The sequence below is a fragment of the Paraburkholderia sp. C35 genome (genome assembly GCF_003121405.1).
In the GTDB taxonomy this organism is placed as follows: domain Bacteria; phylum Pseudomonadota; class Gammaproteobacteria; order Burkholderiales; family Burkholderiaceae; genus Paraburkholderia.
In genome coordinates, this window is record NZ_QBUY01000006.1 from 114,809 (window position 1) to 170,331 (window position 55,523).

Genomic DNA, 55,523 nt, shown 5'->3' on the forward strand with positions numbered 1-55,523 from the left:
CGGCGCTGGTGTGTCCGATGGGCGAGTTCGGGCCAATCGCCGAATATGGTTTCGTCGATGAACCGGGCCGCTGGGACCACTGGCCGAGCGGCTTCGCGCTGACGTTCCCGAACGACCGCACTGCGCACGGCACCATCGTGATCGATCGCGGCGACATCCTGCTGCCGCAAAAGATCTACGTGAACGAGCCGATCGTGCTGACGGTGGAAGGCGGTTACGCGACGAAGATCGAAGGCGGTGTGGATGCGGCCTTGCTGCGCGACTACATGGAAACCTTCAACGACCCTGAAGGCTACGCGATCTCGCACATCGGCTGGGGCTTGCAACCGCGTGCGCGCTGGTCGACGCTAGGCCTCTACGACCGCGAAGCGACCATCGGCATGGATGCGCGCGCATTCGAAGGCAACTTCCTGTTCTCGCTCGGACCGAACAACGAAGGCGGCGGCAGCCGCACCACCACGTGCCACATCGACATTCCGCTGCGTGGCTGTACCGTGAAACTGGACGATGAAACCGTCGTGCGCGATGGCCGCGTGGTTGCGTGAGCGCACGCCGTGCATGAACTTCATCCCGACACTGGATACCCGACATGACTGATCTCTCACAACACGCCGAAGCCGCTGTCTATCAGCAGCAAGGTTTCGGCACGCCGCTGCCCGTGCACGGCAACATCGGCCTTCTGATCGTCGACCTGGTGGTCGGCTTCGCGGATCCGAATACGTTCGGCGGTGGCAACATCAAGTCCGCCATCGCACGCACGCAGGAAGCGCTCGCACTTGCACGCCGCAACGGCTGGCCGGTTGCGCACAGCCGCATCGTCTATGCCGACGATGGCAGCGACGACAACGTGTTCTCGCTGAAAGTGCCCGGCATGGCCACCCTCACGGAAGATCATCCCAACAGCGCCATCGTGCCCGAACTGACGCCCGTGCAAGGCGAACTCGTGGTGCGCAAAACGGTCCCGTCCGCGTTCTTCGGCACGCAGCTTGCGCCGTGGCTCACGCAGCGCGCGGTGCAGACGCTGCTGGTCGCGGGCGCCGTGACGAGCGGCTGTGTGCGCGCCAGCGTGGTCGATGCCATGTCGTACGGCTTCCGGCCGCTGGTGTTGTCCGATTGCGTCGGCGACCGCGCCATCGAGCCGCACAACGCCAATCTGTTCGACATGCAGCAGAAATACGCCGCAGTGATGCCGCTGGCGCAGGCCATCGTCGAGATCGAGGCGGCGCGCGGCTGAGCACGCCCATTGACGCGCTGAATTTGGCCACTTAACGTGACCCCGGTTGGCCCGCCGGACATGGCGCCGCCAATCGGGACGGATGCTCCGTCCTCACTGGAATTGTCTGCCGTGAACCGCTCCGAACTGCTCGCACGCGAAGGCTGCCTCGCCATCGCGCGTCAACCCGCACCGCCCGTCAAGCCCGCGCCCGGCCAGCCCGGCAGCCTCTCGTCGTTCGTGCCCGAGGCGGCGGAAGTATTCGTCGCGATACTCGATGACGGGCGCATTCTCGCGTTCAACGGCCACGTCGATCTCGGCACGGGCATTCGTACGTCGCTGGCGCAGATCGTCGCGGAAGAACTCGACGTGCCCGCCGCACGCGTGTCGATGCAGCTTGGACACACGGCCGTCACGCCGAACCAGGGGCCGACTATCGCGAGCGCGTCGATCCAGATTTCGGCCACGCCATTGCGTTGCGCCGCTGCGCAGGCCCGTCATGCGTTGCTGAAGCTTGCCGCCGAGCGCTTCGGCGCAGACGTCGAAGCGCTCGCTACCGATAACGCCGAAGTCTTTCTCGCTGCTGCGCCCGACGCGCGCCGCGTGAGCTTTGCCGACCTCGTTGCAGGCAAGCGCATCACGCTCGACCTTGATCTCAAGGCGAATGTGAAAGATCCGTCGACGTATCGCGTGATCGGCAAGTCCGCGCCGCGCGTGGACATTCCCGCCAAGGCGACGGGGATGCTCACGTTCGTGCACGACATGCGCGTGCCGGGCATGCTGCATGGACGCGTGGTGCGGCCGCCGTATGCGGGGCTGGACAGCGGAGCGTTTGTCGGCGGACTGCTCGATAACGTCGATCGTGATTCGGTTGCGCATGTGCCGGGCTTGCGTGCTGTCGTCGTGCAGGGCGATTTCATCGGCGTGGTGTGCGAGCGCGAGGAACAGGCGATACGCGCAGCACGCGAACTGCGCGTGACATGGAAGCCGCTGCCCGAGCTGCCTTCACTCGATGATCCCGCTGCGGCCATTGCAGCCGCACCTGCTACGCGCCGTCCATTGCTCGAAGAGGGCGACGTCGAAGCCGCGCGGCGCGCGCCCGATTCGTTGACCCTTTCCCGCACCTACGTGTGGCCGTATCAGATGCATGGTTCGATCGGGCCATCGTGCGCACTCGCCGATTATCGCGAGCCAGGCGCGGGCCGCATCACCATCTGGTCGGGCACGCAGAACCCCGTGTCGCTGCGTTATGACCTCGCGACGCTCGCAGGGCGCGACGAAGCCGATATCGACATCGTCCGCATGGAAGCGGCCGGCTGCTACGGGCGCAATTGCGCCGATGACGTATGCGGCGACGCGCTGCTGCTGTCGCGCGCTGTCGGCCAGCCGGTACGCGTGCAGCTTTCGCGCGCCGATGAGCATGCGTGGGAGCCGAAAGGCACGGGACAGGTCGTGAACGTGACCGGCACCGTCACGCGCGATGGGCGCATGACGGGCTACGATTTCGTCACGCGCTATCCATCGAACGATGCGCCCTTGCTTGCGTCGCTGCTGACGCGTGTGGTCGCCAGCGAGCCGCGCATCTTCGAAATGGGCGATCGCACGGCGGTCTCGCCGTATGTGAGCGCCAATCGCCGCTTCGTCTGCGAGGATCTCGCGCCTATCGTGCGGGCAGCCTGGCTGCGCGGCGTATCGGCATTGCCGAACTCGTTTGCGCACGACTCATTCGCCGATGAAATGGCCGCGCTGGCCGGCGTCGATCCACTCGAATTCCGCTTGCGTCATCTCAACGATACGCGCGCCGCCGAACTGCTCGAAGCCGTTGCGAAACGTGCGGGATGGAAAGCGCGCACACCGCGCCAGGCGCCCATACAAGGCGAAGAACGGTTCGTGCGGGGACGCGGCATTGGGTATGCGCGCTACGTGCACAGCCGCTTCCCTGGATTTGGCGCCGCGTGGGCAGCGTGGGTGGCAGAACTGGTGGTCGATCGCGTGACAGGCGAAATCCGCGTGGAGCGCGTCACCATCGGCCAGGACACCGGCACGATGATCAACCCGGACGGCGTGCGTCATCAGATACACGGCAACGTCGTACAGGTGCTGAGCCGCTCGCTGAAAGAGCGCGTGCGTTTTGCTGACGGCAAGGTCGCGAGCCGCGAATGGGGCAGCTATCCGATTCTGACCTTTCCGGAACTGCCCGCTGTCGATGTGGTGCTGATGCCGCGCCAGGGTGAGCCGCCGCTAGGCGCGGGTGAATCGGCTTCCGTGCCGGGACCGGCTGCGCTGGCGAATGCGATTTACGACGCGACAGGCGTGCGCTTTACCGCGCCGCCCTTTACCCCTGACACGATCCGCGCAGGGCTGCGCGAAGCCGGCGTATTGCTCGACGCGCAACACGCCCAGCCGATCTGACGCGCGTTCCGCCCTTTAACGTCACGGCTTTCACTCGCCGTCCGACTCCATCATCTTGCGCAGCAGGAACAGCAGGGCCACGCGTTCGCCCGCATTGAGCGTGCCGTAGGTGCGCTCGGTGACCTGCGTCGCGAACGGCACCGTGCGGTCGATCAGCGCGATACCGGCGGGCGTCGTGCGCACCAGCAGCTTGCGGCCGTCGTTCGGGTCGGGCAGCACTTCGATCAGCGCACGCGCCTTCAGACGCTCGACCACGCCGCGGATAGTGGCCTGATCGATGGCCGTTGCCTTGACGATGTCGTTGAGCGAACAGCCCTGCGTCTCCTTGACGGCGCACAGCGTGACGAATTGCGCGGCGGTGAGATCCGAATCGGGAATGGCTTCCTGAAAGATCGACACGTGACGCTGATAGGCGCGGCGCAGCAGATGGCCGACCTGATCGTGAAAGTCGTATGAATCCTTGTGAGACGGCATGGACGTGCGGCCTGCGATGGCCCGGATAGCTGGAAATAATGCAGTGTACACCCTCAACCTTGGCATGCGATATGCGAGTCAAGGTGCGTGTTGCGCCAGATCAGCGGTTCTGACGGAAATCGCGTACGAGGTGATCGCGCGTGAAAAACGCTTCTGTGCACGTTCTGTTTGCCATGTGCGCCCCGACGGAACGGTGTTTATCGCCTGATCCTGCGTCAGGACGGCCTGCAGAGCGCCTTTCTGTCAGTTTCAGGTTCCAGCGACAACACTGCATATTTGAGCGCATACGCACAAATCATGTGCGCAATCGGCACTATCTGATCGCATTGCCGCATGGGTTTCTCTCTTTCTAATGCCTTGTCACGTATGAACGATTCACGCTTTTTCGACATGCCTGCAAAAATCCGCGGAGCTTCCGGACACCAGGGTAATTTCGAGCGTATACGCTTATATTTTGACATGCTATACAGATGACTGTGAGCGCTCGGTGTGTGCACGCATCGAACGGCAAACTTCAATTCGACCTATCCCAACAGGGGAGTCCACATGTCCACCGTGCAATCCGGCAGCGCCGCTCTTTCTCCCGCCGCCACGCAACACGGCGAGCTATACCGCAAGGTCACGTTTCGCCTGATCACCATTTTCTGTCTGTGCTATTTCGCGGCGTATCTCGACCGCATCAACATCGGGCTTGCGAAGTTGCAGATGCTCGACGCGCTGAAGTTCAGCGACACGATTTACGGTCTTGGCGCCGGTCTTTTCTTTGCGGGTTACATCCTGTTCGAAGTGCCGAGCAATCTGATCCTGCAGCGCGTGGGCGCGAAGTTGTGGATTGCGCGCATCATGATTACGTGGGGCATTCTGTCGGGCGCGACGATGTTCGTGAAGACGCCGATGCAGTTCTACACCGTGCGCTTTTTGCTGGGTGTTGCGGAGGCGGGCTTTCTGCCGGGCGTGCTGCTGTATCTGACGCAGTGGTATCCCGATGCACGACGCGCGCGGATCGTTGCGCTGTTCATGGTGGGGTTGCCGCTGTCGAGCATGATCGGCAGTCCGATTTCCGGCTGGATCATGCGTTTCTTCGATGGCGCGCATGGCCTGGGCGGCTGGCAATGGCTGTTTCTGATTGAGGCGGTGCCGTCCGTGGTGCTTGGCTTTGCGATTCTGCGCTGGCTGCCGAACAACATCGAATCGGCGAAGTGGCTCGATGCGAACGAGAAACGCACACTGCGGGCGAATCTGGATGCCGATCCGGCGGGCAACAAGAGTCATTCGCTGAAGGCGGCGTTTGTTGATCCGAAGGTGTGGGCATTGGGGCTGATCGATCTGTGCGTGCTGCTGGGTCTTTACGCTGTGAGCTTCTGGTTGCCGACGATTCTTCGCGACACGGGCGTGAAGGATGCGTATTCGATTGGCTGGCTGATGGCAGTACCTAATGCGATCGCCGTGATCGGCACGTTGTGGTGTGGTGCGAGTTCGGATCGTATGCGGGAGCGGCGCTGGCATATCGTGGTGCCGTTTGCTGTGGCTGCTGTGGCACTGGCTGTTGCTGCTGGCGGTTCGCATGGCACGTTGACGACGGTGCTTCTGTTTTCTCTGGTGAATGCGGGTGCTGCGGCTGCCATGCCGGTTGTGTGGTCGTTGCCTTCTACGTTTCTTAAGGGTTCTGCGGCGGCTGGTGGGATTGCTTTTGCTTGCTCGATTGCGAATCTTGGTGGGTTTGGAAGTACCTATTTCATCGGCTGGTTGAGGGATACGTTTCATTCGCAAAGCGCCGGGCTTTATGGGTTTGCTGTTTGTATGTTGGTTGGGTGTGCGCTGGCGCTTTCTTATCGGAAGGAGTTGGTGAATCGGTGAAGGGGGGGTGTTGTCTGCGACGCTTTTGGGGTTTTGCTTTTGGGGTTTTGCTTTTGCTTTCGCTTTCGCTGGCATCCGCGGTTTGTTAGTGGTCTGCTAGTGTTGCCCCTGTGCGGGGCGGCACCTACTTTTCTTTGCCGCCGCAAAGAAAAGTAGGCAAAAGAAAGCGGGCTAACACCACTCACTCCGGTCACTGCCTGCGGGCCCCCAACGGGTCCTATCCTTCACACGGCAACCTCTCAGTCACCGCCCGTTGCCCACGCTTCGAATAGTCGCCTACCCCACTCCAATCACCCGTAGCGCAGCCAGCGGCAGCGAATCGTATCTGCAGCCCAGGTGGCAAACGGTGTGTAGGTTGTCGCGCCGTATGCGTCGGCGATCCTACAAGAGACACCGCCTTTGCTTTTCAGTCCGGAGTGATGCGTATAAGGCGCGATAGCCGACACACCGTTTGCCACCTGGGCGACCTGGGCCGAACTGGTAAGGCCCGCTGAGACGTGGGTGTTTGAAGAGGGTGATGCGCCCTTAAGGAGCGCTGGCAGCGGGCATCAAGAGAATCGATGCCGAATGAAGGATAGGACCGGCTGGGGACCCGCAGGCAACGACCGTAGTGGATGGTGTTCAGCGGCTTTCTTTTGCCTACTTTTCTTTGCCGCTGCAAAGAAAAGTAGGTGCCGCCCCGCACAGGGGCAACGCGTGGAGTACCACTAACAAATCGCGGACGCCAGCCAAATCAACAGCAACAGCAACAGCAAAAACAAAATCAAGAGCACCACTGCTCAACCACATACTCTATGAAAACCTTAATCTTCGGCGACGACAGCCTGGCCCTCTCAAACACAAGATGAACCGGCGTCGCAGGCGCCGCAAACGCCTCCAGCACCACCTGCAACCGTCCCGCCGCGACATCCTCAGCCACCTGCCACGCCGGCACCCGCACCACCCCAGCTCCATCGACTGCGGCCCGCACAAGCGCATCGAGGCTATTCACCCATAACCTCCCCGTCACCCCGACCCGAATACGCGCAGCCCCCGACTGAAACCGCCAGTCGACCGGCCCCGGTGCATCCGAGAACACCAGACAATCGTGCTGCCGCAAATCCTCGGGCTTACGCGGCACGCCACGCCGCGCCAGGTACGAAGGCGCCGCACACACCACCATCTGGATGTCATCGAGCTTGCGCGCAACCAGACTCGAATCAGGCAACCTGCCAACCCGCACGGCAACGTGCAAACCCTCTTCCACCAGATTGACAACGCGATCCACCAGCAGCAGATCGATATCCACCTCGGGATGCAGCGCCAGAAATCCCGGCAGCAAGGGCGCAATCAGATGACGCCCAAGCAACGTCGGCGCAGCAATCCGCAATCGCCCCGATAACTTGCCGCGCCCCGCCGACAACGCGCTGCCCAGTTCATCCACCTCGCCAAGTATCGCCTTCGCGCGGTCGTACAGAATGCGCCCCTCGTCCGTCATCGCCAGATTGCGCGTGGTGCGTCGCAACAACTGCGCGCCGAACTGCGCTTCAAGCGCCGATATGTGCCGGCTCACCGACGTCAACGACATCGGAATCGCACGCGCCGCCGCAGACAGGCTGCCCGCGTCCACCACCCTGACGTAGACGGACATCGCTTCGAATCGGTCCATAACTTCACTCTTCCGGATTTGGCAAGGCTGCTTGCCACATCGATGGGATACCGGCGATTTCCGGAATAGTCTACATTCGTTGTGAACGCGACAACAACGGTGCCGCCACCCATGCAAACCCAACGCTCGATCTTCTGGCTGATGGCCGGCGCCGCAGGCGTCGTGGTCGCGAACAACTACTACAACCAGCCCCTGCTGGCCGATTTCGCGCTCGCGTTTCACAGCAGCGACCGTCAGGCGGGTCTCGTGTCCGTGGCGGCGCAAACGGGCTACGCGCTCGGTTTGCTGCTGTTCGTGCCGCTCGGCGACAAGCTCGAACGGCGCGCGATGCTGCGCACGCTTCTATGCATCGCCAGCGTCGCGCTCGCCGCCATCGCGATCTCACCCACGCTGTACTGGCTCGTCGCCGCCAGTTTCCTGACCGGCCTCGCCAGCGTCGCGCCACAGTTGCTCACGCCGTTCGCGGCGCAACTCGCCGGGGCGCAGCAGCGCGGCGAAGCAGTGGGCATCGTCATGTTCGGCCTGCTGTGCGGCATCCTCGTCTCGCGCTCTGTTTCGGGATCGATCGCGCAGCATGTCGGCTGGCGCGCCGTCTACTGGATCGCAGCGGCGGCAATGCTCGTTACGGCCGTCGTGCTGTCGTATGCCCTGCCACGCGCATTGCCCACGTACAAAGGCACCTATCGACATCTGATGGCCTCGCTGTGGACTCTTCTGACTGAAGAGCCATTGATCCGCCAGACCTCCGCTGTCGCGTCGCTCCAGTTCGCCGCGTTTTCCGCGTTCTGGGCCACGCTCGCGTTTCATCTGCGCGCCATGGACCCGCACTACGGCAGCGAAGTCGCCGGATTATTCGGGCTGGTCGGCGTGGTCGGCGCGATCGCCTCGACGTGGGCAGGCAAGCTGATCGACTCGCGCAATCCGCGCGTCGTCGTCATCGTGAGTGGCGCGATCTTCGTGCTGGCCTTCGTGATTCTCGCGACAACGGGCCACACCGTCGCGGGCCTCGCCGCGGGCGTGATCGTGCTCGATCTGGGTTTGCAGAGCGGACATGTCGCCAACATGGCGCGCAACATGAGCATCAAGAGCGATGCGATGAGCCGCATCAACACGCTCTACATGACGATCCGCTTCGCGGGCGGCGCGCTCGGCTCGTCACTCGGTATCTGGGCGTGGAGCGTGTGGCAGTGGCCCGGCGTGTGCGCGGTCGGACTCTCGCTCGGATGCCTGTCGCTGGCAATCCAGGCCAGGCCCGAGCCGGCCGGCGAAGCACAGCGGCAATAGAGGCGCTTTTCCTGCACGTCAACGATGCGCGCGTTTGTATCCCTTCACGCAAGGCAATCACGCGACCCATTGTGCTAGCCTGAATCGTCATCATCAGAAGTGATCCGGCGAGGCGCATGATGGAACTGCGACACCTGAAAATGTTCTGTGCGGTAGCCGAATGCGGCAGCTTCACGGCGGCGGCTGAGAAAATCCATAACGTTCAATCGAACGTCACGATGCGTATCAAGGAACTCGAGTCCGAGTTGAACCAGCAACTGTTCATCCGGCAGAAGAACGGCACGGTGCTGACGTCGGCGGGGCAGATCTTTCTGGGCTACGCGCAACGTATTCTTCAGCTAACAGACGAAAGCCGCAATGCGCTGCTCGATAACGCGTCGCCGCGTGGACAGCTAAGGCTCGGGTCGATGGAAACCACGGCAGCCATACGCCTGCCCAAAGTACTGGCGAAGTACCACGAGCGTTTTCCGCAAGTTCAGTTATCGCTGATGACAGGCACGACGAATGAACTGATCAAGGCCGTCGAATGTCATCGGCTGGATGGCGCGTTCGTCGGCGGCTTTCATCAGAGTACTTCGCTGCATCAGGAAGAAGTCTTCGAAGAAGAACTGGTGCTGGTGACCGGCATCGAAACCGGCTCGCTGGCTGCGCTCGCGCAGCAGATGTCGGGACAAACCGTGCTCGCCTTCCGGACCGGCTGCTTCTACCGCTCGACACTCGAACACTGGTTCTATCAGGCAGGCATCATTCCGGGCCAGGTGATGGAACTGGGCACGCTGGACGGCATCATGTCGTGCGTCGCGGCGGGAATGGGCATTACCTTGCTGCCGAGATCAGTGGTGGAAGGTCATGGCACACGCCATGATGTGCGCTGTCACGCGCTGCCCGCAGAATTCGCCCATGTGAAAACCGTCTTCATTCGTAGCAGGGATTCGATCGTGACGGCGGCCATGGCTGCGATGATCGATCTCGCACATGAACAGTTCGCGGTGGACGGCGGCGTTCGAAGATTGCCAGATGAACACGTTCTTACGCCGGCGCTAGCCTGTGTGCATGCCGCGTGACGTTCAACCGGATCAGACTGCGATAGTGGAATAAACATTGATACGCAGGTGCTCCGCAGGAAAGCGGAATCCATCGTCCGGCTTGCATGCGGAACACCCGGCTCTCGACCGTCACTGATACATCCCGTTCGGCAAGCGGCCATGATAAGGCGTGTCGCGGCAGTGTCCCCACGGACCGAGCCAATATCCCGGCGGGCATGCATAGGTCGAAACAGCCGGCGGCGGCGCATAGACGACGGGAGCGGAATATCGGCACTGGCCCCATGCGTTGCGCCAGCCTCCCGGTCCGCAGCCTTGCGCCGCTTGCGCCGTACCAATCGAAAACGCCACTGCCGTTGCTGCTACTGCGAGTGATGCAAGATATTTACTGTTCACGATTCGCTCCTGTCGCGTGGTATGAACACTTGTTGTCGACAGGAGCCATTGTGCAGATCCACTCTTAGCAAAGAATGAGTGCGCAACGAGTTTTACTCCAGGCTATCAACCCTCGCGATATCGGAGCACAGCCACTCCGCCAGTTCGCGAATGGCCATTTCGTTGCGCGAGAAGAAGACCCATTGGCCCACTTTCTGAGCCTTGATCAGCCCCGCCCGCTCGAGCTGCGACAGATGGACTGACACGGTCGATTGCGACAGTCCGCTTCGTGCATGCAGCATGCTGACCGACACCGCGCGAAGTGCCGAATACCCGGCTTCCATAAAGTACTCGTCGGGGTTGGCCAGCCATTGCAGTACCTGTCGTCGATAGGGATGCGCCAACGCACGAATGGCGGCATCGAAATCCATTGTTTGTCCCGTCATGCTCATCTGCTCCAAAAACGGATGCTGCCTGATTGAATGCCTCGGCGAGCGCCGTCAGAACATGTCCGCAGCCGGTTGACGTCCCGCGCGCTCGCCACGCGCATCAGGATGGCTCCGCGAAGGAATGAATGGTCCCGTGATCATGGTCGCGTAACTCTGACCGGGTCCCACCATCGGATAGACATCGGCATTCTGGTCGATCATGACTTCGAGGAAGGCCGGTCCATCGAAATCAAGAAAGGCTCTGAGTTTGCCGTCCAGTTCGTCGATCGTCTCGACACGACTGGCGAATTCGAATCCATCCGCCCGCGCCGCCATCACGAAGTCCTTGCGATGAAGCGTCTTGTCGCTCACGCACAGCCGCCCCTCGTAGTACAGATGCTGCCATTGCCGGATCATGCCGTCGCCCAGATTGTTGAGCAGCAGTACCTTGACGGGCACAGCGTAGGTACTCGCGGTTTCCAGCTCACCGATGTTCATGCGAATGCTGCCGTCACCATCGATATCGATCACCACGGCATCCGGCCGCGCGAATTGAGCACCGATTGCTGCGGGCAAACCGAATCCCATGGTGCCCATGCTGCCGGACGTCAGAAAGCTGCGCGGCTCGACGAAATCGAAAAACTGCGCAGCCCACATCTGATGCTGGCCGACACCTGTGGTAACGATCGCTTTGCCGCCCGTCATGTCGCCAAGCCGTTCGATCACATACTGAGGTTGGATCGATTCGCTCTTCCGGTCGTAATTCATGCCGTATTTCTGCTTGAGATCCTGCACATGGTCGAGCCATTCAGAGGGCGCCTGTATCTCACGGCTCGACACCATCAGAGACAGAAGCGCTTCTCGCGCATCGCCTATGTGCGTCCAGTGCGCCCGCTTGACCTTGTTGATCTCCGCCTCGTCGATGTCGATGTGCGCGACGTAGCGTGCGCGAGGCGCAAATGCCTCGGGGCGTCCGCCCGCGACGCGATCATCGAACCGCGCGCCCACGGCGATGAGGAAATCGCAATCTTCGACCGCGTAGTTCGCACAGGCGGCGCCGTGCATGCCAAGCATGCCAAGCGACAGTTCATGTTTCACGGAAAGCGCACCCAGCCCCATCAGACTGTTGACGACAGGAATGCAGTAGCGCTCGGCGAACTGCCGCAGTTCGCTCGCGGCATTCGCAGCGATCACACCACCGCCGACATACAGCAGCGGCCGCTTGCTCTGCGCGAGCAGATCGAAGAACGTCGTGCGCTTCGCTTCATCGAGATCCGCGCCTTTGGCAACCATTCGCAACCGATCCGAATAGCCGCGAAAGGTCAGCGTTCCACGCCCCTTGTACGTGCCCATCCAGTTCTGGACGTCCTTCGGTACATCGACCACCACAGGTCCGGGCCGCCCCGTGCGCGCGATTTCAAAGGCCGCCCGCAGCGTTTGCTCCAGCTTCTCCGGATCGGTGACGAGGAAGACCTGTTTCGCGCATGCCGACATGATGTTGAAAACGGGTGCCTCCTGAAACGCATCGGTGCCGATCACGGCGCGCGGCACCTGTCCGCATATCAGCACGACAGGGACCGAATCGCCGTTGCAGTCGGCGATAGGCGTCACAGCGTTGGTCGCACCCGGCCCTGACGTCACCATGAATACGCCGACCTTGCCGCTTGCGCGCGCGTAACCCGCTGCCATAAAGCCCGCTGCCTGCTCGTTGGCAGGAACGACCAGCTTGATCTGATGTTTGGGATCGTTCCGATGCGCTTCGTTGAAACGGAACACGGCATCGTACGTTGGCAGGATCGCGCCGCCGCTGTATCCGAACAGCGTATCGACGCCCTGCTCGCTGATCACGCGCAGGATGATGTCGGCACCCGACATGCGTTCGCCAGCATCATCGGCGTACTGAAGGACTTGTGCAGCGGTGTTTGGGTTGCGGGTCATGGTTGTCTCGAATGGGAAACGGGCGTGCGTTATCCGCACGTCCGTTTCAAAGGCCAATATCCCTTCCAACTCGAGAACAATGTATGTTCGACACCAGTTTGCGGAGAATCGGCATGACGGGTTCACCGTGCATTGCCGGCTCGTCCAGCACGCTTGTGATGTGCACCGGAAGAATTGCGAAGGCTTCGCTTCTATTGTGACAACGGGCGCGCTCACAAGCGCGTCTGAGAGCGTCATTCACGGGCCAAAGAGTTGCCGTTTCTGGTCATCGCTTTCGACGTCTTTCTGGTGCACTATTCAAACCATGCGATGTGCCGGCACATAGAAAACTGCGTATGCAGTTTCTGAAAATAAAGCCATTCGATTTGCAAACCTGATAATCCGGAAAGAGTACCTGTGACATTTTCCGCCAGCGCCACAGTTCCCCCAGATTCTTACGATAAGCTGATCGGCTGCACGTTGCGTCGGGTTCTGGTAATCGAGAGACGCGAACGGCGTGCCGTTATGCCGTTAGTCAATGAAGGTCACGAAATGAAAGTCGCGGTTGTCATATTCGATGGCGTGCAAGCGCTGGACGTCGCCGGTCCACTCGACGTATTCGCCGAAGCCAATACGTTTCTGCCCGCGCATCAGCACTATCAGATCTCATTCGTCGGATATGAGGCGGGCATGATCACGGCTTCCAACGGCATGCAGATTGCCGTTCCTTTCGGCTATGAAGCCTTCGACTCGCAATGTGATCTGCTGCTGATTGCAGGCGGACCACAGTTGCCCGACTTCCGGCCGCCCGCTGCATTTCTCGACTGGCTGCGGCGTCAGGCACAGGGCGCGATGCGCTATGGCTCCGTCTGCAATGGCGCGTTCCTGCTCGCGCATGCGGGGCTGCTCGATAGCCGCGAGGTCACGACACATTGGGCCGAAGCGGATCGTCTCGCCGACGACTTTCCCCAGGCATGCGTGCAACCAGACAGGATCTTTATCCGCGACGGCCGTCTCTTCACGTCGGCGGGTGTCACGGCGGGCATCGATCTATGCCTGTCGCTCGTGGCCGAAGATCATGGACACGAACTGGCCGTGCGCGTCGCGAAGCGCCTCGTGGTCTACATCCAGCGCGAAGGTGGCCAGTCGCAATACAGCCCATACGTGGGCGTGCGCAAGGACGAGGATCCCATTATCGGCAAGGTGCAACGCTACGTGATGGATCACATCACGGACGTGCTTTCCATCGAGCAACTGGCCAGTGCCGTTTCCGTGAGCCGGCGTACGTTCTCCCGCCTGTTTGCCAGGTATGCAAAAGTGACGCCATCGGCATTTGTCGAACAGGTCCGCGTGGATACCGCGAGAAAGCTGCTCGAAGAATCCGACGTGCCGCTCAAGACGGTCGCGTTCAAGTGCGGCTTTCATAGCGCCACACATATGCGCACGACGTTTGCCCGGCGTCTGAACGTGACGCCCAAGCAATATCGTCAACGCTTTCGCGGTACGGTGGACGAGCCAACGCTCGAACTGGATGCCATAGGAGAATGAGTGGCATGACTCACGCCGATGCGCCCGATGGGCTTGCAGATATTCTTGAACCCGGCTTGTCCGTGGTCTTTTGCGGAATCAACCCGGGTTTGCGCGCTGCGGCATCGGGCCAGCACTTCGCCGGGCGCGGCAACCGGTTCTGGCGCACGCTTCATCTTGCGGGATTCACCCGCGAACAGCTAAGCCCGGAAGACGGCCCTTTCCTGCTCGAATACGGGTATGGATTGACTACGGCCGTTGCGCGTCCGACGGCCCGCGCCGAACAGTTGTCACGTGAGGAAATCAAGGCGGCCGGCGCGGAGTTCGAGCGGAAGATCGCTCGCTATGCCCCGCGCTACATCGCCTTTCTCGGCAAGATGGCTGTTGCCGAACTGATCGGCAAACGCGATGTCGGCTGGGGTCTGCAGTCAGTGACGTTTGGCGGCGCACGCATCTGGGTGCTGCCGAATCCTAGCGGCCTGAATCGCGCATTCAGTCAGGATGCGCTGGTGTCCGCCTATCGCGAGCTTCGTCTGGCTGTCGTGCCGGAGCGGAGCGCGTCCATCCGTTGACGGCGGACGCGCCTGCGCATATTTCCGGCCACGACACTGCCGTCATGCTTCAAGAATGGCGACGTTGTAGTCTTCATCGTGAAACGCGACGAAGAATTCTTCGGGCATCAGCCAGGAATCGACTGAAACCGTATTTGCACCGACGTTGACATCGACTTTCGCCTCATCATCGACACTTTTCATTGCACGTTCAATCCTGGAAATATCATCCGAATGGATTGTTTCTTTTATCGAGAATCTCATTTTCGCTCACCAATCAATAACGGTTAAATCAATATTGCCCGTCGAATAGTTTTCGACCTGAACTGATTTTATCCAGCGCCCTGTTTTCCGTCGATGCGGGTAAAACAACTATGTGTTTCAGTTTCAGCATCCTTTGCCCCGCGTAGCGCAGCCAGATAAAACCTGCTCTACATCTCCTTCATATAGGACTTCTGTCGCATGAGCGAAACGCCTGTTCGCAGGCATCCTTATGACGATATCGCCCAATTGAACAAATGGAAAAAGACAATTTCCATTTGCCGGCGTAAAGCCTTTGAAAAAGCGCTATTGGCCAGATTGTCGAATGAAATGGCCTGAAACGTTACATACGTCTGCTTCAAGAACTTCGACTCGAATCCTAGAATCATTCACATCGCACAGTGAAGAAAGTGCGTGAATTCATGGTTAATTAACTATGTAAATGGCCGACCAGTCATTTGAATGCAATTTACCGAGCGAATCCTCATGACGATTGCCCAACCTCCGACGACACAACCGGCCACGCCCGTCGCCGCGCCGACGCCCGCGCAACCGGCACCCTCGCAGGCCACGCTGTCGATACGTGTGGGCATCGGTCTGGTTGGGATGTTGCTTGCGTCGCTGCTGGCCATCGTCAACGAGCAGGTCACTGCGCTCGCCATGAACGACATCCGCGGCGCACTCTCGATCGGCCATGACGACGGCAGCTGGCTGACCGTGCTCTTCGAAGCCGCGAATGTCACGACGATGATCTTCGCGCCATGGTTCGGGATCACGTTCACCTTGAAGCGGTTCACGATTGCAGCCGTCGTCGCCACGATGGTGTTCGGCTTTCTTTGTCCCCTCGCGCCGAACCTGCCGGCGTTCTATGTGCTGCGGGTGCTTCAGGGCATCGCGGGCGGTTGCCTGCCGCCCATGCTGATCATCGTCGCGCTGCGCTATCTGCCGCCCAAAATCAAACTGTACGGCCTCGCAGGCTATGCGCTGACAGCGACCTTCGGCCCCAGCATCGGCACGCCGCTCGCGGCGTTGTGGACGGAGTATGTGAGCTGGAAAATGGCGTTCTGGCAGACCGTACCGTTCGGCTTGCTGAGCTGTGCAGCGATCCAGTACGGACTGCCGCAAGATCCAGTCAAGCTGGAACGATTCGCGTCGTTCAACTGGACGGGCGTGCTGACGGGTGGCCCGGCTGTCGCGATGCTGGTGATGGGTCTGTTGCAGGGCGACCGTCTCGACTGGCTGAATTCCTCTTTTATCTGCGTGACGCTTTTTGGCGGCGCACTGCTTCTCGTCGTGTTCCTGATCAACGAGTGGTATGCCGCCGTGCCTTTCTTCAAGCTGCAACTGCTGTATCGCAGGAATTTCTCGCATGGATTGTCCACGCTGGTGGGCGCCGTGATGCTGCTGGTCGGCGTGGCCGCAATTCCCGCGCAGTTTCTCGCGAAGGTCCACACATACCGGCCGCTGCAAACGGCGCCGCTCGCTCTGCTGGTGGCCATTCCCCTGCTCATTGCGCTGCCCCTGACTGCCGCTCTTCTGAATCTTCGCCGGGTCGACTCGCGATGGATCATGGCGTTCGGACTGTCGCTCGTCGCCACGACATGCTTTCTCGGCAGCGTCATGACTTCCGAGTGGATCCGCGAGAACTTCTACTGGCTTCAATCGTTGCAGATCATCGCGCAGCCGATGGTGATCATGGCGATCCTGATGGGCGTGACGACTGGCCTGCCGCCGACGGAAGGCCCCTTTGCCTCGGCGATGTTCAACACCGTCAAGTCATTCTCCGCCGTGGCGGCGACGGCATTGATCGATGGCCTCGGCACTTCACGCGAGCACTTTCATTCGAGCATGCTGGTCGATCACCTCGGCAACAACGCGTTGATCTCGAGTCAGAGCATCGACGCGGCCCATGGTCTCGGCGAGCTCGCACATCGCATTCACGAACAGGCGGTGGTGCTCACTTCCGCCGATCTCTACCGCGTGATGGGCCTGATCGCCATCGCCGTTCTGCTGCTCGTTCCCGTGCTGCCCGTGCGTATCTATCCGCCGTGGAGCACGACACCGCCCTCCAACCGCTAACCGTCGATTGCCATGTCATCCGTCAAACGTTTCTCCCCCAAACTGATTCGCGCCGCCGCGGTGATCGTGGTACTCGGCGTCGCCGCATGGGGATGCGCAAAGCTGCTCGCCAACCCGGACACGGAATCCACCAACGACGCCTACGTCGCTGCCGATTTCACGCTGGTCGCGCCGCGTATTGCCGGACAGGTATCGGAAGTGCTGGTCGACGACAACCAGCAGGTGAAGGCGGGACAACTGATGGTGCGCATCGACGATCGCGACTTCCAGGCCGCGTTGCAAAGTGCGCAAGCCGATGTCGCGGCAGCGAAAGCCGCCGTCGCGAACTACGACGCCGAGATCGCACGCCATCCTTCGCTGGTCGATCAGGCGCGTGCCACGTTGCGCTCCGACGACGCCTCCATCGGGTTTGCGCGCGCCAACGCTGCGCGCTACCAGAACCTCTCCGAATCCGGTGCAGGCACGATGGAAGAACAGCAGCACGCCACGAGTACGCTCGCCGAGCAACTCGCGCAACAGGCGCGAGACCGCGCCGTGCTTGCCGCCACCGAACAGAATCTCGACGTGCTGCAAACGCAGCGCGACAAGGCAGCGGGCGCGCTCGCGCATTCGGAAGCCGTGCTGGAACAGGCGAAGCTGAATCTTTCGTACACGGAAATTCACGCGCCCGTCGCCGGCAAGGTAGGCCGGCGTTCGGTGCGCGTGGGTGCGTACATCACACCCGGCGCGCCGCTGCTCGCGCTCGTGCCGCTCTCGGATGCGTATGTCGTCGCGAACTTCCAGGAGAACCAGATCACCCGCATGCGGCCCGGCGAGCGGGTGAACATCAAGGTGGACAGTTTCCCCGGCGTCGTGATCCACGGTCATATCGAGAGCCTGGCACCCGCGACAGGCGTGAGCTTTGCACCCATCGCGCCCGACAACGCAACGGGTAACTTCACGAAAGTCGTGCAGCGGGTACCCGTCAAGATCACCATCGATCCCGGCCAGGCGGCCGCGTCGGAATTGAGCGTGGGGCTTTCCGTCGAGGCAGAAGTGGCCGTGAACAGGCACGGCGATGCGACGATTGCAGGAGCGGAACAGAAATGAACGCGATCACGCTGTCCTTTCGGACGTCCGCGTTAGCGGTTCTGCTGAGTCTTGCGCTCAGCGGCTGTCTGGTCGGTCCCAATTTCGAGCGCCCGACCTCGGCTACGCCCGATGTCTTCAATCGCACGGAAACCGCGCAGGCACCCAGCAAACCTGTCGAGTCCGAATTCAACCCGGAATGGTGGACGCTGTTCAACGATCCCACGTTGAATGCGCTCGAAAAACAACTGGCAGATGCCAATCTCGACGTGGCCGCGGCCTCCGCGCGTCTGCGTCAGAGCCGCGCCGAGCAGCGCGTGGCAGGCGCCGCCGAATACCCGACCGTGAACGCCAACGCCTCGTATGACCGCGAACGTGGCAGCGAGAACGGCATCCTGTCGCTGCTCGGTGTCACGCCGACGGGGACGCAGTCGCAATCGGCATCGGGCAACGCGCCGCTGGGCGTGACAGCGATGCCTGGCTCGAAGGGCTCGCCCGCCTACAACCTGTATCAGTTCGGCTTTGACGCATCGTGGGAAATCGACATTTGGGGCCGCGTGCGGCGCAGCGTCGAAGCGGCTTCCGCGCTGACGGATGCCTCGTATGAAGAGCGCAACGCAGTCTTGCTGTCGGCACGCGCCGAACTCGCGCGGGACTATATCCAGCTGCGCGACACGCAGGCGCTGCTGCAGATCGCCCAGCAGAATCTGGAGATCGCGCGCGACGCCACGAAGCTCACGCAAACTCGCGTGCGCGAAGGCGTCACCACCGACCTCGATGTCGCCAATGCTTCCGCGCAAGTGGAAACGATCGAGAGTCTGATTCCAACCCTCGAAGCGCGCAGCGAAACCAGCATCAATGCAATCGGTATCCTGCTGGCGCTGCAGCCTGGCGCGCTCAAGCAGATGCTCGACGCGCAGCGCGACGTGCCCGTGCTTCCCAGCCAGGTGCCGATCGGCTTTCCGTCCGAGCTCGCGCAGCGCAGGCCCGACATCAGAAAGGCTGAAGCGCAACTGCACGCGGCAACAGCGGCCATCGGCATGGCAAAGGCAGACTTCTATCCGCGCATCTCGCTGAACGGCAGCGCCGGATTCCAGAGTCTCCAGTTGTCCAGTCTCGCCAACTGGGCATCGGGCCAGTTCGTCGTCGGACCGTCGATCACGATGCCCATCTTCGAAGGTGGACGCCTCAAGGGCACGCTGCAGTTGCGCGAGGCACAGCAACAGGAAGCCGCCATCGTCTACAAACATACCGTGCTGGAAGCATGGCGCGAAGTGGACGACGCCCTCGTTGTCTACGATGCCGAGCAGCGCCGGCACGATCATCTTCAGGAAGTCGTGAATCTGAATCTGCGCGCGCTTTCGATTGCGCGCCAGCGATATAAGGCAGGCGCTGTCGACTTTCTCGATGTGCTCAACGTGCAAAAGCAGTTGCTCGACGCGCAAAGCAATCTCGAACAGAGCAAAGCCGATGCCGCTACCAACCTCATTACGTTATGCAAGGTACTGGGCGGCGGGTGGCAAACGTCTTACGCCAGTGCCGATGCGCACCCTTGAAATGCAGGCTGCCACGCATCGTCTTCCTTGTACTGGTTTTTTCAAACGCCGTGGACGCATGTCCGCGGCGAGTCGTTCCAGGAGAGCATCATGAAACTGTTTGTCCGCACCCTCGTTATCGCAACCGCCCTCGCCGCACCCGTCCTGTCGCACGCTCAACAAAGCACGCCTGCCGACCAGCAGCAACAGCCACAAAGCAATGTCACGGACTCGAGCTATGGCGGCAGCATGAATGGCAAAGCACAGGCCGGTTCGCAGGCGACGCCGGGGCTTATGCAACGCAATGACAATACGCAGCGCGATAACTGCGTCGGGCCCGTCAGTTACTGCAATATCTTTTTCGGCAGTTAATGCTTGCATTGACCATGCGAAAAGCTGTCGGCTGCGTGACGGACACTTCGCATCAGGAAGTCACCGCCTTCTCGCCGCCGATACCCAACGCATCCAGCAGCCAGGCCTTGAACGTTTCGAACGCCTCATGCCTGTGCTGCCTGCGAGGATGCACGAGGTAATGCCCCACATATTCCACTTCACGCGTCGACCCGGCGAGCGGCCTGACCAGCGCCCCACGCTGCAACTCGCGCTCTGACAGCAAGGTCGATTCGAGCACCACACCAAGGCCATCCACGGCCGCCGCAATCGCCATCGCACTGCGATCGAAGTGCAGACCATAGTGTGTTGGCGGCGGAAGCTGGTTGGCCTCGAACCATCCTTTCCACTGGTACATCTGCACTTCGCACTGGATCAGCGGCAGGTGATACAGATCCTCGGGCTTGCGGATATGCTCCGCGAGCGCAGGCGTGCACAGCGGCGCAAGACCTTCCAGCGCGAGCGGAATCTTCTCGTGTGGCGAAGGCTGCGGCTCGCCATAGACGATGTCGAGATCGAAGTCGTCGTCGAAACGTGCGTACTCGGTGCTCGCCGAAAAACGCAAATCGATATTCGGATGATCGCGCACGAAACCCGCGAGCCTCGGCAGCAGCCATTGCGTCGCAAAGCTCGGCGCAGTGTGCAGCCTTAGCGGCGTTCGCTCGTTGCTGGTCAACAGCGCGAAGCCGCGCTGCATTTCCTCCATGCCGCGCTGGATGTGTTCCATCAGCATCGCCCCTTCGCGCGTCAGGCGCACCTCGCGCGTGCTGCGCTGAAACAGTCGATGCCCCAGCAGATCTTCCAGCTTGCGAACCGAGTGGCTCACCGCGCTCGGCGACAGACTCAGTTCGCGTGCGGCATCGGCGAACGACAGCGTCCGGCCGGCAGCCTCGAAAACCCTGATATACGACAGCGGAACCTTGCGGAAGACGTTCATGGCCTTGATTAGTGAATCTGATTCATGAGCTAGTGTAATCTTTTCTTTTGTCAGGCGCTGTGTGGTGCGGATACATTGAACCTACCTCGTTCCCACACCAGTCCGATTGCTGAACAGGAGACAACTGCGGCGATCACTGGTTGTCGAGGATTGACTCCCGACTTCCGCAGGAAATGCCATGACAATGATTACGGAGGCCGAGCCGCAAACCGGCTCGACATCGGCGCAACTCTCGAAGATCGCCGCTCACGCCTATCGCATCCGCCGCTTCGCGCTGCGCATGGGCGAGGTTCAGGGCCAGGGCTATATCGGCCAGGCACTCGGACTCGCCGATGCCCTCGCCGTCGCCTGGTGTCACGCGATGAACATCCGCCCCGCTGAACCCGAATGGGAAGGCCGCGACCGCTTTCTGCTGTCGCACGGCCATTACGCGATTGCCCTGTACGCCGCGCTGATCGAAGCGGGCGTCATCCCCGAAGAGGAACTGGAAACCTACGGTTCTGATGACAGCCGCCTGCCGATGTCCGGCATGGCGACCTACACGCCCGGCATGGAAATCTCGGGCGGCTCGCTCGGACAAGGTTTGACGATTGCCGTCGGCATGGCGCTCGGTTTGCGCCTGAAAGGCAATCCCGCATTCGTCTACAACTCGATGTCCGACGGCGAACTCGATGAAGGCGCCACGTGGGAAGCCGCGTTGTCCGCCGCGCATCACGGCCTCGGCAATCTGATCACGATGGTCGACATCAACCGCCAGCAGGCAGACGGCCCGTCGCACGACGTGCTCGGTTTCGAACCGCTCGCCGACAAATGGGCGTCGTTCGGCTGGCACGTGGAGCGCGTGAACGGCAACGATCTGCCCGCACTCGTCGAAGCATTCGACCGCGCCCGTGCGCTCAAGGAAGCGAAGCCGCGCGTCATTCTGCTCGACACGCTGATGGGCAAGGGCGTGCCCTTCCTCGAAACGCGTGAGAAGAATCACTTTATCCGTGTCGATGCGCCTGAGTGGCAGCAAGCCATTGCCGTGCTCGACCAGAATCATCAGAAAGCCCAGCAAGGAGACGTGGCATGAGCGCCGTCATCGAAAAGAAGCCTCGCCTGACGACCTCGGCGATGATCGCGTCGATTGCCTCGGAAGGCCAGAAGACGCGCCCCGCCCCGTTCGGCCATGCACTCGTGGCGGAAGCGGAGAAGCGCCGCAATATCGTCGGCATGACAGCGGATCTGTCGAAGTACACCGACCTGCATATCTTCGGTCAGGCGTTTCCTGAGCGTCACTTCCAGATGGGCATGGCCGAGCAGTTGCTGATGGGCGCGGCAGGCGGTCTCGCAAAGGAAGGCTTCATTCCGTTTGCCACGACGTACGCTGTGTTCGCCACGCGCCGCGCGTATGACTTCATTCACCAGATCATCGCGGAAGAGAATCTCAACGTGAAGATCTGCGCCGCGCTGCCGGGCTTGACCACGGGCTACGGCCCGAGCCACCAGGCCACGGAAGACCTCGCACTGATGCGCGCGATTCCCGGCATGACCGTGATCGATCCGTGCGATGCACTGGATACCGAGCAGGCCGTCGCCGCCATCGCTGCACACGAAGGCCCGGTGTATATGCGCCTGTTGCGCGGCAAGGTGCCCGCCGTGCTCGACGACTACGACTACAGCTTCGAACTCGGCAAGGCCAAGATGCTGCGCGATGGCCGCGACGTGCTGATCGTCTCGTCGGGCATCATGACGATGCGCGCACTCGAAGCCGCGCAGGCGCTGGACGATGGCTCGGCGAGCGTCGGCGTGCTGCACGTGCCGACCATCAAGCCACTCGACGAAGCCACCATCATCGAGCAATGCAAAAAGCCGGGCCGTCTCGTGATCGTCGCGGAGAACCATAGCGTGAGCGGCGGTCTCGGCGACGCCGTGACGAATGCGCTGGTGCGCCATCGCGTGCTGCCCGAATTCCGCCAGATCGCCCTGCCCGACCAGTTCCTCGACGCGGGCGCGCTGCCGACGCTGCACGACCGCTACGGCATCTCGACTGCATCGATCGTCGAGAACATCAAGACGTGGCTCAAGTAAGCAGGGAGACAATGGCATCATGAACGTAACTTTTATCGGCATCGGCGCGATTGGTTTGCCGATGGCAGTGCAGATTCAGGGCGCCGGCCATCGCGTGACAGGTGTGGACCTGTCGAGCCACGCACGCGACATGGCGCAGGAAAACGGCCTCGTTGCCGTCGACAGCTTCGCCGCCGCGCCTGCCGCCGATGTGGTCGTCGCGATGGTGGCGACGCCGCAGCAACTGGCAGCGCTGGTGGACAGCGTGGGCGCGGACCTCGCAGGCCAGACGTGGGTCGTGATGTCGACAGTTGGCCCGGACGCCGTGCGCGAACAGGGCGCACGCCTCGCCGCGAAAGGCGCGCGCGTGGTGGATGCGCCCGTGACGGGCGGCACCGCGCGGGCAAAGACGGGCCAACTGGTGATCTTCGCGTCGGGCTTGCAGGCCGACATCAGCGCGGTACGCCCCGTGCTCGATGCGATGGGCAGCGTACGCATCACCGGCCCGAAGCTCGGCGACGGTCAGGCGATCAAGGTGGTGAACCAGCATCTGTGCTCGGTGCATATCGTGGCGGCAGCGGAAGCGCTGAATCTCGCGCGCTCGCTGAAGCTCGACCCGGCTGCCGTACTGGAACTGATCGAGAAAGGCGCGGCGGGTTCGTGGATGCTGTCCGACCGCGGTCCGCGCATGCTGCAAGGCACGGATGTGAACGTGACGAGTTCGATCAACATCTTCGTGAAGGACAGCGATCTGGTGGCGGCGGCTGCGCAGTCATGCGGTGCAGACGTGCCGCTGCTGTCGATTGCGAATGCGCGCTATCACGAAGCCGCCGATGCGGGACTCGGCTTGCGCGACGATAGCCGCGTGATCGAAACCTGGCGTTGAACGTTAGCCTCGTTCAGGCTTTTCACTCGTGACGAGCGCCCGACGAAAGCGCGACACGATCCGGCCGTTCCCGTGAAACGAAACGGCCGGCTGAAGCAACCGGAGACAACACACCATGAATACCAACAACGAAGACCGCGCGGTCAAAGTCGCCATCGCTTCGATGGTCGGCTCGGCCGTCGAAAGCTACGACTTCTTCATCTACGGCACAGCTGCCGCTGCGTGGTTCGGAAAGATCTTTTTCCACACGACTGAGCCGATCATCGGCATTCTGGCTTCATTCGCGACGCTGGCGATCGGCTTCCTGATGCGCCCATTCGGCGGCTATCTTGCCGGGCATTATGGCGACCGGCTCGGCCGCAAGGCGGTGTTGTTCTGGTCGCTTGTCGCGATGGGCGGCGCTACCGTGCTGATCGGCTTTCTGCCGACTTACCAGCAGGTCGGCGTACTTGCGCCGATCATGTTGATCCTGCTGCGCATGGTGCAAGGCATCGGCTTCGGCGCGGAATGGGGCGGTGCCGTGCTGATGGCGTGCGAACATGCGCCAGAAAAGCGTCGCGGGTTTTTCGGCGCAGTGCCGCAGCTTGGCATTCCGCTCGGCCTGCTGCTCGCCAACGGCGCGTTTCTGCTCTCGGGCGCACTGTTCGAAGGCGACTGGATCTGGCGCATGCCGTTTCTGCTTTCCTTCGTGATGGTCGCGATTGGCATCTTCATCCGGATGAGCGTGTCGGAATCGCCCGCATTCGAAGCGGTCAAGGCAGAGAACAAGGTCATGAAGCAGCCCGCGCTGGAAGTGATCAAGAGTGACTGGCGCAGCATTCTGAAGATCGTCGGCCTGCGCATGGCGGAAACGGGCGGCTACTACATCACGACGAGTTTCATGCTGTCGTATGTCGCGCTCGCGCATGTGTCGACGACGCGCCATATCCTGTGGGGCACGCTGATCGGCTCGGCAATCGGCCTTGGAAGCCATCTGTTCTACGGCGCGCTCAGCGACAGGCTCGGCCGCCGTCCCGTGTTCATGCTGGGTGCGCTCTTTACCATCGCGTTCGGCGTGCCGATGTTCATGCTGATCAACACGGGCGCGATCATCATGGTGATCGTCGCGGTGGCGCTGTCGCTGCTCTTTAGCCACGATCCTATCTTTGCCGTCGAGGCAAGCTGGTTCTCCGAGCAGTTTCCCGCCAACGTGCGCTCATCGGGCATTTCGCTCGGGTATAACGGCGCATCTGTCATCGCCGGGTTGCTGCCGATCATCGCGACGGGCATGTATGGCGCTTTCGGCTGGATCGGACCCGCATTGATGTTCTCGTCGCTGGGCGTGGTGTCGGCCTGCTGCGCGCTGGCGATGAAAGAAACCGCGCCCGCCGTGGTCGCGAAGAAAAACCCGCAGGCATCGGCTGAACGGCGGTTTGCCGCGTAGCACACGCTGGTTGCGAATTGCATCGCAGACAAGCCCGCCTTTCAGGCGGGCTTTTTTTGTTGCAGGATAAAGAGCGCAGCGACGGGATGTCGATTCACGTGCGGGCTGTTCGTCGTCTCTACGAACCGACAGTTCCGTCTACATGGAGAAACTCATGCGCAAGCTCACTGTTTCCGTGTTCACGAGTCTGGATGGCGTCGTGCAGGCGCCTGGCGGACCCGCGGAAGATACCAGCGGCGATTTCCGCTTCGGCGGCTGGATCGTCCCTTACGCCGGCGATGCGATCACCGACAATCTGCAAGATCTGCTCGCACAGCCGTTTGAATTGCTGCTCGGGCGCTGCACTTACGACATATTCGCGTCGTATTGGCCGCACGTGCCGGCCGATTCACCTAGCCGCCGTCTCGCCGACCTGTTCAACGGCGTGCCGAAACACGTCGCCACGCATCGGGCCGAAGGCCTCGACTGGCCGAACAGTCACGCGCTGCAAGGCGATCTCGCGGACGCGGTCCGTGCGCTCGCAACCCAGACGGGCGCGAACCTGTTGACGTTCGGCAGTGGAAACATGGTGCGGCAACTGCTAGCTGCGGGTCTGGTGGATGATCTGCGGCTACTGGTGTATCCCGTCATGCTTGGACGCGGCAAGCGCCTGTTCGGTGACGATGCCCAGGCGTCTGCATTCACGCTGGTGCAATCGGCCAGCACGCCGGGCGGTGTGCTCGTGAACCGCTACGTGCGCGATGGCGAGGTGCGCACGGGATCGTTTGCATAGGCGGGCGCGACCCGCAACGTGGCCGAACGTACAGACTCACGATTGCGAACCGTGGTCTGTTTGAGCCTCTGAATTCACCGCATTTTCAGCGATCCACGCTTTTACGCAGCATAAGGAGCAAGCTGCAATGACGAGTACATGGTTGCACAGCCTGCCGCTCGGGCTGATGGCGCTCGCGACATTTGCCCTGACTTTTCTCGTGGGTGCCGTCATCCACGTCGTCACGGGATGGCTTGCGGCCAGCCGGCACGGACGCGCGTATCGGGCTATATCGCCAGGGCTGCTCTCTCCGCTCGGTGTCATCTTCGGGCTATTCATCGCGTTCACGGCCGCACAGGTGTGGAATGACACGGAGCGGGCGAATATCGCGGTCGATACGGAGGCGGGCGCGCTGCGATCCGTTGTCGTCATGTCCGCCGTCTTTCCGGAAGATGCGCAAAAACAGTTGCGCGCGCTCATTCACGACTATATCGAATACACGACGTCAACAGAATGGCCAATGATGGGGCAAGGCTCGGCCACGCTGAAGATCAGTCCGCCTGCGCTGAACAAGGCGCTTCAACTCGCGCTCGCGTTGCCTGCCGTGACGCCCGGACAGCAGACGGCGCAGCGACAGGTTGCGACATCGCTGGAAGTGGCGCTCGAAGCGCGCCGCCAGCGCATCCTGATTAGCCGGTCCGAAGTGAACGGCGTGAAATGGCTGTGTCTGATTTTTCTCGCGGCGTGCCTCATGTTTGCGATCGCGCTGGTTCATTGCGATAACCGGCTGACTTCTGCGGTCGCAACGGGGCTTTTCTGTGCGGCGCTGGCGACGACCATGTTACTGATTCTGTCGCACGACAGGCCATTTACGGGGGAGATTGCGGTGTCGCCTGAGCCGTTGATGCAGGTGATGCCTGCGGATCATGGGTGATCGACGGCTAGTGATTCTGTTTACTCGTGTACGTCGAACTCGACTCGTACGTTGCCGGATGCATCTGTTTTCTTGAGCGCTACAGTCGCAGGGGATAGGGCTGTGCGACTGCGTATCAACCCGCGCAGCAGTTTCAATGTTTGTCTCCTCGTGTCTTGAACATCTGTTAGTGACGCGCGATGTCTTTAGCAAAAGAAATCGACGGCGTAATAGTGTGCTTCCAAATGCCGGATCTTCCATCGACACGCGCTGAATTTCGGCGCGTCGTCAGGCGACTGCAAAGCAACCACGCGTTCTATTTCGACACGCACGCCGCGTTCGAGTGTGCCGGTTTCGTCGTAAGCGATTCGCTGATCAACCTCGCCCGCTTGCACATCCTCTTTTCCCTGAAACAGAATGAATGTCCGCTGAGGGTCGGCATATCGTCGGTTTGCGACCAATGCATCGTAGCTTGCCCGCTTCTCTTCGAACCTGAATTTTTCCGACGCCCATTCGGCGGCATCATGGCCGGGCAAGATCCATTGCGCGGACATATACATGAAGATGACTGAGATCACACACGACGTTACGCGTAAAACGTGGGCGGCCTTAATGGCTGACCATATCGCGATTGCGGCCCAGATCACTGCACACGCAGCAGGAACAAGCATCAGTATGGAAACCATGAACTGATTGCCTGAAACTGCGGCATGACTTATCACGGCGATAGCCGCCGTCGCGCCGAGCAACGGCCAGTTCAGGGAATCGCGGCTTGAAGTGGGACGCATCCTGTTCGCCTGTCACTCAAGCTCTTTGAGAAAAGCTTCTCTGTGGTGGCAAACGCTCGTGTCCCCGATCATCGATTCCGAGAACATGCGCGATGTCGGCGCGGGTTTTGATTACTTCTGGCGTCTCATTCATCGCGTACTTGATGGTTTGCACTGTGACTGCATCGTACGAATGCGCAGTTCCGAGTTCAATGATGGCGTCGCGTGGTTCGAACGATCCCATGCGCGATCGCACCCATCTGAAGTTGGGCGGCTCAATTGTGCCGCGCTTAACCCGTATCCCGGCAAAACTCCATTCGCATCGAATTGCTCTGGGCCGATCCGTGAAGATAAATGTCTTCATGAATAGCATGCGACTAACAAGAACGCCTATTAATATTGAAGCGAGTGCAAAGATCCATGGGCCACTGGCATGGCTATCGCGATGCAACCTTAAACTACTTGCTGCAATGGCAAAGCTGTAGCAGAGCGTCGGCAGTATACGGCCCCGTTTCCGGTACGGCACGACAAGTTGATGAGGCATCTGCGTCCTCTTGTGTGATTCGGCGTCCGCGCAAAAGATGCCGGATTTCGTCAATGAAGTGTTGCCAGTGTGTCACGTGTCTGTAAGAACGAATGTTCGTTCCAGCACTGATCACCGAGCGCGCAACGCACCTGCATCAACGCTCACGCAAAAGTCTTCGAATTCGCCTTTCGAGCGGACTTGCCGATTTGGACATCGCGCAGGTCCGCAATCGAATATCGGCAGGACTCAGGCAGCCCCACCCGACGACGCACGATAACGCGCGAGAAAGCGGTCCAGTTGCGCAGCGAACACCTTGGCGTCGTTTTGCGAATACGGTGCCGGGCCGCCCGTTTCGACGCCGGAACTGCGCAACTGATCCAGCACATCGCGCATGGTCAGGCGCTCCTGGATGTTTTCACGGCTGAACCAGCCTCCGCGTGGGTCGAGCACATGAGCGCCCTTGTCGAGCGCTGCGGCAGCAAGCGGAATGTCCGATGTGATGACCAGGTCGCCACTCGTGACGAGTTCGACGATGCGGTTATCGGCGGCATCGAAACCCGCCGGCACCTGTAACGCCTTGATAAACGGCGACGGCGGCGTGCGCATGTACTGGTTCGCGACCAGCGTGACGCATATTTCGACCCGCCGCGCGGCCCGAAACAGCATCTCCTTGACGACGACGGGGCAGGCGTCTGCGTCGACCAGCACTTGCATGAAAGTATGTCCGATAGTGGGAAGATACCCAATGTTACTGCCCGCGAGCGTTCAAAGCGAATTCTCGTGTCGCGATCGTTCTGAGGTTGAAGGCCGTCACGGTCCGTGCCGGACTGCAATGGCCGGCACGGCTTTCGATAACAACGCCACTACCTATTCAAAAGAAGCTTCGTGCATAGACCTTGGACCCGTCTTCGTCGATGAACTCCTCGGTGAGATCCGCGCCGCTCAGCGTAAGCGAGACCAAACCGTTGTACACGCGTCCGGGATAAAGGAGGTCCGCTACGGTGCGGTTCTCATGCCACACTGCTCCGGGATTGGCGACGAGTGAATCCGGTTCAGCCGCAGGTACTGCGCCGTGACCCGCGCAACGCGCGTGGATGATGCCGGCTTTGCTGACGCTCGATTGCGTTTGGCCGCGCGTGTCCCGGTCGCTGTAGACGATACCCGCGTGCATATGCCCCCAGTACCACCACAATTCGAGTCCCGCAAAGCGAGGCGCAATTTGCGCCCATAGCGCGCTTGGCGTCATGCCATCGACTGAGAGTCCGTTGTGGTGACTGAGAAGGATCGCGCGTTTTGGCTTTGTATAAGTCGCGAGAAGATCATCGAGAAACTTGCATTGGACATCGTCGAGAAAGCCGTGCTGATAGAGATGAATCTCTTCGGCGTGATAGGCAGTGTCGAGTCCAATTACCAGCCAGTCGTCGTTGACCAGCGCAAAGTAGCTGTTCTTTTTTTGCATGGCAAATTGCGCTGCCGTATCCAGCACGGAGTAATACCCTTCTGCGCCCGAATACATTTCATGGTTCGAATTCAGCGTAAAACTTCCTGTCGCGCCTGCACCAGCAGGCCATTTTCCAATGAAGTTATTCTGCTCTTCAATATCCGTCCCCGCGTAATAGACGTCTCCGAGATGAACCGTGTAGGTCGGCGTGAGCGCGTTGATCTGTTTGGCCACCTTCTCGGCGGGCGTGAGCATTCCGTCGGTTCGGTAGTCATAGCCCGTGCCCCAGTCGCCTGCAAGGGCAATCGATGCCTTGGCAGGCAACGAGATAGTCGGCGGATCGGTTCGGAATGGCGCCTTCGTGTCCGGCGAAAAGTGTTCGAGCCAGCACACGGCCGACTCTGTCCACCTCACATCGAGCGATTCATACGGGTTCTTGCCGACGATGTCGCCTTCATCCGAGATCGACGACACGGCCATTTCGCCCGTCGATGTCGGCACCACCTGCGCGTGCATCAGCAGGCTCTTTACGTTGGCGAGAATGTGATGAATCGGCGACGAGTTGGAGTCGCCATTCACAAGATCGGCAGTCTGGCTTTGCGCCTGATTGAGAAGATAGTCGAGCATCTTGTTCTGATCGTCGGTGCCCGTTTTCCGGATGTTCGCGACGGCAGACTGTAATCGCTGCTGCAGGTCCTGGAGATAGTCGCCGTTACCATTTGGGTCGCCCATGGCACGCTCCTCTTGATAGCAATTCGAAAGCCGTATCGACGCATAGTGCGTCGTCGCGTCACTTTCGTTGTGGAGAACAGGAGTTGGAAGATTCAGAACAGAACCGGCGTGAATCTTCATACGTCATCGCCAGCCGAAATCCAGCATAGGACAACGTTTGCGCAGAACGAACCGCCGTCACGACCAATTGGTGTGCTAGCAGACCAAGTGCCGATGAATCAGGCGATGTATTGATTTAGAAAGGGTTGGGAAGCAAATCGACAATGCGATACAGGTAAGTGTTCACGCATGTTGCGCCCGGATGTCACCTTCACGGAATGATCACGCAAGCTGAGGTAGTCTGTGTGCTCTGCAGCATTGTGTCTGTGGGCGGCTGCGCGCCGCCTCGCAAGACGACCGTGATTGTGACCAGATGGAGGAAACCCACTGTGGCTACAAAGAATGGCGGTACGCTGTATGTCCTTCAGACACGTCCACCCGCGATCATCGCGCTATCACCGGATGGCTCGCACGAAGTGGTTGTTGCGAACCTCACGCGCACGCCCGACGGCATCAAGGTCGATGCCGAAACCAGCACGGTCTACTGGACCAATATGGGAACGGGCATCCATCTGATCGACAGCGATCCGCCGCCGGGCGCCGTTCCGCCCAACGACGGCACCATCGAAAGCGCGAAGCTCGATGGCAGCGAACATCGCGTGCTGGTGGCTTCGGGTCTGGCTGGAACGCCGAAAGAACTCGTGCTCGACAAGGAAAGCGATCACCTGTACTGGTGCGACCGTGAAGGCATGCGCGTGATGCGCTCACGCCTGGATGGCTCGGAGGTGACGGTGCTGGTGCGCACGGGAAATTTTCCGGACGATACCAACGATGCGAAGCGCCATTGCGTAGGCGTCGTGCTGGACAAGGCAAACGGCCACATCTACTGGACCCAGAAGGGCTCACCCGATGCAGGAGAGGGTCGCATCTTCCGTGCTGGCATCGATCTGCCGGCAGGCGAAGCGCCTGATGGGCGCAGCGATATCGAATGCCTGCTCGCGGATCTGCCGGAACCGATCGATCTCGACATCGATCATCGCGACCACATGCTGTACTGGACGGATCGCGGCGACGATACGCACGATGGCAACACCCTCAATCGCGCGAAAATCACGCCGTCCGGACTCGCCAATCATGAAGTGCTCGCTCACGATCTGCAGGAAGGCATCGGCGTATCGCTGGACGCGCAGGGGCGCCGTGCATTCGTGACCGATCTGGGCGGCAACGTGCGCGAGTTGGACATCGATACGAAGGAAGCGTCACATTTCACCACCGTTGCGCATCTCGGACCGCTGACGGGTATCGACTACGCCGAAGTCTAGACTTATCTTTCACGACCACCCGTGACCGGTTCGGGTGGTCGTGCCTCACTGTCCGCTCTCGCGCGACATCGCGTCAACCTCCTCAGCATCGGTCGCATCTGAAAGCGACGCCTGTTCAACCGGCTCGATGCTGGCGGCGAGGCCCGTCGTCAATCCCGCATGACGCTCGAACAAGGCCCGGAGTTCAGGACGCAATCCATCTCCGCGTTGGGCTGCGAGCGCGTGAAGCGATAGTAACGGCAACATGATCGGACTCCAGTCGTTGAAGGACAGGCGAGTCGCGTATCGCACCATTCACCCACCAGGAATCTCGCCTGCTGTGCGATGCATGCACACGATATGGCGGCCACTTCGCACAGGCACTCCGATTCTTGCTGTCTCATCGCTATCCATCCACAGTCTCTGTTTGCTTCGCCAGCATGGCGTGCGTCATGTTCCCGTGTGTCGAGTATTGCAGCAAGAAACGAGGCGCACCCTGCTGCCTGCATCAATATCGTTCAGGCAGAGGGAAGCGAAAACGTCTCTCTCGTTCAACTTCAGTCAATGAGGAACACACCATGTCCAAGGAAGATGACAACAAAGCCGTCGTGGGGCGCTGGTTCACCCATTTCTGGGGCGAACAATGCGATCTCAACATCGTCGACGAACTCGCTGCGCCCGACATGCTCCTTCAATACTCGTTGCATGAGCCGCGACGTGGTCGCGAAGACATCAAGGCATTCATGAGCGATTTCCGTGCAGCGTTTCCGGACCTCAATTTCTGGGGCGCCGCCGATCTTATCGCCGAGGGAGATTATGTCGTTGGCCGTTGGGAAGGCGGCGGCACGCATACGGGCATCGCATTCAGCGATTTTCTCGCTGGGTCGCTACCCGCTGCGACAGGCCGGACAATGCGCTTCACGGGCACGACAGTGCTGAAGCTCAAGGACGGCAAGATCGTCGAAGAAATCGGGCTGGATGACGGCGTGAAAGCGCTTCAACAACTCGAACTCATCAAGCTGGCGTGATCGAACTCGCCGCGTTTGCGCATTTCGCTAGCAACGCTATGCGCATCTAGCAGCAACCCGACAACGGGCCGAGGTGCACCTCGGCCCGTTTCATCTGTCTTTGCGTGAATCAGGATTCGCTTAACAACACCACCAGGAACTTTTGTTTGCCTGCGCGACTCCAACTACTCGCATCGCAATTGATGCATCGTGAAAGCCTGAAGCGGCATCTGCGCCCAATTCGCAGGTAGCCCGTCACGCATTCCTCTCGTAGCCCGCTGGCGCATTCTCGCGTCGCCAGACCGCGCGCTACACAGTCTTGTCATCCCTATGTGACTCGCGTGTTTTCGCACTGAGTCCATACCGCGCTTTTGCGCCATGCCAAAACCTTGACTTGCACGTCAATCATTTCACGTGCTCATCCTGGCGTGCCTAGCGAGTAACGTCGGATTGTCAGCTATGTATTCTCTCAACAACGCTTCTCTCGTTCGTCGATACACGAACTATGCAGTGCCTACCGTACTCGCCGCATGGGCGTACTGTATGCACTCCGTCATCAGCGGCATTTTTATCGGACGTTACGTCGGCGCCGATGCGCTTGCCGCATTGAACCTGCTCGTCCCTTTGCTTTATTTGCCTTATGCATTCAGCGTGATGATCGGCGTCGGTGGATCGACGCTGGTATCCCGCCTGCTCGGCGAGCGGCGCGAGCACGATGCCGCCGCAGCCTTTACGCAAGCCCTGTGTCTGATCGCCCTGTGCGGCCTCGCATTTGCGCTCGCAATCTATTTCTATGCCGACACGTTCGTGCAATGGACAGGCGCACGCGGTGAACTCGCGAGCCTCGCCAAAGACTTCCTGCACGCCTACGCACCGTTCGTGCTGTTCCCGACGGCATGCTATGCGCTCGAACTGTTTCTGCGTATCGAAGGTGCAGCCCGCTTCGGACTCGTCTGCCTGACCGCCGGCGGTATCGCCGATGTCGTGCTGACATGGTGGATGGTGGGCCATCTGCATTGGGGCATGCGCGGCGCAGCGCTGGCATCTGGCATCAGTCAGGCGCTCGCATGCTTGCCGATGCTGGCTTATCACTTCGTCAAGGCACGACACTGTCGTCCTGTTGTCCATGCCTTTACGCGTCTCGATCACGCGTGGCGCATGGCTTACAACGGCACGTCGGAGTTTCTCGGCGAGATCGCGCCCAGCGTCACGATCTTCGCGTTCAATCACGCGGTGTTGCGCTGGCTCGGCGACACGGGGTTGGTCGCCTTCGCAGTGGTCGAGTACATGTCGATGATCGCGTCGGTCACGATGATCGCGCTGGTGCAAAGCATGCAGCCGATCGTGAGCTTCGAGCGCGGTGCAGGCAACCAGCAGGCCGTCTCGCGCGCATTCGCGATCGGCATCACGTTGACGGCGGGTTTCGCACTTGCTGCGGCGCTGGCGGTCCTCACCGTCGCACAACCGCTCGGCGCGTTGTTCGTGCCCAACAGTCCGGCAGCGCAGGCAATACTGCGCGACGCACTACCATGGTGTGCTTTAGCGTTCGTGCCCGCTGCCATCAACGTGGCGATCAGCGGTTATCTGACGGCCATCGAAGCACCGCTTGCATCGATGATCGTCGCCCTGCTGCGCAGCTGGCTGTTGCTGCTGGCCATGCTCTGGTTGCTGACGGAATGGCTCGGGCCGCATGGCATCTGGATGACCGTCGCCATCACCGAACTGGTGACGCTCGTCGCGAGCATCGTGCTATATCGCACACGTGGCCGGCGTCTGTCGCTAGCTGCGCCTGCGTCGAACTCGGCGAACGGCACGCAGGCGCTGCTATAAGCAAAGGCGTTTAGCCATCCACGGGTTGAGCGGGTGTGTCGAGCAGCAACTGATAAAACGCAAGGTCCAGCCAGCGGCCGAACTTGAACCCGACTTCCGGCAACGTGCCCACGTGCCGGAAGCCAAGCCGTTCGTGCAAGGCAATGCTGCCGCTATTCGTCGCGTCGATACCGCCGATCAGCGCGTGCACGTTGTTCTGTCTGGCGGCAGCGATGATCTCTTGCATCACCACGCGCCCCAAGCCTTTGCCGCGATGACCGCCATGGATATACACGGAGTGCTCCACCGTGTATTTGTATGCGGGCCACGCGCGGAATGTGCCATAGCTGCCGAAGCCGAGCAGCACGCCATCGCTGTCTTCGACGCCAATCACCGGGAAGCCGCCCGCGCGCTTCGCCTCGAACCACGCGACCATGTTCTGCGGCGTCCGCGCCTTGTAGTCATACAGCGCGGTCGAATTGACGATCGCATCGTTGAATATCGCAAGGATTGCGTCAGCGTGACGCTCGAATGTGCATTGGACGATGGTGTGTTCAGTCATCATGTGTTCCCGGTTGGCGGAAAGCCATTTCAACCCGTTCGATCGGCGGTAGTTTCCAGTATATTGGAATTATTTCCAGAAAACTAACATTTTGGGGCGATCGTTCGGAGACCCAAGCCGATGGCGACGGGAAACATCGCTGCGTATCAATGCAATTGCAGGCTGCCGATCAATCCGGACGCGCCGATCCACAGCAACTGAACGCCAATGCAGAAAAGCACGAATGCGAAGAGGCGCATCGCGATCTGCGTACCCGTCGTTCCCAACAGCCGTTCTAGCCGACCCGCATACCGCACGCACAGGAAAATGCTCAGGCAAAGCAGCACCAGCGCAACGCCGACACCGGCAAGATGCACTGGCTGCAAGCCCGCATGCGGCGAACCCGTCCCAAGCGCAATCGCGACGGCAATCGATCCCGGTCCAACCGTAATCGGCAATGTCAGCGGATAAAACGCCTTGGTTCGCAGCGACGCCGCGCGGCTGGCCTCAGGCATGGGAGGCGCCGTGTTGTCCTCGGCAGGCGCCTGCAGCAGGCCCCAGCCAGCCATTGCGATGACCACGCCGCCCGCCACACGCAACACGTTCTCTGAAATGCCGAAGAACGACAGCACATACGCGCCAACCGACAGCGACGCGAGCAGAATGACGAAACCGTTGATCGCGATGCGCCGGGCAAGCTCTGCAAGTTCGCGGTCACTGGCGCCTCGCACCATGCTCAAGATGATCAGTGCAACAGCCGGCGGGTTGATGATCGGAAAGAGCGTGGTGACGATCAGTAGCACCGACTTCGAAAATTCGTGCAGCATCGACATGACGTGGGCTCGTTATACGTTGATGTAGAAAACCTGCATCAGCTTTGCAGGGACGTCCAGCGTATCGAGCCGTTCATGGCGAAGGCTTCGAAATCCGCCATGCCGCAATCTCGCGCAATGAAGATCGCGGCCATGTCCTGGTTAGTCGAAGTGTTCGAAGCGCTCAGCCGGCGCGGTTGCGCGAACGTCGTGCCGACGCTTTGCAAGAGCACGCGTTCCCCTTCTGCAGGACCGGCGACAATGGCTTTCATCCTCAACAGCCGCTCACCGATCGCGCCGGAAATGTCTTCGATCCAGTCGAGTGTCTGTTCCCATTCGGGCGCCGCGCGAAAGCGCGCGCAAAAGACGCGCACGCGTGGATGGAGCAAAGCACGCGGCGCGCTGCCTTGCGATTCCGGCACTGACCAGTCGAATGATTTCGCGTCCGGCGTATAGCGGAATGCTTCCCGCGCCCGAATAGCGATTGCAGAATCATCGACGATACGCGCTAACGGATTGAGTCTTTCAAGCTTCTCGCGCCCAAGTTGCCTCTGTTGCGCAGTAACCAGATCTGTCTTGGTGAGCACGATCGTGTGTGCTGCGCCGAGTTGTGCGGCCACGTTGTCGAAATCATCCGAATCCAGCGGCGAGCGGCTGCAATCGTAGGTAACGACGACATGAATGCGCAATCCCATCGCCGAGAGCGGATTCAACGAACGGATCACTTCTCCGGGACGGGACAAGCCGCTGCACTCAAGAACGATACGTTCGAACGCAGGTTGTGCCGTGTTCGCACGCGTTTCCACGAGATCTTCGATCGTGGTGACGAGATCATTGGTCAGCGAGCAGCACACACAGCCGTTGCTGAGCGTGGCCATCGGCGCGCCACGTGCCGATTCCGACAGCACGGCACCGTCGATATTGATCGCGCCGACTTCGTTGACGATGACTGCGGTGGTTGCTGCCGCTTCGTCATCGACAAGCAATGCCTCGAGCAGCGTAGTCTTCCCGCTTCCGAGCATGCCGGCCAGCACCACGAACTGAGTTGTCTGCTGATTCATTTTGCCTGCTCCGCGTTCTTGTGGAAGGGCGTCTCGCCTTTCGGCCATGTGGTCGCGACCATGTCGCGCACATCACCGAGCAGTTCATCGACATCGAACACGACGCCCGATTTGATGGTGAACTCGAGCGCGCGCTTCTGTTCGACGGCTCCGAGTTCGTCGTTCAGGCGCAATGCGCCCGTGCCGTAGAGCAGTTTGAAATCGGCAAGCGGATTCTCGCGATGCACCAGCACGTCGGCGCGCCGGCCCACTTCGAGCACACCCGCCTCTTTGCCGATGCCGAGCAGATCCGCGGCGTGCGAAGTCCCTGCACGCAAGACTTCGGACGGCAGGAAGCCCGCCTCCTGAAACAGCTCCAGTTCGCGCACGTAACCGAAGCCGTAGATCTGATACATGAAACCCGAATCGCTTCCCGGACAGACGCGCCCGCCGCGATTCTTGTAGTCGTTCAGAAAGTGCATCAGGATTCGGTAGCTCTCGCGCCATTCCACTTCGTTCTTTACTGACCAGCGGTAAAAGTACGCGCCATGTCCGCCACGTTGCGGCTGGAAGTACTTCCAGGTGGTCTGATCCGTGTAGGCGTCGTGCCATTCCGCGCGGCGTGCGCGCATGACGTCGCGATTGCCGTCATAGACGTTCAAGGTCGGCACGAATGTATGTCCCACTTCGAGAAACGCGTCCAGCACGTCATTCCATTTCTGTGAGCCGGGTTGGGCTGCCTGGAGAAAGGTCTGCCCTGCCGTGGAGAAGCGCAAGTACTCGTCGTTGTAATCGTAGTCGTCGGCGATGGTTTGCAACGAACGTCCATCGAACAGCGCTTCAGGAATGCCGTATGAGTGCTCGGTACTCGTCAATCCCCAGCGTGCTGTCCTCAAGGCGTTCATGCTGCCAACCGTTAACTGCGCGTGATGGCAGCATGCACGCAGACCCAGCTTGCTGCATTCATCGAGTGCCGCCTGCATGATGGCCGGCGGTGCGCCGAAGAATTTCACGCCTTCTGCACCTTTGTCGCGCGCGGCTCTCAGCCATTCGCGGCCTTCTTCCGGGCTATAGATGGTCTTCAGATAATCGTTGACGGCGGGAAAATACACATAAGGGTAAAGATGCGGCGCGGAAATGCGGTTGGCCTCTGCAGCGGCTTTCTGTTCGCGTGTCCATGCAAGACCGTTCATACATCCTGCTTCGCGCACCGACGTCACACCGTGTGCGAGCCAAAGTTTGTAGATGTAATCGGCGGGCAGCATCTCTCCGTTCTCGGCATGAAAGGGCGTGCCGATATGCGCGTGACTGTCGATAAAACCCGGCGTCACGTACTTGCCGTAGCAATCGATTTCCCGGTCGCCGGGCGCTGGCCGCCCTTCCTGCTTCAGCGGCTTGCGAGGCACACCGACCACCGCGATTTCGCTGATCTTGCCATTTTCGATCACGATGTCGGCCGGACCGAACGGTGGCGCGCCCGTGCCGTCGATGACGGTCGCACCGCGCAACACCAGCCGCTGAAAAGGGCCTGCGCCACGATCTCTCTGCGTCGCAGGCTTCAACTGTTTAAGGCCCTTTCTCGCGAAACCTTCAACCATCTCTTCGCCGACTTCGATAGCCGTTTTCGTCACGCTCATCGCATACCTCACCGTTCTGATGGATTAATCCAGTCACGATGAATTCGTGACATGATGTGTGTTTTCACTGTGATGGAATGTTCAACAGCGCACTGCGAGTCGAACATCGATAAAGCTTTCTTTTATTTATAAATAGCTTAGTTATCCAGAGTTAGATAACAATTAAGGCAGAACCTTTATCTTGTTCTATCGCGCGTGATTCTATTGATTCAGCGCGAGGATTGGTTCAGCGTACAGCAACCGGTTTCTGTATCAACTCCGGCAACACGAACTGCGCGACCAGCCTGACGGCGTCGATATCGAGGTCCACGTATCGGCCTTCTTCCGCCAGCATGTTGAGCGTGCCAACCGTTCTTCCACGCCAGCGAACCGGCAGGTTCACGACACTCCCCAAGCCGAGTGCCGCGAGGCTTTCATGCTGGTCGAACACGCGCCGCAGATCTTCCACGCGGTGAGCAACGTAGGCCACGCCGTCGCGCACGACCGAATCTGCCCATGTTGACGATGCAATCAGATTTCTCGCACCGACAGGATAGGTTTCGTCGCTGCTATAGAGGCGCTCCGCCTCCGTGACGGCGTCGTCGTACGTCAGGATGGTCAGTAGCTTATGGCCTGCAATCCGCTGCAAAGCGCGGTCGATAGCACGATAGACATCTACAGCGTGAAGCGCATTACGACATTGGTGTTCGACAGCAAGCAATTCGGTCAGCAGATCCGCGCGCATCAGTTCAACTCCGCCGTAGCGATCGCTTCCAGCGAAACACCCTTGGTTTTGGGTCCAAAAAGCAAGACCGCGATTGCTCCAGCGACCAGCACGGCAGTCGTCACCGCGAACACACCAGCAAATCCGACTACGGGAAAGATATAGCCGACGACGATGGGCGACGCGATCGCCCCGATGCGTCCAATCGCCGATGCAGTGCCGGAACCCGTGGTTCGAATGGCCGTCGGAAAGATCTCCGACGTGTACGCATAGACGCCCGCATAGGCGCCATTCATCGCGAAGGAAAGGCAGGCACCTGCGATCATGATCGACGCGTTATCGTGTGCTATCGCCATCGCCAGCGCGGCAACCACACCCGTTGCCATATACAGGACGATAGTCGCCTTTCGCCCAATCTTCTCATTCAGCCATGCAGCCGAGAAATAACCGGGAATCTGCGCCAGATAGATGGCAAACGAATAGCCAAAGCTCTTCGTGATACTCATTCCATGCTGGACGAGCAAGCCGGGAATCCACGTGAAGAACAGGTAATAGCTGAAGGTGATGGACAGCCACATCGCCCACGTCATGGCAGTGACGCGCGCCTGCTTGCCGGACCAGAGCGCCAGGAAGTTGGAAGCCAGCGATGGCTTGCCGACGATGTCGGCAGAATCAGGTTCGACCTCCATGGGTTCACGCCGCGTACCGACAGCGAACTGTGTTTCGATTCTCTCGACAATCGCTCTCGCCTCGACATGCCGGCCACGACTTTCCAGCCATCGCGGCGATTCGTCGAGCGCGCGGCGCCACCAAAGCAGCATCCCGATTGGCAGCGCGGTAATCACCATCACGATCCGCCAGCCGTCCGCGAATGTCGGAATGACGAGATAACCAAGCGCTGCCGCCGCAACGAAGCCAAATGAAAAGAAGCCGGTCAATGCGCCCACGAACGTGCCGCGATAGCGTTTGGCGACAAATTCCGTCAGGTACGGCGCGATAATTGCGCTTTCTGCACCGGTGCCCGCGCCTGCCACTACTCGCGCAATCAGAAACGACGGCCAGCTCGTGGTGGTCGCGCAATACAACGATGCCAGCGCGTAGATCGCGAGTGCATACATCATCACGCGCCGCCGGCCATAGAGATCACCCAGCGCGCCTGCGAACAGCGCCCCGAAGAAAAACCCGATATAGGTTGCGCTGCCAAGCACGCCCGTTTGCACGCTGGTCAACGACCATTGCACGCGCAACACGGGCAGCATGAAGGCCATCACGGCCGCGTCCATTGCATCGAACGTGTAACCCAATCCGCCGATGAAAAGGAGGCGGCGATGGTACGACGAATATGGCCAGCTTTCGATTCTCGACGCAACGAATGACACGATGGACTCCGCACCAATGGGTTGATTGCGCATTGTGCTAGCTCATTTTTATGACGACAATGACAGCAAATCACCGATTTCGTTGCCTTGAAGGCAACAAACGGAAATGGACAACCGTGCAAGACGGGAGCGCATATGAGTGAACTGACGATCGGCCGATTGCGGTATCTCTTCGAGACGGTCAGGCTCGGCGGCGTGCGTTTAGCAGCAGACTTTCTGGATGTTGCGCCGTCCGTCGTCAGCAGGCAAATCGCGGCGCTCGAGAAAGTCACGCACACGCCCGTGCTCGAAACCAATCGTCGAGGTGCGAAACCGACGGAAGCCGGACGGCTGTTGATCGAATACTATCGCGACCACCTCGATCGCGAGGAGGCGGTCGTCTCACGGCTGGACGCGCTGGCAGGGTTATCTGGCGGCACCGTGATCGTCGGTGCGATCCAGGGCTTCACCGATGATCTGATGTTCAACGTGTTGCGTCATTTCAATCATCGCTACCCTGACGTCGTTATCGAACTGCAATTAGGCGGCGTCAACGATGTGCTTGGATGGCTGGAGGACGATGCCGTCCATCTTGGCTTGCTTTACGGACCAGGACTGGATGTGCATCAGGCGCGACTACGCGAGGTGCAATCGAGCAAGCAACCGGTGCGGGTCATTGTGTCGAATGACCATCCGTTGGCCGACATGGAGTCGTTGACCATCGAATCGTTATTCGAGCATCCGTTTGCACTCGCGAGCGCAGGCTTCGGCACGCGAAAGATCGTCCAGCAGATCGAAGCGACGCAACATCGGCGCTTCAAGATTGCACTCGAAACCGATCATCTGATTGGTCTCACGAGCTTCGCCCGGTCTGGAATGGGCGCGACGCTTCTCCCCGCCTTCGCTGTTCACGACGATCTCGCGCGCGGCGTGCTAAAAGCCATTCCCGTCGAACACAAGTTGATGAAAGAGGTGCACGCACAACTTTCTACGCGTCGTGGCCGTGAATTGCCTATTGCCGCGATCAGACTGCAGAATGAAATTCTCGCCAGAATGGCCGCATTTGCGACGAGCGGATCCTGACCAATATCACCGCGAATCGCGAAACAGTTCTGCCACGACGCCACGCAGCCAGCGATTGCCCGCTTCATGATGGTACTTCGCATGCCAGTGCTGACGAACGGCAAAACCATCGACAGAAAACGGGCAGGAATGGACGGCGATGCTGTTCATCTGCGCGAGTGTTTCACCGATGTTTCGAGGCAACGTAGCAATCAGATCGGTCGTCTTGATGATCGAACCCAGGCCTAGAAAGCCGGGCAACTCAAGCACCACATCGCGCTCGATGCTCTCGCGCATCAGCGCCTGATCCAGCAGTTGTGCGCCCGTGCCGGCGGCTATCACGACATGTCCTTCGGCACGATATTGCTTCAGGCTCAGCCTCGCACGTATGCGGGGATGACTCGCATTCGTCAGGCACACCCAATCCTGCGTATACAGGTGCTGCTGATACATCCCGCCACCCAGCCACGGCACATAGCCGATCGCGAGATCGGCTTCGCCCGATTCCAGTGAACGTTCGGTATTGCCGTCAATTCTGGCTGCTTCCAGGCGGATCCCCGGCGCGTGAGCACGCACGTGCGCAAGGATGCGAGGCAGCAGCGTGACATGGCTCGCGTCGGTCATGCAGATACGGAAACGCCGCTTCGCCGTGCCGGGATCGAAGGCAATCTCCCATGCAGTGAAACGGCGCAACGATTCAAGAATCTCCCGGCATGGGCCTATCAACGCGTCGGCCTGCGGCGTCGGCGTCATGCCGCCTGGCGTGCGGATAAACAGGGGATCCCGCAAATGCTCGCGCAAACGTCCCAGCCAGATGCTCACTGTCGGCTGGCTTTGACCCAGCTGCTCGGCAACACGCGTCACGCTCCGCACGTCGTATAGCAGATCGAATAGCTGAAGCAGCTTCAGGTCGGGAAGATCGTCGGAATCCATAGGTTTATTGTCTCTCGCAATAGCATCATTGTAGTCATTGCATTGCGTGTGTGACCCTTCCGTCGTATCCTCGACTGCAATTGCGTCGCGCGGCGCGCGACTCACCATTCCACAGGCCTGAAATAAGGACAGTGCGTGAAACGCCTGCAATATCGCCGTTTTTTCAGTTTTCCGGAAGCAAGTGTAGAAGCAGGCATTCTTATCATGGTGGCAACAACCGCTGCGTTCGCGGGCAGCGACTCCATGGTCAAGCTGATCGGCTCCGCCGTACCGCTACTGGCGCTGTTGTGGGTTCGCTATGTGTTCCAGACCGTCGTGCTGGCGATATGGCTCGCGAAGCGAGGCATTCGCGATTTCAGCGGCGCGCGCCCATTCCGGTTGCAATTGCTGCGCGCAATCCTGCTGCTGCTCAACTCGGCATCGACATTCGCTGGCCTGCGCTATCTGCCGCTGCCCGTCACCACCTCACTGGCGATGCTTGCGCCGCTGATCACGACCCTGCTGGCCGCCACGCTACTCAATGAGAACGTGACTCGCGGCAAATGGGCCATGGTCGTATTGGGTTTCACCGGCATGCTTCTGGTTGTGCGGCCCGGTAGCGGCGAATTTTCGTGGGCCGTGTTCTATCCGATCAGTGCGGCGACCACCTTCGCGTGCTTCCAGGTCGTATCGAGCAAGCTGTCGAAAGGCGATCCAATGACCACCAATTTTCTGACTGCGCTTGTCGCGACGTTGACGCTAACGGCATTGTTATGGGCCGCGCAAGCCACGCTCATCCCGCAGATCAAGACTGTTCACGCCGGAAGCTGGCTACTGGTTCTCGTGATGGCCACGCTCGCCACGACGGGTCATTCACTGATGTTGCAGGCGCTACGCCGCGCCCCGCTCGCGGTGCTCACGCCATTCAGCTACACGCAACTTGCTTTTGCCACCCTGTTCAGCTGGATCTTCTTCGGACAGGTGCCGGACTCATGGATGGCAATCGGCATGCTCGTGATCGCGGCGAGTGGCATCGGCACCGTGATGCTGCATACGCGTTCGCGTGCGGCATGACGCAGATACTTGAGAGATCAGTCAGCTGGCAGCCGACACCGCCGCACGCAGCCCAAGCAGATAGCTGTCGATCCCCAGGCCGCAAATCTGCCCCTTCACGATTTCGGCGAATACCGATTGATGGCGAAATGCTTCGCGCGCGTGGATATTCGACATGTGAATCTCGATGACGGGGACAGTGAGTATCGCAAGCGCGTCGCGAATGCCGTAGCTGTAGTGCGTCCACGCGCCTGCGTTGATCATCACGCCATCTACCTTGTCCAGAAAGCCCTGATGAATCCGCAGGCACATATCGCCTTCGCTATTCGTCTGGTAGCTTTGCACCGACACACCAAGTTCCCTGGCCAGCGCCTGTAGCGCACCATCGATATCGTCCAGCGTGACGGTTCCGTATTGCACCGGGTCGCGCTTGCCAAACATGTTGTGATTGATACCGTGAAGCATAAGAAACTGTTTCATGATGCATTCCGCCTGGTTGAGAACTCAAAGTACCCGCATATCCGATTCGATCTCGACTGCTGAACCGGTTCGTGCAGCGAGCACGATTGCCTCGGTCACGCGCAGATTCTGTAACCCGTCGCGTGCCGTGACGATGGGTTTCGCCTCGCCTCGCACTACCTGACCGAAGTGCTCCATCTGATGCATGAGCGGATCGTCACGCGTCACATCGGCGACGCTCACATCGAAAGGCTTCCACCACGAACGGTCTTCTGCTTTCGCATAGGTCTTTATCCGCATGGTCGGAATGGCAAGCGATCCGAATGTGCCAGCAATCGTGTAGCAGTCTTCGTCCGCATAAGAGGGATACGCCTTGTTCTCTCCCGATGTCTGCTCCCAGCTTCTTGCACTGGCCGCCGTATCGGACAGAAGGAAAGTGCCAAGTGCGCCGCTTTTAAATCGCAGGCTGATCGCCACCGTGTCCTCGACGCGAAAGCCTCGCGTCGCATTCGACGAAAAGGCTTGCACCGCTATGACGTCGCCACACAGCATGCGAAGGTTGTGTACTTCATGAATCATATTGAGCAGGATCGGTCCGGCTCCGGGTTCTTTACGCCAAGGCGCTTCTACATAGTAATGATCGGGTTTGAAGAACATCGCGCTGCCCATGACGCCAACAATTGCGCCGATGCGGCCTTCGTCGATCAGCGCTTTTGCGCGAGCCATGATCGGACTGTGAGCGCGGTGATGGCCAATCAGTATCTTCGCGTCGAGTTCGTCGGCCATGGCGACGAGTCTTTCTGCTTCCTCGACTGTCGGCGCAACCGGCTTTTCGAGCAAAACAGGCACGCCCGACTGCATGCATTGGATCGCATGCTCGACGTGCAACTGGTTAGGCGTGGCAAGCACGACGCCATCCGGGCGTTCGCTCGCGAATAGCTCATCGAGCGAACGGAAATGCGGCACCCGAGCCTCCGCTGCGATCCCGGCAGCCACTTCCGACGGATCCACTACCGCGGCCAGCTCACAACTCGAACTGGCCTGAACCACGCGGATATGCTCTCTTCCAATGTATCCGGCACCCGCCACTGCAATACGTGTCTTGCTCAATTGAACTCTCCGATAACATCAAATGCGTAGTCGATATGTGTGCGTAGACTTCAATCGAGCGGAACCGTCAGACGGTCGATGACAGCACGCGTCTGCGGCCGCACGCCTCGCCACCACGCAAACGCCTCGGCCGCCTGCTCGACCAGCATGCCGACACCGTCGGCGATGACCGGCACGCCCGCAACGCGCGCAAGCCGCAGAAACGGCGTGAGCCGCTTTCCGTACGCAAGCTCGTACGCGGCACCCGTGGTGCTGAACACAGTCGATGGAACGGGCGGCAGGTCGCCTGTCAGACTCGCCGAGGTGGCGTTCACGACGAGGTCGAATTGCCCCATCTTCTCCAGTTCAGCGTAACCGCATGCCACCAGAGAAACGTCCGCAGCGACCTCGTTCACCAGCGCTTTGACTTTCGATACATCCCGGTTCGCAAGCACCAGTTCACGCGGGCCTGCCGCGATGAACGGCAGCAACGCCCCGCGCACGGCGCCACCGGACCCGAGCATGAGCACACGCTTGCCGGCCATCGGCTGAGCGAGGTTCACTTCGATATCGCGCACCAGACCGACGCCGTCGAAGTTCTCTGCAATGATCCGGCCGTGTTCGAACTTCATCGCGTTCACGGCGCCTGCGAGCCTTGCCCGCTCGCTGCATTCATCGGCCATCGAAAACGCCTGCAGCTTGAAGGGCGCAGTGACGTTCATGCCCTTGCCGCCCGCATCGATGAACGCTCGCACCGCTTCAGCAAAACCTTCTGGTGGCTGCGTCGGCCCCTCGATAGCGACATACGACATGTCCTGACCGCTCGCCTCTGCAAAGAGGCCGTGAATCAAAGGAGATTTGGTGTGTCCGATCGGATTGCCGATCACCGCGTATTGATCTGCCATCACAGTCTCTCCTTCGAATACAGCACGCCCGCCGTCTGCATCGCATCGATCTCGGCGGCACTGAAGCCTAACGACTGCGCCACTTCTGCGTTGTGCTGACCGAGATCCGGTCCAACCTCTCGAATCGACGTATCGCAACCGGAGAAACGAAACGGAAGATTGGGCAGGCGCAGCTTGCCGAAACGTGGATGGTCCTGCTCGATCACCATGCCGCGCGCGATGATTTGCGGATCAGCCACGACCTCGTCGATGCGCTGAACCTTGGCGCAAGGGACATCGACGCTATCGAGCAGCGCGAGCACCTCGGCGACCGGTCTTGCCGCCACCCACGGCTTCACGACAGACAGAATGGCTTCACGGTTGGCGTTGCGGCCGTTCAGGGTGTGAAATCTTGCATCCGCGCCGAAGCCCACAGGACCGCCGTGCTGCTCCAGCAACGCGGCAAAGCGCTTCCACGAATCATCGACCTGTGCAGCGATGACGAGATCGCCGTCGGCGGCACGGAACACGCCATACAGCGTCGAGGTAGGCATATCGTGGCCGGTCTGTTCGGGCAACACGCCTTGCATCGTGTAGCACTGCACGGCGTACTCATGCATCGATACGAGCGTGTCGTACAACGCCATGTCGATATGCTGACCCCGTCCGCTTTTCACGCGTCCAAGCAACGCGGCATTGATCGCCGCGACTGCGTGAATGCCCGTGTACATGTCGCCGAGCGAAATGCGCATCAGCGGCGGCGGCTCACCGGGATTGCCGATCATCTGCATGATGCCGCTCTTCGCCTCGGCGATCAGGCCGAAACCCGCGCGATGTGCGTCGGGGCCCGTGTGCCCGTATGCCGAGATCGAGCAATACACCAGACCGGGATTACGCTCCGACAGCGCCGCGTAGCCGAGGCCCAGCTTGTCGAGCGCGCCGGGCCGGTAGTTTTCGATAAACACGTCGGCCGAATCGCACAGGCGGCGCATGAACTCCTTGCCGCGCGGATCTTTCATGTCGACGCTGACGCCGCGCTTGCCCATGTTCAGTTGCAGGAAGTACGCGCTTTGCTGGTCGTCGAGCACGGTGGCGTGCTGCCGCCCGGCGTCGCCGCTGCCGGGACGCTCGACCTTGATGACTTCGGCTCCGAGCGCAGCGAGACAACGTCCAACATAGGGGCCGGCGAGAAAGTGGCTGTAGTCGACTACGCGGATACCTTCGAGAGGACGGGCTTGCATCAGTTCGCTCCCGGACGGCGCGGCACCATCAGACGATGTTCGCCACGCTGGACGACCTCGCCGTGCTGATTGATCAACTCCGACGGCAACACGACGATGCCCCAGCCCGGACGACTCTTGCTGGCGCGCATGGCGCCAACGCTGAACTTTACGTGCAGCACGTCGTTCACCTTGATCGGCAGCAGAAAATCCCATGTCCAGCCGAGCGACATGCCAGGCAGGAAGCGATAATCGCTCTGCGTTTTCAGGCCGTCCGCAATCGACAAGCCAAACAGGCCATGCGCGACGATCGAACCGAAATGACTGGCGTTGGCGTAGTCCTCGTCGACGTGCACGGGTGTGTGGTCGCCGGTGAGATCGGCATACGCGAGAATGCGTTCCCGGGTAACGGTATAGGTGGGGCTGACGCACGTATCGCCTTCGTTGGCGTCGTCCCAGTACTTTTCGATCGTGCTCATGTCACGCCTCCGCGCGTGGATTGATCGCCAGCGCCTGCGCGACGCACGTGGCAGGTCGGGCCTGAATCAGTTCGATGGCGAGGCCGTCGGGCAGACGTATCCAGTTGCGCCCTTGCGGCATGACTGCGACGTCGAACGCCTGCGCAGCGGCCAGCGCGGCTTCGAGGTCTTCGCACATCACGCCGAGATGCGCGAGCCGCCCTTCGGAGCCTTCATGACGCGGCTCATGGATGAACTGCATGCCGCCAAGCGTCCAGTACTGGCGCGGCGCCTCACGCGTGCCGTCCACTTCACGCAGGGTCATGCCGAGCACCTGTTCGAAGAAGCGGATGTGCCAGTGAATGTCCTTCACCCAGATCGCAACGTGTTCGAGATAAGCCTTGGAGCCGCTCATGCTGCAACCCCTTGCTTCTGGCGATCGGCCATCGCGCGTTCGATGCCCTTGATGCACGCCACGAGCGTCGCGTTGACCGGCGTCGGAACGCCGAGCTTTGCGCCCCAGCGAACCACCGCACCGTTGATGAAGTCGATTTCGGTCACGGAGCCTTTTTCGAGGCTCTGCAGCATCGAGGTCCTGAACGCAGGCGAAAGCCCTTCAGCCGCCAGCACCCACGCCTCTTCCGGCCGCGTCATCGAAAGACGCACGCCGGCCGCTTTCGCCGCTGCCATCGCTTCGCCAATCGCGGCCAGTGCGGTCTGTCTGAGGATCGCCTCGTCGTAGAGCTGTCCGTAGGTGAGTCCGGTGATGCCCGTCAGCGCGCCCGTCGCGACATTGACGAGCAGCTTGTCCCACATGGTGCCGAGTATGTTGTCGCTGACGGAGGTGGTCAGGCCGGAGTGGTTGAAGGCATCGGCAATGGCCTGTACTCGTGGCGTGATTTGACCGTCGAGTTCACCGACGATGGTCAGCTTTCCCGTCACGCCGGACTGGATATGACCCGGCCCGCGCAGCACGCCGCCAACGTATGTCTTGCCCGCCAGCACACGCTCACGGCCTACGATCTCGCTGAGCACGTCCTCGTGGCCCAGACCGTTCTGCAGCGACAAGACGAGCGTATCGGGGCCGACGAGCGCGAGCGCGCTGCGCATGGCTGAATCGGTGTGGAACGACTTGACCAGCACGATGACGAGATCCACAGGACCGGCTTCGGCGGCTTGCGTCGTAGCGAGAACCTTGACGCGACGAGAACCGTTGGCATCGTCGACCTGCAAGCCGTCGCGGCACATGGCGTCGACATGAGCGGCGGAGCGGTCGACCAGCCAGGTCTCGTGTCCGCCTTCAGTGAGCGCGGAGCCAATGGCACAACCGAGTGCGCCGGCTCCGAGAAATGCGATCTTCATGGGTGTCTCCGTTGAATGGAGACCAAGATAAAACCCATGCGTTATTACCGCAATGCAATGGAATCAATGACGCCATTGCGTTTCGCAATATTGCTTTGCGGAGGAGTTACTACTTTCTTCTTCGCATCAGATAGCGCGTTCGGAACGCGAGCCATCCGGCTCCGCGCTTTGCGCGTGCAGTTCGCCGAACTGGAGTGCTGCAAGCTGCGCGTAAAGCGGCGAGCGCTTCAGAAGCTCGGCGTGGCGTCCTTGCGCAACGATGCGCCCCTGATCCAGCACGATGATCCGGTCCGCCTGCTGCACAGTGGCAAGTCGGTGAGCGATGACGAGCGTCGTGCGATTCAACGCGGCATTGTCCAGCGCCGTCTGCACGAGGCGTTCGCTGGCCGCATCGAGTGCGCTGGTCGCTTCATCGAGCAGCAGGATAGGCGGGTTCTTCAGAATCGCGCGGGCGATCGCCAGGCGTTGACGTTGTCCGCCGGACAGCCGCACGCCGCGCTCGCCCAGAAACGTGTCATAACCTTGCGGCAGTTCGTCGATAAAGCTCGCTGCAGCCGCCATCTCAGCCGCGCGTTGCACCTCCGCGAACGTGGCATCGGGCATCCCATAGCGGATGTTGTCGAGCACGCTGCCCGAAAAGATCACTGATTCCTGCAGCACGACGCCAATCGCCTTGCGCAGCGATGCCAGCGAAACCTGATTGGGCGGCACACCGTTGATCAGCACATTGCCGGCCTGCGGATCGTAAAAGCGCAACAGCAGCTGAAACAGCGTGGTCTTGCCCGCGCCGGAGGGGCCGACCAGCGCGACATGCTCGCCCGGACGCACATCGAGCGAGAAGCCGGCAAGCGCATTGATACCGGGACGCGATGGATACGAAAAGCTGACGTTTTCGAACCGGATGCCGTCCCCGTGCGTGGGCAGCGGCACAACCGTTTCCGCCTCGACCACGGGCGAACGCGCGGCCAGCAATTGCAGCAGCCGCTCCGTCGCACCGGCAGCACGCTGCAGATCGCCCCATACTTCGGCGACTGCGCCCACGGCGCCCGCCGTGAAGACGGCGTAGAGGATGAACTGCGACAGCTGGCCCGCCGTCATGTGCCCGGCCAGCACCTGCTGGGCACCGAGCCACAGCACGAACACAATGGCTGCGAACACGAACACGATCACCACGGCCGTCAGCGATGCGCGGGCGCGGATACGCGTGAGCGCCGTATCGAAGGCAAGTTCCACTGCGCCGCCGAAACGCTTCGCTTCGTGTTGTTCCTGCGTGTACGACTGCACGGTCGGCATCGCGTTGAGCACTTCGCCCGCCAGCGCGCTTGCGTTCGCAATCTTGTCCTGGCTCGCGCGGGACAGCCGCCGCACGCGGCGTCCGAAGATCACGATAGGCGCGACCACCACGACCAGCGTCACGATGATGTAACCCGACAGCACCGGGCACGTCGCAACCAGCATCCCGACGCCGCCGACAGCCAGCAGAAGATTGCGCAGCCCAAGCGAAAGGCTCGTGCCGACCACGGCCTGGATCAGCGTCGTATCGGTGGTGAGCCGCGACAGCACTTCGCCCGTCTGCGTGGTTTCGAAGAACTGCGGGCTCATCCGCATGACATGGTCGTAGACGGCGCGCCGCAGATCGGCCGTGACGCGTTCCCCGAGCCACGAAACCCAGTAGAACCGAAGCGCCGTTGCGGCAGCGAGGATCAGGGACACCACGAACAGTGCGATGAAATAGCGATCGATATGCGTCCGGTCGCCGCTCGCAAAACCGCGATCGATCAGGTATTTGAACGCCACGGGCAACGCCAGCGTCGCGCCCGCCGACGTCAGGAGCGCGAGAAACGCGAGCGCCCAGCGCTTCGCATAGGGACGCAGGAACGGCAGCAGGGCGAACAGCGGAGCGACGCGTCGCGTGCGCGCGGCGGTATCTGACATCGGAGTTTCCAGGTGTGGGGGCAACAGCCATATTGTGGCAGCCCGCGGGTTCGAACATGTGTCGCGCCGACTGCGACTGTGCGAGGTTGCCTGTTGCGTTCGCCTACGCGCCGCGCTGGCGGCTTCGATCGAGCCGCGCAGCGGCTTCCAGCAGATGCACGCCGGCAGGCGTCAGCATAGGACGGCGCCGGCCACCGGCGCGCGTTTCGACAGCGATAAGCTGACAATCGAGCAAAGTATCGAGTTCGACACGCGTCGTGTCGAGCTGATCAGGCGCACTGCTTACCAGCATCAGCGTCGCCAGTTCATGTGGACTGAGCATGATCATGGTTGAACCTCGGTGTCGAACGGTGCGTCAGCGCATTCTGACCAGCGTGATCGCGTGCTCCGGGCACGCCGACACGCACAGTCCACACGCACGGCACGCGTCGGCGCGCGGCGCGTAGGCGACCTTCATGCCGTGCACGCGCAGCTTGAACCGTTGCAGCGGACGGAGCGCCTGATAGTCGGCTGCGTCGATGCGGCGAATATCGAATACCTGCTCGGGGCAAACGGCGGCGCAATCGGCCTTGCCTTCGCAGCGGGCGAAGTCGACGCTCGGCACGATCACGCCCGGCGGCTGCTTGCAGGCAGACGTGGCATCGCGCGTCATATGCCTGCTCCCTCGTTGGGGCGCGACGCCGAGGTCGCATCGTTGCGCAGGCGCTCGCGTTCCTGCTGCGTCATCTGCTGCCAGTGACGCCATTGCCTGGCTTTGTAGCAACCGCCATGTCCGCGAAACCCGCCAAACAGAATCCGGCAGAGCACCAGCAGACCGATCGCGCGCGGATAGTCGATGACATGCGCATCGACGACGAGCGTCGGGATGATCCAGTTCCACAGTCTCATGACGATCCAGCCCAGCAGCGCGATGATGATCAACAGCAATAGCGCCTTGGCGAAAAATTTGCGGCGAAACCTCATGTGATTCTCCTTTGATTCATAGCTCGAAGCCGTCGTACGACGCGCGCAGGCGCTCGCGCAGATGCAGCACCGCGTAGCGCTTGCGCGCGAGCAAGGTGTTGACGCTGACGCCCGTCGCAGCGGACATTTCCTTGAAGCTGCGTCCGTCCAGTTCATGCGCGACGAACACTTCACGCTGGCTGGCGGGCAACTCCTCCAGCGCGACGCGCAGTGCGTCGAGCAGCGCGGCGCGTGCGTAGGCGGCTTCAGGTCCGGCATCGGCTGAAGGCAGCGTCAGATCCAGCCGGTATTCGCCGTCGGAATCGTCGATATCGGCGGCACCGGACGCGTCGGGCAGCGGCAGTTCTTTCTTCTTGCGGAAGCGGTCGATGATCCGGTTTCTCGCCACGCGGAACAGCCACGCGCCGACCTGCTCGACGGGATCGGGCAAGCGCCAGGCTTCGACCAGTTCTTCGAACACGTCCTGGAGGATGTCCTCGGCTTCGTCCTGATCGATGACGCGGCGACGGATGAAATTACGCAGCCTCGGGCGCTCGCGGGCCACCGCGCGGGCGATGTCGCGGTCCTGCTCGGTCAGCGTGCTCGGGGTGTTGGGCGGTTCCATACCGGTGATGACGATCCGGACGGGAGAATATTGTGGGGAGTGTGAACGGCTTGCGAGATTTTTTGTGCGAGGCTTTTTTTATCCAGACCGGATGGATGGCACGTGGGACGTTTGATTCAAGCATCAAGCCGGAGAAGCGACCGGCTCCTGCCGATCGCGTCGTCCCGCCTGTCAGACATTACGCGTTCTGCACCGCCATCTTCGCGCGCGCTGCACGGGCAATACTCTCCGCAAAGAGCGGCGTTTCACGACGATTGTGATCGCCCGAAGCAACCTGCCGATCATGCGCCGCCTGCTCGAAGGTCGCGCCATTCTTCTCGATGAACGCGAGAAACTCATCGGTCGGATGGGAGATCACGCTATTCGTATATTCCGTCTTTCCATCAGGCAGCGTCTTCGCGCTCAACTCCCAGATAACCTGGACTTTGGTGCGGCCATGCGGCGTGAACACGTCGGACAGCGAGACCATCCGGCAGTAGTGCTTCTCGGTCACTTCACCCACGTAATGCTGAACAACCAGCCCGGAGCCGATCTGTTCCACATTGATCGACATGCGGCGACCATCATCTGTCCACGTTGCGCCCGCAGCAATATGGTCGGGCGGAGCACAGCGCTGATACTCGGCGTCGGGCAGTTCGAACAGCCAGCTTGCGATATCGATGCTTTCGATCGGCACGTCGACGACATGCGTGAATGCACTTTGCGAGAGGATCAGGTCATTGCGGATCGTGGTCATTACAAGGCTCCAGGCGTTGAAAAGAAACGGTTATAAGGGTGAAGCAGCCACTTAATTGTCCGTTTGCTTCTTCAACGCCCGTTCTCGATACAAACGGATATTTCCCATTTGCATCGTGAGCACTGATCTAATTTTTTAAGCCCGCCTCACCCCTTCACCAGCCCGCCATCCACCACCAGATTCTGCCCGGTCACCGCACGCGCCCACGGCGAGAGAAAGAACAGCACGGCATCGGCGAATTCGGCTGGCGTCGTCACACGGCGCAACGGCGTGAAACCCGCCACCATATCGAACACGGCTTCGGGTGTCGCGCTGCTGGCGTCAGTCGTGCGCAGCAGGCCGCCCGACACCATGTTCACCGTAATGCCATCGGGTCCGAGATCGTTCGATGCCGTTCGCGTCAGCGCGAGCAATGCCGCTTTGGCCGCCGTGTAATCGTGATACGGCACGACGGGGTTCTGGAACAGATTGGTGCCGACGTTCACGATACGGCCGAAACCCGCCGCGCGCATCGCGGGCAACGCGGCCTGAATCGTATTGAGTGCGCCTTTGAGCGCGCCGTCGATCTGCTGCTGAAAACGGACCCATTCGATCTCGCCGAGCTTCGGGCGCGCGTCGCCGTCGAAGCTGAAATCGGCGAGCGCGTTGTTCACCACGGCATGCACCGGCTTGCCGCTCTTCGCCTGAGCCTCATCGAATAAACGTGCGACCGACGCTGCATCGGTGATATCGGCCTGCACCGCCACGACACGCGGCCCGAGCCGCTCGACGAGCGCATTCGCCTGCGCTTCGCTGCGCCGATAGTTGATGACGACGCTCGCGCCTTCGCGTGCAAGTGCTTCCGTGATCGCGGCACCCAGCCCACGCGCGCCGCCCGTGACGAGTACGTTCTGCTCCGACAGTTGCATCGACTTCTCCGATCTTCGTTTGGACTGAATAGTCCATTATGCCGCACAGCGCGATCGGTCAATCAAGGCATCTACACGAAAGCCGCACGCTAGCGGCGGGGATTTTTGCTGAGAAACAGGGCGACCGGCCCCGTCAACGTGATGCTGCGCAATTGTTCCGGCGATACGAACTGCGCGTCGACGATTTCCCGATTGTCGAGCCGCAACTCAGGCGGGGAATCGAGATGCAGTTCGAAGAAATGCACGCGGTCTCTGCGCCCTTCCCACACGCCGCTCACACTGCCTGCAGGAATCAGCGTGTAACCCGTCAAACCGATTTCTTCCACCATCTCGCGCTGCGCCGCGACTTCAGGCGTTTCACCGGCATGCACGCTGCCACCGGGAAAATTCCACGCGTTCCGGTACGACGACTTCAGCAACAGCAACGACTCGCCGACGTAGATGGCAACCAATGCACCCTCATGCCTGGCACGCCGGACGCTCCACCAGATGCGCGCGAGCGGAAACCCGCCGCGATACACCGTGCGCCAGACAAAATCGACCAGCGCAGTCGATTGCGCTCGCTCAAGACTCGGCATCGGGTTCTCTCCTTGCATTGCATGACCAGAGGATCTTACGGGTTGCCGCGTCACGGCGGCTCGGATGATCGGAAGCTACGGGCTGCCCGTTTTGGAGTACCGTTGCGCATCACAGTTCCATCCGAACCGGGGTTCCGCGCGACGCATCACATTGTGCCTCGCGCAACCGCACCCGCCCGCACCAGGAGAGCGCATGTTCGACCATGTCAAATTCGGCGTCACCGATTATGCCGCGAGTAAAACGTTCTTCCTCGCAGCACTCGCGCCACTCGGCGTCGCCATTGTCGCCGAGGGACTGCCCACGTACGGCATCGAGCTCAGCGCAGATGATAAGGTATCTTTATGTCTGTTCCAGACCGATGAGAAGCCAGCGCATCTTCACCTTGCGTTCAAGGCTGTGAATCGCGAACAGGTCGATGCGTTCTATCGTGCAGCGTTGCGAGCCGGCGGCAAAGACAATGGAGCGCCGGGCGTGCGTCCGCAGTATCACGCGAACTACTATGCGGCTTTCGTCATCGGACCGGACGGCCATAACATCGAGGCGGTGTGCCACGAATCCGAGGCCT

General features: G+C 60.5%; 59 protein-coding genes (2 of these 59 running past the window's edge). 25 read left to right on the forward strand and 34 right to left on the reverse strand.

Annotated elements, in window-relative coordinates:
* The 3 genes from DK391_RS06060 to DK391_RS06070 all read left to right on the forward strand — a co-directional run.
* Positions 1 to 545: the 3' portion of a 2,5-dihydroxypyridine 5,6-dioxygenase gene (locus tag DK391_RS06060; RefSeq protein WP_109477083.1), read on the forward strand. It extends 487 nt beyond the left edge of the window; only the last 545 of its 1,032 coding nucleotides appear in the window; its start codon lies beyond the left edge, outside the window; its stop codon occupies positions 543 to 545.
* Positions 546 to 589: 44 nt separating this feature from the next.
* Positions 590 to 1,234, forward strand: a complete 645-nt coding sequence (locus tag DK391_RS06065; protein ID WP_109477084.1) for an isochorismatase family protein — start codon at positions 590 to 592, stop codon at positions 1,232 to 1,234.
* Between the two features lie 111 nt (positions 1,235 to 1,345).
* Positions 1,346 to 3,625 carry a molybdopterin cofactor-binding domain-containing protein gene (locus DK391_RS06070; protein WP_109477085.1) on the forward strand — a complete coding sequence of 760 codons (2,280 nt, stop codon included), beginning with the start codon at positions 1,346 to 1,348 and terminating at the stop codon, positions 3,623 to 3,625.
* A 30-nt stretch (positions 3,626 to 3,655) separates the two neighbouring features.
* Here DK391_RS06070 and DK391_RS06075 read toward each other — a convergent pair whose 3' ends face one another.
* On the reverse strand, positions 3,656 to 4,099 hold the full coding sequence (locus DK391_RS06075) for a MarR family winged helix-turn-helix transcriptional regulator (protein WP_109477086.1): 444 nt from the start codon (positions 4,097 to 4,099) through the stop codon (positions 3,656 to 3,658).
* Between the two features lie 546 nt (positions 4,100 to 4,645).
* On the opposite strand from DK391_RS06075, the gene DK391_RS06080 reads away from it, so the two are divergent.
* Positions 4,646 to 5,956, forward strand: coding sequence for an MFS transporter (locus DK391_RS06080; protein ID WP_109477087.1), 1,311 nt, complete (start codon positions 4,646 to 4,648; stop codon positions 5,954 to 5,956).
* A gap of 763 nt (positions 5,957 to 6,719) precedes the next feature.
* Here the strand turns inward: DK391_RS06080 and DK391_RS06085 are convergent.
* The gene (locus DK391_RS06085; RefSeq protein ID WP_109477088.1) at positions 6,720 to 7,604 is read right to left on the reverse strand and encodes a LysR family transcriptional regulator; all 885 of its coding nucleotides are present in this window, start codon (positions 7,602 to 7,604) and stop codon (positions 6,720 to 6,722) included.
* A gap of 111 nt (positions 7,605 to 7,715) precedes the next feature.
* Here DK391_RS06085 and DK391_RS06090 point away from each other — a divergent pair, with 111 nt between their 5' ends.
* Complete coding sequence (locus tag DK391_RS06090) at positions 7,716 to 8,888, forward strand: MFS transporter (protein WP_109477089.1); 1,173 nt, start codon at positions 7,716 to 7,718, stop codon at positions 8,886 to 8,888.
* A 116-nt stretch (positions 8,889 to 9,004) separates the two neighbouring features.
* The gene (locus DK391_RS06095; RefSeq protein WP_239482718.1) at positions 9,005 to 9,952 is read left to right on the forward strand and encodes a LysR family transcriptional regulator; all 948 of its coding nucleotides are present in this window, start codon (positions 9,005 to 9,007) and stop codon (positions 9,950 to 9,952) included.
* Between the two features lie 111 nt (positions 9,953 to 10,063).
* On the opposite strand, the gene DK391_RS06100 is transcribed toward DK391_RS06095, so the two are convergent.
* The 3 genes from DK391_RS06100 to ilvB all read right to left on the reverse strand — a co-directional run bounded on the left by DK391_RS06100 (position 10,064) and on the right by ilvB (position 12,672).
* Positions 10,064 to 10,327, reverse strand: a complete 264-nt coding sequence (locus DK391_RS06100; protein WP_109477090.1) for a hypothetical protein — start codon at positions 10,325 to 10,327, stop codon at positions 10,064 to 10,066.
* A 92-nt stretch (positions 10,328 to 10,419) separates the two neighbouring features.
* Positions 10,420 to 10,758, reverse strand: a complete 339-nt coding sequence (locus tag DK391_RS06105) for a metalloregulator ArsR/SmtB family transcription factor (protein WP_109477091.1) — start codon at positions 10,756 to 10,758, stop codon at positions 10,420 to 10,422.
* Between the two features lie 48 nt (positions 10,759 to 10,806).
* Positions 10,807 to 12,672, reverse strand: coding sequence for a biosynthetic-type acetolactate synthase large subunit (gene ilvB / locus DK391_RS06110; protein WP_109477092.1), 1,866 nt, complete (start codon positions 12,670 to 12,672; stop codon positions 10,807 to 10,809).
* A 531-nt stretch (positions 12,673 to 13,203) separates the two neighbouring features.
* Here ilvB and DK391_RS06115 point away from each other — a divergent pair.
* The gene (locus DK391_RS06115) at positions 13,204 to 14,199 is read left to right on the forward strand and encodes a GlxA family transcriptional regulator (protein ID WP_109477093.1); all 996 of its coding nucleotides are present in this window, start codon (positions 13,204 to 13,206) and stop codon (positions 14,197 to 14,199) included.
* 5 nt (positions 14,200 to 14,204) lie between these two features.
* The gene (gene mug / locus DK391_RS06120; RefSeq protein ID WP_109477094.1) at positions 14,205 to 14,750 is read left to right on the forward strand and encodes a G/U mismatch-specific DNA glycosylase; all 546 of its coding nucleotides are present in this window, start codon (positions 14,205 to 14,207) and stop codon (positions 14,748 to 14,750) included.
* Positions 14,751 to 14,792: 42 nt separating this feature from the next.
* Here mug and DK391_RS06125 read toward each other — a convergent pair whose 3' ends face one another.
* Positions 14,793 to 14,993, reverse strand: coding sequence for a hypothetical protein (locus DK391_RS06125; RefSeq protein WP_109477095.1), 201 nt, complete (start codon positions 14,991 to 14,993; stop codon positions 14,793 to 14,795).
* A gap of 198 nt (positions 14,994 to 15,191) precedes the next feature.
* Here DK391_RS06125 and DK391_RS44150 point away from each other — a divergent pair, with 198 nt between their 5' ends.
* The 5 genes from DK391_RS44150 (at position 15,192) to DK391_RS06145 (ending at position 20,044) form a co-directional block, all read left to right on the forward strand.
* Entirely contained in the window at positions 15,192 to 15,329 is a 138-nt protein-coding gene (locus tag DK391_RS44150; protein WP_162600699.1) for a hypothetical protein, read from the forward strand.
* Positions 15,330 to 15,476: 147 nt separating this feature from the next.
* Positions 15,477 to 17,069 (forward strand): MFS transporter, encoded by a 1,593-nt coding sequence (locus DK391_RS06130; RefSeq protein ID WP_109477096.1) that lies wholly within the window; start codon positions 15,477 to 15,479, stop codon positions 17,067 to 17,069.
* A 12-nt stretch (positions 17,070 to 17,081) separates the two neighbouring features.
* On the forward strand, positions 17,082 to 18,158 hold the full coding sequence (locus DK391_RS06135; RefSeq protein ID WP_109477097.1) for an HlyD family secretion protein: 1,077 nt from the start codon (positions 17,082 to 17,084) through the stop codon (positions 18,156 to 18,158).
* Positions 18,155 to 19,693: an efflux transporter outer membrane subunit gene (locus DK391_RS06140; RefSeq protein WP_109477098.1), complete on the forward strand. Its 1,539-nt coding sequence runs from the start codon at positions 18,155 to 18,157 to the stop codon at positions 19,691 to 19,693. The genes DK391_RS06135 and DK391_RS06140 overlap by 4 nt, the downstream gene beginning before the upstream one ends.
* Positions 19,694 to 19,783: 90 nt before the next feature.
* Positions 19,784 to 20,044 carry a hypothetical protein gene (locus DK391_RS06145; protein ID WP_109477178.1) on the forward strand — a complete coding sequence of 87 codons (261 nt, stop codon included), beginning with the start codon at positions 19,784 to 19,786 and terminating at the stop codon, positions 20,042 to 20,044.
* 52 nt (positions 20,045 to 20,096) lie between these two features.
* Here DK391_RS06145 and DK391_RS06150 read toward each other — a convergent pair whose 3' ends face one another.
* Positions 20,097 to 20,999: a LysR substrate-binding domain-containing protein gene (locus DK391_RS06150; protein ID WP_109477099.1), complete on the reverse strand. Its 903-nt coding sequence runs from the start codon at positions 20,997 to 20,999 to the stop codon at positions 20,097 to 20,099.
* Positions 21,000 to 21,183: 184 nt separating this feature from the next.
* Between DK391_RS06150 and DK391_RS06155 the strand changes: the two genes are divergently transcribed.
* The 6 genes from DK391_RS06155 to DK391_RS06180 all read left to right on the forward strand — a co-directional run bounded on the left by DK391_RS06155 (position 21,184) and on the right by DK391_RS06180 (position 27,042).
* A complete protein-coding gene (locus DK391_RS06155) occupies positions 21,184 to 22,071 on the forward strand; it encodes a transketolase (RefSeq protein ID WP_109477179.1) in 888 nt (295 codons plus the stop codon).
* Positions 22,068 to 23,069: a transketolase family protein gene (locus DK391_RS06160; RefSeq protein WP_109477100.1), complete on the forward strand. Its 1,002-nt coding sequence runs from the start codon at positions 22,068 to 22,070 to the stop codon at positions 23,067 to 23,069. Before DK391_RS06155 ends, DK391_RS06160 begins: the two co-directional genes overlap by 4 nt.
* A gap of 19 nt (positions 23,070 to 23,088) precedes the next feature.
* A complete protein-coding gene (locus DK391_RS06165; RefSeq protein WP_109477101.1) occupies positions 23,089 to 23,934 on the forward strand; it encodes an NAD(P)-dependent oxidoreductase in 846 nt (281 codons plus the stop codon).
* A 115-nt stretch (positions 23,935 to 24,049) separates the two neighbouring features.
* Positions 24,050 to 25,357 carry an MFS transporter gene (locus DK391_RS06170; protein ID WP_109477102.1) on the forward strand — a complete coding sequence of 436 codons (1,308 nt, stop codon included), beginning with the start codon at positions 24,050 to 24,052 and terminating at the stop codon, positions 25,355 to 25,357.
* Positions 25,358 to 25,511: 154 nt separating this feature from the next.
* Positions 25,512 to 26,129: a dihydrofolate reductase family protein gene (locus tag DK391_RS06175; protein WP_109477103.1), complete on the forward strand. Its 618-nt coding sequence runs from the start codon at positions 25,512 to 25,514 to the stop codon at positions 26,127 to 26,129.
* A 127-nt stretch (positions 26,130 to 26,256) separates the two neighbouring features.
* On the forward strand, positions 26,257 to 27,042 hold the full coding sequence (locus tag DK391_RS06180) for a DUF4239 domain-containing protein (protein ID WP_109477104.1): 786 nt from the start codon (positions 26,257 to 26,259) through the stop codon (positions 27,040 to 27,042).
* Positions 27,043 to 27,227: 185 nt separating this feature from the next.
* On the opposite strand, the gene DK391_RS44155 is transcribed toward DK391_RS06180, so the two are convergent.
* From DK391_RS44155 to DK391_RS06195, 4 genes are all read right to left on the reverse strand, one after another.
* On the reverse strand, positions 27,228 to 27,809 hold the full coding sequence (locus DK391_RS44155; RefSeq protein ID WP_162600700.1) for a hypothetical protein: 582 nt from the start codon (positions 27,807 to 27,809) through the stop codon (positions 27,228 to 27,230).
* Between the two features lie 16 nt (positions 27,810 to 27,825).
* Positions 27,826 to 28,152: a hypothetical protein gene (locus DK391_RS44160; RefSeq protein ID WP_162600701.1), complete on the reverse strand. Its 327-nt coding sequence runs from the start codon at positions 28,150 to 28,152 to the stop codon at positions 27,826 to 27,828.
* A gap of 408 nt (positions 28,153 to 28,560) precedes the next feature.
* The gene (locus tag DK391_RS06190) at positions 28,561 to 29,028 is read right to left on the reverse strand and encodes a YaiI/YqxD family protein (RefSeq protein WP_109477106.1); all 468 of its coding nucleotides are present in this window, start codon (positions 29,026 to 29,028) and stop codon (positions 28,561 to 28,563) included.
* A gap of 157 nt (positions 29,029 to 29,185) precedes the next feature.
* The gene (locus DK391_RS06195) at positions 29,186 to 30,487 is read right to left on the reverse strand and encodes a metallophosphoesterase (RefSeq protein WP_109477107.1); all 1,302 of its coding nucleotides are present in this window, start codon (positions 30,485 to 30,487) and stop codon (positions 29,186 to 29,188) included.
* Positions 30,488 to 30,915: 428 nt separating this feature from the next.
* On the opposite strand from DK391_RS06195, the gene DK391_RS06200 reads away from it, so the two are divergent.
* On the forward strand, positions 30,916 to 31,848 hold the full coding sequence (locus tag DK391_RS06200) for a hypothetical protein (RefSeq protein WP_109477108.1): 933 nt from the start codon (positions 30,916 to 30,918) through the stop codon (positions 31,846 to 31,848).
* A gap of 45 nt (positions 31,849 to 31,893) precedes the next feature.
* On the opposite strand, the gene DK391_RS06205 is transcribed toward DK391_RS06200, so the two are convergent.
* Positions 31,894 to 32,094, reverse strand: a complete 201-nt coding sequence (locus tag DK391_RS06205; protein ID WP_109477109.1) for a hypothetical protein — start codon at positions 32,092 to 32,094, stop codon at positions 31,894 to 31,896.
* Between the two features lie 311 nt (positions 32,095 to 32,405).
* On the opposite strand from DK391_RS06205, the gene DK391_RS06210 reads away from it, so the two are divergent.
* Both DK391_RS06210 and DK391_RS06215 read left to right on the forward strand, forming a co-directional pair.
* On the forward strand, positions 32,406 to 32,855 hold the full coding sequence (locus DK391_RS06210) for an ester cyclase (protein ID WP_109477110.1): 450 nt from the start codon (positions 32,406 to 32,408) through the stop codon (positions 32,853 to 32,855).
* 438 nt (positions 32,856 to 33,293) lie between these two features.
* Positions 33,294 to 34,664: an MATE family efflux transporter gene (locus tag DK391_RS06215; RefSeq protein ID WP_109477111.1), complete on the forward strand. Its 1,371-nt coding sequence runs from the start codon at positions 33,294 to 33,296 to the stop codon at positions 34,662 to 34,664.
* 10 nt (positions 34,665 to 34,674) lie between these two features.
* On the opposite strand, the gene DK391_RS06220 is transcribed toward DK391_RS06215, so the two are convergent.
* From DK391_RS06220 to DK391_RS06245, 6 genes are all read right to left on the reverse strand, one after another.
* Positions 34,675 to 35,205 carry a GNAT family N-acetyltransferase gene (locus tag DK391_RS06220; protein WP_109477180.1) on the reverse strand — a complete coding sequence of 177 codons (531 nt, stop codon included), beginning with the start codon at positions 35,203 to 35,205 and terminating at the stop codon, positions 34,675 to 34,677.
* A gap of 146 nt (positions 35,206 to 35,351) precedes the next feature.
* Positions 35,352 to 36,017 carry a MarC family protein gene (locus DK391_RS06225; RefSeq protein ID WP_239482720.1) on the reverse strand — a complete coding sequence of 222 codons (666 nt, stop codon included), beginning with the start codon at positions 36,015 to 36,017 and terminating at the stop codon, positions 35,352 to 35,354.
* Between the two features lie 38 nt (positions 36,018 to 36,055).
* Complete coding sequence (locus DK391_RS06230; RefSeq protein WP_162600702.1) at positions 36,056 to 37,057, reverse strand: GTP-binding protein; 1,002 nt, start codon at positions 37,055 to 37,057, stop codon at positions 36,056 to 36,058.
* Complete coding sequence (locus tag DK391_RS06235) at positions 37,054 to 38,673, reverse strand: amidohydrolase family protein (RefSeq protein ID WP_109477113.1); 1,620 nt, start codon at positions 38,671 to 38,673, stop codon at positions 37,054 to 37,056. The genes DK391_RS06230 and DK391_RS06235 overlap by 4 nt, the downstream gene beginning before the upstream one ends.
* Before the next feature lie 226 nt (positions 38,674 to 38,899).
* Positions 38,900 to 39,397 (reverse strand): GAF domain-containing protein, encoded by a 498-nt coding sequence (locus DK391_RS06240; RefSeq protein WP_109477114.1) that lies wholly within the window; start codon positions 39,395 to 39,397, stop codon positions 38,900 to 38,902.
* Positions 39,397 to 40,755 carry an MFS transporter gene (locus tag DK391_RS06245; protein WP_109477182.1) on the reverse strand — a complete coding sequence of 453 codons (1,359 nt, stop codon included), beginning with the start codon at positions 40,753 to 40,755 and terminating at the stop codon, positions 39,397 to 39,399. Before DK391_RS06245 ends, DK391_RS06240 begins: the two co-directional genes overlap by 1 nt.
* Before the next feature lie 135 nt (positions 40,756 to 40,890).
* On the opposite strand from DK391_RS06245, the gene DK391_RS06250 reads away from it, so the two are divergent.
* On the forward strand, positions 40,891 to 41,817 hold the full coding sequence (locus DK391_RS06250; RefSeq protein ID WP_109477115.1) for a LysR family transcriptional regulator: 927 nt from the start codon (positions 40,891 to 40,893) through the stop codon (positions 41,815 to 41,817).
* A gap of 6 nt (positions 41,818 to 41,823) precedes the next feature.
* Here the strand turns inward: DK391_RS06250 and DK391_RS06255 are convergent, their stop codons facing one another.
* The gene (locus DK391_RS06255; protein ID WP_109477116.1) at positions 41,824 to 42,729 is read right to left on the reverse strand and encodes a LysR family transcriptional regulator; all 906 of its coding nucleotides are present in this window, start codon (positions 42,727 to 42,729) and stop codon (positions 41,824 to 41,826) included.
* 204 nt (positions 42,730 to 42,933) lie between these two features.
* Between DK391_RS06255 and DK391_RS06260 the strand changes: the two genes are divergently transcribed.
* On the forward strand, positions 42,934 to 43,782 hold the full coding sequence (locus tag DK391_RS06260; protein ID WP_109477117.1) for a DMT family transporter: 849 nt from the start codon (positions 42,934 to 42,936) through the stop codon (positions 43,780 to 43,782).
* A 21-nt stretch (positions 43,783 to 43,803) separates the two neighbouring features.
* On the opposite strand, the gene aroQ is transcribed toward DK391_RS06260, so the two are convergent.
* From aroQ to DK391_RS06335, 15 genes are all read right to left on the reverse strand, one after another.
* Positions 43,804 to 44,241, reverse strand: coding sequence for a type II 3-dehydroquinate dehydratase (gene aroQ, locus DK391_RS06265; protein WP_109477118.1), 438 nt, complete (start codon positions 44,239 to 44,241; stop codon positions 43,804 to 43,806).
* A 24-nt stretch (positions 44,242 to 44,265) separates the two neighbouring features.
* On the reverse strand, positions 44,266 to 45,330 hold the full coding sequence (locus DK391_RS06270) for a Gfo/Idh/MocA family oxidoreductase (protein ID WP_109477119.1): 1,065 nt from the start codon (positions 45,328 to 45,330) through the stop codon (positions 44,266 to 44,268).
* A 50-nt stretch (positions 45,331 to 45,380) separates the two neighbouring features.
* Positions 45,381 to 46,214, reverse strand: a complete 834-nt coding sequence (gene aroE, locus DK391_RS06275; RefSeq protein WP_109477120.1) for a shikimate dehydrogenase — start codon at positions 46,212 to 46,214, stop codon at positions 45,381 to 45,383.
* Positions 46,214 to 47,434, reverse strand: coding sequence for a CoA transferase (locus tag DK391_RS06280; RefSeq protein ID WP_109477121.1), 1,221 nt, complete (start codon positions 47,432 to 47,434; stop codon positions 46,214 to 46,216). The genes aroE and DK391_RS06280 overlap by 1 nt, the downstream gene beginning before the upstream one ends.
* Complete coding sequence (locus tag DK391_RS06285) at positions 47,434 to 47,892, reverse strand: MaoC family dehydratase (protein ID WP_109477122.1); 459 nt, start codon at positions 47,890 to 47,892, stop codon at positions 47,434 to 47,436. Before DK391_RS06285 ends, DK391_RS06280 begins: the two co-directional genes overlap by 1 nt.
* A gap of 1 nt (position 47,893) precedes the next feature.
* Entirely contained in the window at positions 47,894 to 48,286 is a 393-nt protein-coding gene (locus tag DK391_RS06290; RefSeq protein WP_109477123.1) for a VOC family protein, read from the reverse strand.
* Positions 48,283 to 49,233, reverse strand: coding sequence for a ketopantoate reductase family protein (locus tag DK391_RS06295; RefSeq protein WP_109477124.1), 951 nt, complete (start codon positions 49,231 to 49,233; stop codon positions 48,283 to 48,285). Before DK391_RS06295 ends, DK391_RS06290 begins: the two co-directional genes overlap by 4 nt.
* Before the next feature lie 126 nt (positions 49,234 to 49,359).
* Positions 49,360 to 51,168, reverse strand: coding sequence for an ABC transporter transmembrane domain-containing protein (locus DK391_RS06300; protein WP_109477125.1), 1,809 nt, complete (start codon positions 51,166 to 51,168; stop codon positions 49,360 to 49,362).
* A gap of 103 nt (positions 51,169 to 51,271) precedes the next feature.
* A complete protein-coding gene (locus DK391_RS06305; RefSeq protein ID WP_239482725.1) occupies positions 51,272 to 51,490 on the reverse strand; it encodes a hypothetical protein in 219 nt (72 codons plus the stop codon).
* Positions 51,491 to 51,523: 33 nt separating this feature from the next.
* Positions 51,524 to 51,820, reverse strand: coding sequence for a 4Fe-4S dicluster domain-containing protein (locus tag DK391_RS06310; RefSeq protein WP_109477127.1), 297 nt, complete (start codon positions 51,818 to 51,820; stop codon positions 51,524 to 51,526).
* On the reverse strand, positions 51,817 to 52,131 hold the full coding sequence (locus tag DK391_RS06315; RefSeq protein ID WP_109477128.1) for a hypothetical protein: 315 nt from the start codon (positions 52,129 to 52,131) through the stop codon (positions 51,817 to 51,819). Before DK391_RS06315 ends, DK391_RS06310 begins: the two co-directional genes overlap by 4 nt.
* Before the next feature lie 16 nt (positions 52,132 to 52,147).
* A complete protein-coding gene (locus DK391_RS06320; protein WP_109477129.1) occupies positions 52,148 to 52,735 on the reverse strand; it encodes a sigma-70 family RNA polymerase sigma factor in 588 nt (195 codons plus the stop codon).
* Positions 52,736 to 52,913: 178 nt separating this feature from the next.
* Positions 52,914 to 53,471, reverse strand: coding sequence for a hypothetical protein (locus tag DK391_RS06325; protein ID WP_109477130.1), 558 nt, complete (start codon positions 53,469 to 53,471; stop codon positions 52,914 to 52,916).
* A gap of 146 nt (positions 53,472 to 53,617) precedes the next feature.
* On the reverse strand, positions 53,618 to 54,379 hold the full coding sequence (locus tag DK391_RS06330) for a 3-oxoacyl-ACP reductase (protein WP_109477131.1): 762 nt from the start codon (positions 54,377 to 54,379) through the stop codon (positions 53,618 to 53,620).
* An 89-nt stretch (positions 54,380 to 54,468) separates the two neighbouring features.
* The gene (locus DK391_RS06335) at positions 54,469 to 54,957 is read right to left on the reverse strand and encodes an NUDIX hydrolase (protein WP_109477132.1); all 489 of its coding nucleotides are present in this window, start codon (positions 54,955 to 54,957) and stop codon (positions 54,469 to 54,471) included.
* 193 nt (positions 54,958 to 55,150) lie between these two features.
* Here DK391_RS06335 and DK391_RS06340 point away from each other — a divergent pair, with 193 nt between their 5' ends.
* Positions 55,151 to 55,523, forward strand: partial view of a VOC family protein gene (locus DK391_RS06340; protein ID WP_109477133.1) — the 5' portion only. 2 nt of this gene lie beyond the right edge of the window; 373 of the gene's 375 nt are visible here — the first part of the coding sequence; it begins with the start codon at positions 55,151 to 55,153; the stop codon is cut by the window's right edge — 1 of its three bases falls inside, at position 55,523.

Excerpts from the sequence above, each read along its gene's own strand:
- DK391_RS06065 (WP_109477084.1), top strand. The coding sequence starts at position 590 with ATGACTGATCTCTCACAACACGCCGAAGCCGCTGTCTATCAGCAGCAA.
- DK391_RS06075 (WP_109477086.1), bottom strand. The coding sequence starts at position 4,099 with ATGCCGTCTCACAAGGATTCATACGACTTTCACGATCAGGTCGGCCAT.
- DK391_RS06080 (WP_109477087.1), top strand. The coding sequence starts at position 4,646 with ATGTCCACCGTGCAATCCGGCAGCGCCGCTCTTTCTCCCGCCGCCACG.
- DK391_RS06085 (WP_109477088.1), bottom strand. The coding sequence starts at position 7,604 with ATGGACCGATTCGAAGCGATGTCCGTCTACGTCAGGGTGGTGGACGCG.
- DK391_RS06090 (WP_109477089.1), top strand. The coding sequence starts at position 7,716 with ATGCAAACCCAACGCTCGATCTTCTGGCTGATGGCCGGCGCCGCAGGC.
- DK391_RS06095 (WP_239482718.1), top strand. The coding sequence starts at position 9,005 with ATGATGGAACTGCGACACCTGAAAATGTTCTGTGCGGTAGCCGAATGC.
- DK391_RS06105 (WP_109477091.1), bottom strand. The coding sequence starts at position 10,758 with ATGAGCATGACGGGACAAACAATGGATTTCGATGCCGCCATTCGTGCG.
- ilvB (WP_109477092.1), bottom strand. The coding sequence starts at position 12,672 with ATGACCCGCAACCCAAACACCGCTGCACAAGTCCTTCAGTACGCCGAT.
- DK391_RS06115 (WP_109477093.1), top strand. The coding sequence starts at position 13,204 with ATGAAAGTCGCGGTTGTCATATTCGATGGCGTGCAAGCGCTGGACGTC.
- mug (WP_109477094.1), top strand. The coding sequence starts at position 14,205 with ATGACTCACGCCGATGCGCCCGATGGGCTTGCAGATATTCTTGAACCC.
- DK391_RS06125 (WP_109477095.1), bottom strand. The coding sequence starts at position 14,993 with ATGAGATTCTCGATAAAAGAAACAATCCATTCGGATGATATTTCCAGG.
- DK391_RS44150 (WP_162600699.1), top strand. The coding sequence starts at position 15,192 with ATGAGCGAAACGCCTGTTCGCAGGCATCCTTATGACGATATCGCCCAA.
- DK391_RS06130 (WP_109477096.1), top strand. The coding sequence starts at position 15,477 with ATGACGATTGCCCAACCTCCGACGACACAACCGGCCACGCCCGTCGCC.
- DK391_RS06135 (WP_109477097.1), top strand. The coding sequence starts at position 17,082 with ATGTCATCCGTCAAACGTTTCTCCCCCAAACTGATTCGCGCCGCCGCG.
- DK391_RS06140 (WP_109477098.1), top strand. The coding sequence starts at position 18,155 with ATGAACGCGATCACGCTGTCCTTTCGGACGTCCGCGTTAGCGGTTCTG.
- DK391_RS06145 (WP_109477178.1), top strand. The coding sequence starts at position 19,784 with ATGAAACTGTTTGTCCGCACCCTCGTTATCGCAACCGCCCTCGCCGCA.
- DK391_RS06150 (WP_109477099.1), bottom strand. The coding sequence starts at position 20,999 with ATGAACGTCTTCCGCAAGGTTCCGCTGTCGTATATCAGGGTTTTCGAG.
- DK391_RS06155 (WP_109477179.1), top strand. The coding sequence starts at position 21,184 with ATGATTACGGAGGCCGAGCCGCAAACCGGCTCGACATCGGCGCAACTC.
- DK391_RS06160 (WP_109477100.1), top strand. The coding sequence starts at position 22,068 with ATGAGCGCCGTCATCGAAAAGAAGCCTCGCCTGACGACCTCGGCGATG.
- DK391_RS06165 (WP_109477101.1), top strand. The coding sequence starts at position 23,089 with ATGAACGTAACTTTTATCGGCATCGGCGCGATTGGTTTGCCGATGGCA.
- DK391_RS06170 (WP_109477102.1), top strand. The coding sequence starts at position 24,050 with ATGAATACCAACAACGAAGACCGCGCGGTCAAAGTCGCCATCGCTTCG.
- DK391_RS06175 (WP_109477103.1), top strand. The coding sequence starts at position 25,512 with ATGCGCAAGCTCACTGTTTCCGTGTTCACGAGTCTGGATGGCGTCGTG.
- DK391_RS06180 (WP_109477104.1), top strand. The coding sequence starts at position 26,257 with ATGACGAGTACATGGTTGCACAGCCTGCCGCTCGGGCTGATGGCGCTC.
- DK391_RS44155 (WP_162600700.1), bottom strand. The coding sequence starts at position 27,809 with ATGCGTCCCACTTCAAGCCGCGATTCCCTGAACTGGCCGTTGCTCGGC.
- DK391_RS44160 (WP_162600701.1), bottom strand. The coding sequence starts at position 28,152 with ATGAAGACATTTATCTTCACGGATCGGCCCAGAGCAATTCGATGCGAA.
- DK391_RS06190 (WP_109477106.1), bottom strand. The coding sequence starts at position 29,028 with ATGCAAGTGCTGGTCGACGCAGACGCCTGCCCCGTCGTCGTCAAGGAG.
- DK391_RS06195 (WP_109477107.1), bottom strand. The coding sequence starts at position 30,487 with ATGGGCGACCCAAATGGTAACGGCGACTATCTCCAGGACCTGCAGCAG.
- DK391_RS06205 (WP_109477109.1), bottom strand. The coding sequence starts at position 32,094 with ATGTTGCCGTTACTATCGCTTCACGCGCTCGCAGCCCAACGCGGAGAT.
- DK391_RS06210 (WP_109477110.1), top strand. The coding sequence starts at position 32,406 with ATGTCCAAGGAAGATGACAACAAAGCCGTCGTGGGGCGCTGGTTCACC.
- DK391_RS06215 (WP_109477111.1), top strand. The coding sequence starts at position 33,294 with ATGTATTCTCTCAACAACGCTTCTCTCGTTCGTCGATACACGAACTAT.
- DK391_RS06220 (WP_109477180.1), bottom strand. The coding sequence starts at position 35,205 with ATGACTGAACACACCATCGTCCAATGCACATTCGAGCGTCACGCTGAC.
- DK391_RS06225 (WP_239482720.1), bottom strand. The coding sequence starts at position 36,017 with ATGTCGATGCTGCACGAATTTTCGAAGTCGGTGCTACTGATCGTCACC.
- DK391_RS06230 (WP_162600702.1), bottom strand. The coding sequence starts at position 37,057 with ATGAATCAGCAGACAACTCAGTTCGTGGTGCTGGCCGGCATGCTCGGA.
- DK391_RS06235 (WP_109477113.1), bottom strand. The coding sequence starts at position 38,673 with ATGAGCGTGACGAAAACGGCTATCGAAGTCGGCGAAGAGATGGTTGAA.
- DK391_RS06240 (WP_109477114.1), bottom strand. The coding sequence starts at position 39,397 with ATGCGCGCGGATCTGCTGACCGAATTGCTTGCTGTCGAACACCAATGT.
- DK391_RS06250 (WP_109477115.1), top strand. The coding sequence starts at position 40,891 with ATGAGTGAACTGACGATCGGCCGATTGCGGTATCTCTTCGAGACGGTC.
- DK391_RS06255 (WP_109477116.1), bottom strand. The coding sequence starts at position 42,729 with ATGGATTCCGACGATCTTCCCGACCTGAAGCTGCTTCAGCTATTCGAT.
- DK391_RS06260 (WP_109477117.1), top strand. The coding sequence starts at position 42,934 with ATGGTGGCAACAACCGCTGCGTTCGCGGGCAGCGACTCCATGGTCAAG.
- aroQ (WP_109477118.1), bottom strand. The coding sequence starts at position 44,241 with ATGAAACAGTTTCTTATGCTTCACGGTATCAATCACAACATGTTTGGC.
- aroE (WP_109477120.1), bottom strand. The coding sequence starts at position 46,214 with ATGGCAGATCAATACGCGGTGATCGGCAATCCGATCGGACACACCAAA.
- DK391_RS06280 (WP_109477121.1), bottom strand. The coding sequence starts at position 47,434 with ATGCAAGCCCGTCCTCTCGAAGGTATCCGCGTAGTCGACTACAGCCAC.
- DK391_RS06285 (WP_109477122.1), bottom strand. The coding sequence starts at position 47,892 with ATGAGCACGATCGAAAAGTACTGGGACGACGCCAACGAAGGCGATACG.
- DK391_RS06290 (WP_109477123.1), bottom strand. The coding sequence starts at position 48,286 with ATGAGCGGCTCCAAGGCTTATCTCGAACACGTTGCGATCTGGGTGAAG.
- DK391_RS06295 (WP_109477124.1), bottom strand. The coding sequence starts at position 49,233 with ATGAAGATCGCATTTCTCGGAGCCGGCGCACTCGGTTGTGCCATTGGC.
- DK391_RS06300 (WP_109477125.1), bottom strand. The coding sequence starts at position 51,168 with ATGTCAGATACCGCCGCGCGCACGCGACGCGTCGCTCCGCTGTTCGCC.
- DK391_RS06305 (WP_239482725.1), bottom strand. The coding sequence starts at position 51,490 with ATGCTCAGTCCACATGAACTGGCGACGCTGATGCTGGTAAGCAGTGCG.
- DK391_RS06310 (WP_109477127.1), bottom strand. The coding sequence starts at position 51,820 with ATGACGCGCGATGCCACGTCTGCCTGCAAGCAGCCGCCGGGCGTGATC.
- DK391_RS06315 (WP_109477128.1), bottom strand. The coding sequence starts at position 52,131 with ATGAGGTTTCGCCGCAAATTTTTCGCCAAGGCGCTATTGCTGTTGATC.
- DK391_RS06320 (WP_109477129.1), bottom strand. The coding sequence starts at position 52,735 with ATGGAACCGCCCAACACCCCGAGCACGCTGACCGAGCAGGACCGCGAC.
- DK391_RS06325 (WP_109477130.1), bottom strand. The coding sequence starts at position 53,471 with ATGACCACGATCCGCAATGACCTGATCCTCTCGCAAAGTGCATTCACG.
- DK391_RS06330 (WP_109477131.1), bottom strand. The coding sequence starts at position 54,379 with ATGCAACTGTCGGAGCAGAACGTACTCGTCACGGGCGGCGCGCGTGGG.
- DK391_RS06335 (WP_109477132.1), bottom strand. The coding sequence starts at position 54,957 with ATGCCGAGTCTTGAGCGAGCGCAATCGACTGCGCTGGTCGATTTTGTC.